Origin of the sequence: Acinetobacter terrestris, from assembly GCF_004331155.1 — a bacterium.
Lineage (GTDB): Bacteria > Pseudomonadota > Gammaproteobacteria > Pseudomonadales > Moraxellaceae > Acinetobacter > Acinetobacter terrestris.
On record NZ_SJNZ01000020.1, the window covers coordinates 1 to 57,671 of the forward strand.

The 57,671-nt window shown below is 40.4% G+C and carries 54 protein-coding genes and 1 pseudogene (1 of these 55 running past the window's edge); 34 read left to right on the plus strand and 21 right to left on the minus strand.

The window, feature by feature from the left end:
• The 3 genes from E0H81_RS11375 to E0H81_RS11385 form a co-directional block, all read right to left on the minus strand.
• The coding region (locus E0H81_RS11375; RefSeq protein WP_057050306.1) for an IS630 transposase-related protein at positions 1-238 on the minus strand (238 nt) is incomplete at its 3' end.
• Positions 239-549: 311 nt separating this feature from the next.
• Positions 550-1,614, minus strand: coding sequence for an amidohydrolase family protein (locus E0H81_RS11380; protein WP_131319001.1), 1,065 nt, complete (start codon positions 1,612-1,614; stop codon positions 550-552).
• A 124-nt stretch (positions 1,615-1,738) separates the two neighbouring features.
• Positions 1,739-2,134, minus strand: a complete 396-nt coding sequence (locus tag E0H81_RS11385) for a DUF3144 domain-containing protein (RefSeq protein ID WP_131319003.1) — start codon at positions 2,132-2,134, stop codon at positions 1,739-1,741.
• Between the two features lie 109 nt (positions 2,135-2,243).
• On the opposite strand from E0H81_RS11385, the gene E0H81_RS11390 reads away from it, so the two are divergent.
• Positions 2,244-2,876 (plus strand): hypothetical protein, encoded by a 633-nt coding sequence (locus E0H81_RS11390; RefSeq protein ID WP_131319005.1) that lies wholly within the window; start codon positions 2,244-2,246, stop codon positions 2,874-2,876.
• A gap of 34 nt (positions 2,877-2,910) precedes the next feature.
• Here the strand turns inward: E0H81_RS11390 and E0H81_RS11395 are convergent, their stop codons facing one another.
• Both E0H81_RS11395 and E0H81_RS11400 read right to left on the minus strand, forming a co-directional pair.
• Positions 2,911-4,371, minus strand: a complete 1,461-nt coding sequence (locus E0H81_RS11395; protein ID WP_131319007.1) for a CYTH and CHAD domain-containing protein — start codon at positions 4,369-4,371, stop codon at positions 2,911-2,913.
• A gap of 179 nt (positions 4,372-4,550) precedes the next feature.
• Entirely contained in the window at positions 4,551-6,011 is a 1,461-nt protein-coding gene (locus E0H81_RS11400; RefSeq protein WP_131319009.1) for a CYTH domain-containing protein, read from the minus strand.
• 272 nt (positions 6,012-6,283) lie between these two features.
• Here E0H81_RS11400 and E0H81_RS11405 point away from each other — a divergent pair, with 272 nt between their 5' ends.
• The 4 genes from E0H81_RS11405 to E0H81_RS11420 all read left to right on the plus strand — a co-directional run bounded on the left by E0H81_RS11405 (position 6,284) and on the right by E0H81_RS11420 (position 9,714).
• Entirely contained in the window at positions 6,284-6,667 is a 384-nt protein-coding gene (locus E0H81_RS11405) for an Mpo1-like protein (protein ID WP_131267354.1), read from the plus strand.
• Between the two features lie 589 nt (positions 6,668-7,256).
• Positions 7,257-7,877, plus strand: coding sequence for a thiamine phosphate synthase (gene thiE, locus E0H81_RS11410; RefSeq protein WP_131319011.1), 621 nt, complete (start codon positions 7,257-7,259; stop codon positions 7,875-7,877).
• A 39-nt stretch (positions 7,878-7,916) separates the two neighbouring features.
• Positions 7,917-9,218 carry a glutamate-1-semialdehyde 2,1-aminomutase gene (gene hemL, locus E0H81_RS11415; RefSeq protein ID WP_131319013.1) on the plus strand — a complete coding sequence of 434 codons (1,302 nt, stop codon included), beginning with the start codon at positions 7,917-7,919 and terminating at the stop codon, positions 9,216-9,218.
• 79 nt (positions 9,219-9,297) lie between these two features.
• Positions 9,298-9,714, plus strand: coding sequence for a GlcG/HbpS family heme-binding protein (locus tag E0H81_RS11420; RefSeq protein WP_131319015.1), 417 nt, complete (start codon positions 9,298-9,300; stop codon positions 9,712-9,714).
• 406 nt (positions 9,715-10,120) lie between these two features.
• Here the strand turns inward: E0H81_RS11420 and E0H81_RS11425 are convergent, their stop codons facing one another.
• A complete protein-coding gene (locus E0H81_RS11425; protein ID WP_131319018.1) occupies positions 10,121-10,690 on the minus strand; it encodes a hypothetical protein in 570 nt (189 codons plus the stop codon).
• 242 nt (positions 10,691-10,932) lie between these two features.
• Between E0H81_RS11425 and E0H81_RS11430 the strand changes: the two are divergent.
• The 5 genes and pseudogenes from E0H81_RS11430 to E0H81_RS11450 all read left to right on the plus strand — a co-directional run bounded on the left by E0H81_RS11430 (position 10,933) and on the right by E0H81_RS11450 (position 16,800).
• A pseudogene (locus tag E0H81_RS11430) lies at positions 10,933-11,643 on the plus strand (phosphopantetheine-binding protein).
• Positions 11,644-11,772: 129 nt separating this feature from the next.
• Positions 11,773-12,417 carry an RluA family pseudouridine synthase gene (locus E0H81_RS11435; RefSeq protein ID WP_131319021.1) on the plus strand — a complete coding sequence of 215 codons (645 nt, stop codon included), beginning with the start codon at positions 11,773-11,775 and terminating at the stop codon, positions 12,415-12,417.
• A gap of 144 nt (positions 12,418-12,561) precedes the next feature.
• The gene (rapA, locus tag E0H81_RS11440) at positions 12,562-15,399 is read left to right on the plus strand and encodes an RNA polymerase-associated protein RapA (protein WP_131319024.1); all 2,838 of its coding nucleotides are present in this window, start codon (positions 12,562-12,564) and stop codon (positions 15,397-15,399) included.
• 150 nt (positions 15,400-15,549) lie between these two features.
• Positions 15,550-15,816 carry a PAAR domain-containing protein gene (locus E0H81_RS11445; protein WP_131319026.1) on the plus strand — a complete coding sequence of 89 codons (267 nt, stop codon included), beginning with the start codon at positions 15,550-15,552 and terminating at the stop codon, positions 15,814-15,816.
• Between the two features lie 156 nt (positions 15,817-15,972).
• Positions 15,973-16,800, plus strand: a complete 828-nt coding sequence (locus E0H81_RS11450) for an alpha/beta fold hydrolase (RefSeq protein WP_131319028.1) — start codon at positions 15,973-15,975, stop codon at positions 16,798-16,800.
• A 48-nt stretch (positions 16,801-16,848) separates the two neighbouring features.
• On the opposite strand, the gene fabR is transcribed toward E0H81_RS11450, so the two are convergent.
• Positions 16,849-17,544: an HTH-type transcriptional repressor FabR gene (gene fabR / locus E0H81_RS11455; RefSeq protein WP_165492618.1), complete on the minus strand. Its 696-nt coding sequence runs from the start codon at positions 17,542-17,544 to the stop codon at positions 16,849-16,851.
• 139 nt (positions 17,545-17,683) lie between these two features.
• Here fabR and E0H81_RS11460 point away from each other — a divergent pair, with 139 nt between their 5' ends.
• The 7 genes from E0H81_RS11460 (at position 17,684) to E0H81_RS11490 (ending at position 23,997) form a co-directional block, all read left to right on the plus strand.
• Entirely contained in the window at positions 17,684-18,751 is a 1,068-nt protein-coding gene (locus tag E0H81_RS11460) for a ferredoxin reductase (RefSeq protein WP_131319031.1), read from the plus strand.
• Positions 18,752-18,765: 14 nt separating this feature from the next.
• Positions 18,766-19,860 (plus strand): fatty acid desaturase family protein, encoded by a 1,095-nt coding sequence (locus tag E0H81_RS11465; RefSeq protein WP_131319034.1) that lies wholly within the window; start codon positions 18,766-18,768, stop codon positions 19,858-19,860.
• A gap of 546 nt (positions 19,861-20,406) precedes the next feature.
• On the plus strand, positions 20,407-20,859 hold the full coding sequence (locus E0H81_RS11470; protein ID WP_131319100.1) for a type IV pilin protein: 453 nt from the start codon (positions 20,407-20,409) through the stop codon (positions 20,857-20,859).
• A complete protein-coding gene (locus E0H81_RS11475) occupies positions 20,853-21,311 on the plus strand; it encodes a pilus assembly FimT family protein (RefSeq protein ID WP_131319036.1) in 459 nt (152 codons plus the stop codon). The genes E0H81_RS11470 and E0H81_RS11475 overlap by 7 nt, the downstream gene beginning before the upstream one ends.
• The gene (locus tag E0H81_RS11480; protein ID WP_165492619.1) at positions 21,292-21,726 is read left to right on the plus strand and encodes a PulJ/GspJ family protein; all 435 of its coding nucleotides are present in this window, start codon (positions 21,292-21,294) and stop codon (positions 21,724-21,726) included. Before E0H81_RS11475 ends, E0H81_RS11480 begins: the two co-directional genes overlap by 20 nt.
• A gap of 14 nt (positions 21,727-21,740) precedes the next feature.
• Positions 21,741-22,433, plus strand: coding sequence for a prepilin-type N-terminal cleavage/methylation domain-containing protein (locus E0H81_RS11485; protein WP_131319040.1), 693 nt, complete (start codon positions 21,741-21,743; stop codon positions 22,431-22,433).
• A gap of 13 nt (positions 22,434-22,446) precedes the next feature.
• Positions 22,447-23,997 carry a hypothetical protein gene (locus E0H81_RS11490; RefSeq protein WP_131319042.1) on the plus strand — a complete coding sequence of 517 codons (1,551 nt, stop codon included), beginning with the start codon at positions 22,447-22,449 and terminating at the stop codon, positions 23,995-23,997.
• A gap of 10 nt (positions 23,998-24,007) precedes the next feature.
• Here the strand turns inward: E0H81_RS11490 and E0H81_RS11495 are convergent, their stop codons facing one another.
• Positions 24,008-24,649 (minus strand): HAD-IB family phosphatase, encoded by a 642-nt coding sequence (locus tag E0H81_RS11495; protein WP_131319044.1) that lies wholly within the window; start codon positions 24,647-24,649, stop codon positions 24,008-24,010.
• Positions 24,616-25,824 (minus strand): DUF1615 family protein, encoded by a 1,209-nt coding sequence (locus tag E0H81_RS11500; protein ID WP_131319046.1) that lies wholly within the window; start codon positions 25,822-25,824, stop codon positions 24,616-24,618. The genes E0H81_RS11495 and E0H81_RS11500 overlap by 34 nt, the downstream gene beginning before the upstream one ends.
• A gap of 82 nt (positions 25,825-25,906) precedes the next feature.
• Between E0H81_RS11500 and dusB the strand changes: the two genes are divergently transcribed.
• Both dusB and E0H81_RS11510 read left to right on the plus strand, forming a co-directional pair.
• Entirely contained in the window at positions 25,907-26,929 is a 1,023-nt protein-coding gene (gene dusB / locus E0H81_RS11505) for a tRNA dihydrouridine synthase DusB (protein WP_131319048.1), read from the plus strand.
• 295 nt (positions 26,930-27,224) lie between these two features.
• On the plus strand, positions 27,225-27,839 hold the full coding sequence (locus tag E0H81_RS11510; RefSeq protein ID WP_131319050.1) for a hypothetical protein: 615 nt from the start codon (positions 27,225-27,227) through the stop codon (positions 27,837-27,839).
• An 81-nt stretch (positions 27,840-27,920) separates the two neighbouring features.
• Here the strand turns inward: E0H81_RS11510 and E0H81_RS11515 are convergent, their stop codons facing one another.
• Entirely contained in the window at positions 27,921-28,964 is a 1,044-nt protein-coding gene (locus tag E0H81_RS11515) for an NAD(P)H-dependent flavin oxidoreductase (protein ID WP_131319052.1), read from the minus strand.
• A 218-nt stretch (positions 28,965-29,182) separates the two neighbouring features.
• Between E0H81_RS11515 and E0H81_RS11520 the strand changes: the two genes are divergently transcribed.
• The 3 genes from E0H81_RS11520 to E0H81_RS11530 are packed head-to-tail and all read left to right on the plus strand — an operon-like array spanning position 29,183 to position 31,796.
• Positions 29,183-30,442: a putative DNA modification/repair radical SAM protein gene (locus tag E0H81_RS11520; protein WP_131319054.1), complete on the plus strand. Its 1,260-nt coding sequence runs from the start codon at positions 29,183-29,185 to the stop codon at positions 30,440-30,442.
• Positions 30,442-31,221, plus strand: coding sequence for a TIGR03915 family putative DNA repair protein (locus E0H81_RS11525; RefSeq protein ID WP_131319056.1), 780 nt, complete (start codon positions 30,442-30,444; stop codon positions 31,219-31,221). The genes E0H81_RS11520 and E0H81_RS11525 overlap by 1 nt, the downstream gene beginning before the upstream one ends.
• Positions 31,222-31,274: 53 nt before the next feature.
• Entirely contained in the window at positions 31,275-31,796 is a 522-nt protein-coding gene (locus E0H81_RS11530) for a hypothetical protein (RefSeq protein WP_131319058.1), read from the plus strand.
• Positions 31,797-31,861: 65 nt separating this feature from the next.
• On the opposite strand, the gene E0H81_RS11535 is transcribed toward E0H81_RS11530, so the two are convergent.
• From E0H81_RS11535 to ahpF, 4 genes are all read right to left on the minus strand, one after another.
• Positions 31,862-33,073, minus strand: a complete 1,212-nt coding sequence (locus tag E0H81_RS11535) for a YeeE/YedE family protein (protein ID WP_131319060.1) — start codon at positions 33,071-33,073, stop codon at positions 31,862-31,864.
• A gap of 139 nt (positions 33,074-33,212) precedes the next feature.
• A complete protein-coding gene (locus tag E0H81_RS11540; protein WP_131319062.1) occupies positions 33,213-33,914 on the minus strand; it encodes a VIT1/CCC1 transporter family protein in 702 nt (233 codons plus the stop codon).
• Between the two features lie 119 nt (positions 33,915-34,033).
• Positions 34,034-34,378: a hypothetical protein gene (locus E0H81_RS11545; protein WP_131267331.1), complete on the minus strand. Its 345-nt coding sequence runs from the start codon at positions 34,376-34,378 to the stop codon at positions 34,034-34,036.
• A 207-nt stretch (positions 34,379-34,585) separates the two neighbouring features.
• Positions 34,586-36,151 (minus strand): alkyl hydroperoxide reductase subunit F, encoded by a 1,566-nt coding sequence (gene ahpF / locus E0H81_RS11550; protein WP_131319064.1) that lies wholly within the window; start codon positions 36,149-36,151, stop codon positions 34,586-34,588.
• A 269-nt stretch (positions 36,152-36,420) separates the two neighbouring features.
• Between ahpF and E0H81_RS11555 the strand changes: the two genes are divergently transcribed.
• Positions 36,421-36,642 (plus strand): DUF1653 domain-containing protein, encoded by a 222-nt coding sequence (locus tag E0H81_RS11555; RefSeq protein WP_131319066.1) that lies wholly within the window; start codon positions 36,421-36,423, stop codon positions 36,640-36,642.
• 63 nt (positions 36,643-36,705) lie between these two features.
• Complete coding sequence (locus E0H81_RS11560) at positions 36,706-37,296, plus strand: O-methyltransferase (RefSeq protein ID WP_131319068.1); 591 nt, start codon at positions 36,706-36,708, stop codon at positions 37,294-37,296.
• A gap of 94 nt (positions 37,297-37,390) precedes the next feature.
• On the opposite strand, the gene E0H81_RS11565 is transcribed toward E0H81_RS11560, so the two are convergent.
• Positions 37,391-37,597 (minus strand): KTSC domain-containing protein, encoded by a 207-nt coding sequence (locus tag E0H81_RS11565; protein ID WP_131267327.1) that lies wholly within the window; start codon positions 37,595-37,597, stop codon positions 37,391-37,393.
• Positions 37,598-37,855: 258 nt separating this feature from the next.
• Positions 37,856-38,419: an alkyl hydroperoxide reductase subunit C gene (gene ahpC, locus E0H81_RS11570; RefSeq protein ID WP_131215921.1), complete on the minus strand. Its 564-nt coding sequence runs from the start codon at positions 38,417-38,419 to the stop codon at positions 37,856-37,858.
• A 568-nt stretch (positions 38,420-38,987) separates the two neighbouring features.
• On the opposite strand from ahpC, the gene hrpA reads away from it, so the two are divergent.
• From hrpA to E0H81_RS11595, 5 genes are all read left to right on the plus strand, one after another.
• A complete protein-coding gene (gene hrpA / locus E0H81_RS11575; protein WP_378235367.1) occupies positions 38,988-42,875 on the plus strand; it encodes an ATP-dependent RNA helicase HrpA in 3,888 nt (1,295 codons plus the stop codon).
• Between the two features lie 28 nt (positions 42,876-42,903).
• A complete protein-coding gene (locus tag E0H81_RS11580; RefSeq protein WP_131267325.1) occupies positions 42,904-44,013 on the plus strand; it encodes a beta-ketoacyl-ACP synthase III in 1,110 nt (369 codons plus the stop codon).
• A gap of 11 nt (positions 44,014-44,024) precedes the next feature.
• Positions 44,025-44,783 (plus strand): lysophospholipid acyltransferase family protein, encoded by a 759-nt coding sequence (locus tag E0H81_RS11585; RefSeq protein ID WP_131319072.1) that lies wholly within the window; start codon positions 44,025-44,027, stop codon positions 44,781-44,783.
• 166 nt (positions 44,784-44,949) lie between these two features.
• Complete coding sequence (locus E0H81_RS11590) at positions 44,950-46,956, plus strand: hypothetical protein (protein ID WP_131319074.1); 2,007 nt, start codon at positions 44,950-44,952, stop codon at positions 46,954-46,956.
• 88 nt (positions 46,957-47,044) lie between these two features.
• Positions 47,045-48,760, plus strand: a complete 1,716-nt coding sequence (locus E0H81_RS11595) for an AAA family ATPase (RefSeq protein ID WP_131319076.1) — start codon at positions 47,045-47,047, stop codon at positions 48,758-48,760.
• 70 nt (positions 48,761-48,830) lie between these two features.
• On the opposite strand, the gene E0H81_RS11600 is transcribed toward E0H81_RS11595, so the two are convergent.
• Positions 48,831-49,796, minus strand: a complete 966-nt coding sequence (locus E0H81_RS11600) for a 3-carboxyethylcatechol 2,3-dioxygenase (RefSeq protein WP_131319078.1) — start codon at positions 49,794-49,796, stop codon at positions 48,831-48,833.
• 472 nt (positions 49,797-50,268) lie between these two features.
• On the opposite strand from E0H81_RS11600, the gene E0H81_RS11605 reads away from it, so the two are divergent.
• Together E0H81_RS11605 and E0H81_RS11610 are read left to right on the plus strand one after the other, a co-directional pair.
• On the plus strand, positions 50,269-50,631 hold the full coding sequence (locus tag E0H81_RS11605; RefSeq protein ID WP_131267320.1) for a hypothetical protein: 363 nt from the start codon (positions 50,269-50,271) through the stop codon (positions 50,629-50,631).
• Between the two features lie 501 nt (positions 50,632-51,132).
• The gene (locus E0H81_RS11610) at positions 51,133-52,053 is read left to right on the plus strand and encodes a LysR family transcriptional regulator (RefSeq protein ID WP_131319080.1); all 921 of its coding nucleotides are present in this window, start codon (positions 51,133-51,135) and stop codon (positions 52,051-52,053) included.
• Positions 52,054-52,202: 149 nt separating this feature from the next.
• On the opposite strand, the gene E0H81_RS11615 is transcribed toward E0H81_RS11610, so the two are convergent.
• The gene (locus tag E0H81_RS11615; protein WP_131319082.1) at positions 52,203-52,655 is read right to left on the minus strand and encodes a DUF441 domain-containing protein; all 453 of its coding nucleotides are present in this window, start codon (positions 52,653-52,655) and stop codon (positions 52,203-52,205) included.
• 141 nt (positions 52,656-52,796) lie between these two features.
• Between E0H81_RS11615 and E0H81_RS11620 the strand changes: the two genes are divergently transcribed.
• Entirely contained in the window at positions 52,797-53,507 is a 711-nt protein-coding gene (locus E0H81_RS11620; RefSeq protein WP_131319084.1) for a pseudouridine synthase, read from the plus strand.
• Here E0H81_RS11620 and E0H81_RS11625 read toward each other — a convergent pair.
• From E0H81_RS11625 to E0H81_RS11635, 3 genes are all read right to left on the minus strand, one after another.
• Positions 53,500-53,943, minus strand: coding sequence for a GNAT family N-acetyltransferase (locus E0H81_RS11625; protein ID WP_131319086.1), 444 nt, complete (start codon positions 53,941-53,943; stop codon positions 53,500-53,502). The two genes, E0H81_RS11620 and E0H81_RS11625, sit on opposite strands and share 8 nt — an antisense overlap.
• A gap of 90 nt (positions 53,944-54,033) precedes the next feature.
• Positions 54,034-54,369, minus strand: a complete 336-nt coding sequence (locus tag E0H81_RS11630) for a type II toxin-antitoxin system RelB/DinJ family antitoxin (RefSeq protein ID WP_131319088.1) — start codon at positions 54,367-54,369, stop codon at positions 54,034-54,036.
• A 115-nt stretch (positions 54,370-54,484) separates the two neighbouring features.
• Entirely contained in the window at positions 54,485-55,390 is a 906-nt protein-coding gene (locus E0H81_RS11635) for a pseudouridine synthase (protein ID WP_131319090.1), read from the minus strand.
• 151 nt (positions 55,391-55,541) lie between these two features.
• On the opposite strand from E0H81_RS11635, the gene tsaE reads away from it, so the two are divergent.
• Complete coding sequence (gene tsaE, locus E0H81_RS11640) at positions 55,542-56,018, plus strand: tRNA (adenosine(37)-N6)-threonylcarbamoyltransferase complex ATPase subunit type 1 TsaE (protein ID WP_131319102.1); 477 nt, start codon at positions 55,542-55,544, stop codon at positions 56,016-56,018.
• Positions 56,011-57,671 carry the 5' portion of a DNA mismatch repair endonuclease MutL gene (gene mutL, locus E0H81_RS11645; RefSeq protein WP_131319092.1) on the plus strand. 298 nt of this gene lie beyond the right edge of the window, so the window shows 1,661 of its 1,959 coding nt (coding positions 1-1,661); its start codon is at positions 56,011-56,013; the stop codon falls past the right edge of the window. The genes tsaE and mutL overlap by 8 nt, the downstream gene beginning before the upstream one ends.

The following is a 57,671-nucleotide window of genomic DNA, read 5'->3' on the forward strand; positions in this document are numbered from 1 at the left end:
TAAAACGTGCAGCACGTTCATATTGATAAGCATCAGGATACTTTTCAACATCTTCACGTAAAGCATCATCGTTAATTTTAGAAGGTTTACGTACACGAGTTTTTTTAATCTCTATACGTTTCTTCCATTCAACAATGGTATTTTTATTAATTTCAAATTGTGCAGCTACCGCTCGAATAGAATAACCTTCCTCAAGCTTAGCTAAAATTTTACGTCTAAAATGTTCTGAATAACTCATTGCACCATTGTATTAGTTTTATAATGATTTGACTATATACTCAATTAGGTTGCCCGATAGCTAAAGCCAATTCCGCCGATGATACCTGCAAGAACTGCCCATTGAGGATGCCATCCGTAGAATAAAAATAAGAATACATAGACACCGCAGCCCATTAAAATAGAGCCAATCGCGATGTCTGTATCAAAGGGATGTTTGATAATTTGTTGGTAATAGTAGGAACTAATCTAACCACAACCTAGGATTAAGCTCATACAGCAAATTTTTTGACTTAAGCTGATATCGATAATCTCAAACATGATGAGATATTTTTAAAGCTGATAAAACTGCTTGGCATTATGATGAAACACCTGCTGCAATGCATTCGGATCATAAGCTACCACTGCATCACTAAAGGCATCAATAATATTCACCAAGGATGAACTGACGCGATCCATCGGGAAGTTGGACGCGAACATCACCCGATATGTACCAAAACAGTTAAGTACATGGCTAATCAGTGGCATGGCTAAATCATAAATTTCCTGTTTACTGGCCAGGCGATCCTGCTTATGGAATTGATGACCTAAAACAGGCATCAATAAGCCTGACATCTTGGTATAGACATTTGGACATAGGGCAAGTTCGGCAATATCATCTTGCCAGCGAATTAAAATATTTTCCCGGGCTATTTTGGTCATTCCTGTCAGGGTTCCGACTTGACCAAATAATCCGGCAGGTGTTCCAAAATGATCCAGCACAATCGAGGTTTCAGGGAATTGTTTGGCTAAGGTAATCACATCACTGAGCTGAGTTGAATAGACCCAGGCATCAAAAGTTAACTTATTTTGTGCCAATGCTTCGAAGCCTTTGAGGAACTTTTTATTCAAATATAAATGCGGTTCATCCGCCCAGGCATGAATGTCTGTATCTTCATGTACCGCGGCCATTTTACGAATGCCTTTAAAGCGCGGTGAGGCTTTTTGGTGTAACTGTAAAATCTTCTTAAAATTGCTGTCCCGTGGATCTGCTGTCGCAACAATACCACCCAGCTTCACCGTGCCTAAGTTAAAGGGCAGGGATTCAATGAACTTTGTTTCGCCTATTACGCCTTTGCCTTTATTTTTATGCCAGCTGGCTTCAACATGCACCACTTGTTCGACCTGATAATGCCCAATATCTTGCATATAATTTTCAGGTAAATAAGGCGCCGTAATGTGATTGGTGAGTCCCACCGTTTCAATGAGATCATCCGATTTCACCAGACGAACAAATTTATCGAGCCAGTAAGGATGCTTGCCCAATAATTTAACTGCCAAAGCTGCCGCATGGGGTGTGTTATAGGGATCCCATTGGTGAATATGCGCGTCAATAATTGCAAAATCCAGTTGTTGCATGGGGTTATCCTTAATTCATCGGTTTCTTTTATTCACCTTACTGCAAACTCATCGGGCTTTGAATGACCATTTATCCAAAAAGTAGCACTATAAAAAAAGCCCTTTCGGGCTTTTAATTGAATGATCAGTGTTTGTGATCATGATCATGCTTGTTGGCATGAAATTCTTCGTTATGACGGAAGCGAAGATAGTTTTCAAACTGTTCGCAGTATTCGTCATAGTTGTCTTCAAGCATCATCTGAAACTGCTGCATGATGTATGACATGACCTGGTCTTTAGCATCACGCATTTCATTGCCGTCTTTAAAGTTATTGGCTGCTACCCAGGTATTAAAACGGGCAGTACCAAACAGCATTGCGGCACTGACTTGACCGCGCATTTCAGCGGGTTTCACTTGTGAACCTTTTTCAACACGACAAAATTCATTTGCTTGTTTGATAAATTCATCGGCACGTTCAAAAAAAGCAGCATTTAACGCTTCTTCCTCGGTTACATCTGTTGCTTCAATCTTTTGAACCATGAACTTTTCCTGCAAAAACGATCTAATGGCATATTATAGGCAAAGCCTTGCAGAAACTAAACCTTTGGATTAATCTAAAAATAGCCTAAGTATAAAAATGGATAATCCAATGCAAGATGCCATTGCGGTACAAAGTTTAAAAAGTGACATTGCCTTATTGCGTCAAAACATTTGGCCACCTGCAAACTTGGCCAATGTGGAAGGCTTGCCGATTTATTATGGCTCGAAGTCAGAAGTCGAAGAATATTACCGACAATGGACGGGGCTGATTGAAAGGGCACAAGATCTGTTTCAGCCCTTTATGGAAGATGAAACCCTTGATGCGGTGCATTTACCCAGCCATTTGAATTTGCCGTTGTTTTATTTTCATGTGGATCGCATCCGGATTAACAAAACCCGTGCCAAAGAGTCGAAAACCTTTCGCGGCATTGCCAGCCTGATTGATAAATGCGGGCAATTTGAGCCTGAACAAATTCAGGCCATGCGACTCTGGTTAGACAGTGATGATACCGCTGCCCTGGTTGCACACCGTGAATTTGTTGATTTGCGCACTTATGTGTTTCAGCATGGGCAAAGTGAATACACCCGCACCCGATTTTATGTAAATGGCATTGTGTTAAGTACAGAACCGCACTTTGAATTGGTCGATGCCCGAGATAAACCACGTAAACAGCGCAATGATAGTTATAGTGACCCACTGGCTGATAATAATACCTGGAAAATCTTTGGCAAATATCGCTAAGCAAATGTGATGTCGAAAGTTTAAATTTCCAGAGTTACCAGAAAGTGTCGGTTTTAGCATAAGTGTCTAAATGCGCTTGAGCTTGCTCTAGAATGTATTTCTTCTCATTCGCAATCCAGCCCAATATAAACCACACTTTTTGTTTGCGTTTAACCAGGTCTTGAAACATGGCTTCAGCCACATTTAAGTCATTAAATTGACCCAAACTTTCTTGTGCAGGTTTTAAATCTTTCAAGTAGTTTTTTAACTCTTTGCCCGGATAGAGCGAAGCAATAAACTCGATGCAATAACGCAAGCGTTTGACCCGTTTACGCGTGCGATGCTGTGACTCAATATCCAGCTCCAGAAAATGATCGGCATCTTTGCAAATTTGTTGATGTAATTTCTGGAGTTTTTTTGCGATATCTTTTTTTAACGGGGTCTTTTGCTTGGTTGCGTAAGGCTGATGTACAAATTGCAGTAAAGCCAATATTAAATTGACTGAGTCTATAGAACGTAAAGACTCCTCAATCGGAATGCTATTGTCCTCAGTGGCATCCGGAAGTTGTACAAAGGGAGCACCTGCCTGTTGCAGTTGGGGCAAGAGTCCTTCACTTAAAGCATCGCGGTCTCGGGTTGAACCGAGTTGACGAAACAGGGTCCTAAGTTGTTCCTGCCATTCAGGATCGGCATCCGTTGACCAATCCCCAAAAATACGTAAGGCACTTCTTAAACGGCGAATCGCGACGCGAGTTTGATGAACATGCTCGCTATTATATTGTTCAGCTGCAATAGCTGTTGCATTCGGTAAAAGGTGTTGCAAGGCATTATTGACGATCTGTTTTAATGCACTATCCGTTGAATCTTTTTGTTTTAGCTGTAATGGACTTGCAAATTGAGCCGGAGCAATCGTTAAATCCTGTGCCAGTAAATTGCCGCGCTGCGCTTTACTTCGTACATCTAGCCATAAATGATACTGTTTAACCCAAGGCTGAATAAATTTGATTAGGTCTTGGATAGATCCTTGTTTAAGCTCAAATTCAATCTCGTAAATTGCCAGAGTTTGATCATCATGACGGATCTCACCGCGATCTAGACTGACTTCAATCTCTGCACGATTATAATGAACCACATAGACCAGACGTTCTACATCGGTTTCAAATTGCGTGATTAAATTTTTGGCCTGTTTGCCTAATACCTGTTGCAGCAATTTTTTGGCTTGAGGATTGGATTGATAAATCTTCAGATCTAGAGCAGGATTATCCAACTCCCCTAAATCGTTTTCCAATTCAAAACGTTCTAAATGATGACCGCTCGGAGCTTTTAGGGTTTGTATCCAGTGCGTGTCTTCAAGGCGTTGACGCAACGAAATTTTTTGCTCGGCCAGGTGTCGTTCTGGCGTATCGTAGTATTTTGCATATAAGGAAATCGGACGCGCATTCTTGGACAAGAAGAATTGATAGATTTGTTTTTGATATGACAGCGGGATCTGAAATTTTAATTCTACTTCTAGCATGTTAAAACTCCTGACGCTTTACAATCAAAGTGGTGATGACCTTGATTGTAAGCCAGCCTCAATAAAAGACTAGGAGAGTTTTGCTCAAATGTTTATACAGCGTATTACAAGATATGTCATAACAATGCCAGAAATATCCTGTCATACGCTTAATTTCATCTCCTATTTAATGTTATTTACTATTTAATGAATTTACGGCTCACTAGAAATTGTTCTGTCGCCTCAAGCAGATTCTGTGCATAAACTTCCTGTTTTGCCGTTAGCCAGCCCAAAACGAACCAGTCACTGGCTTCAAGTTCGGTTTGCTGAATATAATCCGCAGAAGACGCCAAAATTTGATATTCACTGGCAGCAAGTTGCGCATCATTTAAAGCTTTGCTGTATTTCTGCAAATTTTTGACATCATAAATAGAGGTCAAAATAGGGAAGCTGAACTTCAATTCATGAATCTTGCTGGCTAATTTATTCAGACTCTCAAAATCAGTAATATCTGCACTGGTTAAACTGTCTTGCAAATTTTTATATTGATTTTGCAAGGTATTTTGCGCAAACCATTTTAAGTCGTGAGATTGAGCTTTTTCTTCATTGTCTAAACCAAACATCAACAATTCTAAATAGTGATGCACGTTTTGAGTTGAACGAACCAGGTTGGACAACTTTTCTTTGGCATACAAAATATCTTTGGTTAAGTTTGATGCGGTATTCGGGTTTTGTAAAAATGCACCCAAAGTCGTTTGCATGTGTTCCAAATGCTGTAAATGATCGAATTGCTGTTTAAATGCGCCAAGTTGCATCGCCCATTTGTCTGAAACAGCCTCATTCCAGTCTTTAAATAGTGAAAGTGTCAAATTCAAATGATCTAGGGCAATTTGCGCCTGCTGAATATGTTCTTTTTCAGAAACCACTGCTGAAATAGCGGCAATGTTAGGCAACAAATGCTGTAACTGTTGGGCAGTCAGCAGGCGTAAATTTTTATTGGCTGGATCTTTTTTGCTTAAAATAAATTCGTTGGCAGATTTTGCCGGACTGACTTTTTGAGCCGTTGCCAAAAGATTACCAATTTCAGCTTTACTGCGCACATCAAGCCAAAGCTGGTATTTTTTAACCCATTCAAAGCTAAAGGCCAAAAGTGATTGTACAGAACCTGCCTTAAGTTCGAATTCCACCTCATGTACTTCGCGTTGCTCGGTTGCAGTGCTTACTTCACCGATATCTAAACTCACTTCAATGTCGGTTTCTTCGAATTGAATCACGCGAAAGGTGCGTTGAATATCCGTCTCAAATTGTAATTTGAGTTGTTCTTGTGAGTCAGCTAAAGCATTTTTTAAGATTTGCTGTGCTTCAGCATCTTGTTCATAAATACTTAAATCAAGCTGGGGAGCCTGTTCAAGTTCACCTAGGTCATAATTATGCTCAAAGCGGTGTAGGTGGCTTTTTCCCGCAGCTTTTAAGGTTTGAATCCAGCGTGTACCTTCCAGCCGTTGGCGCAGGGCAACGCCATGTTGGGAAAGCAGGCGCTGTTCAGTGTCATAATATTTTGCTTTAAGTTGAATAATTTCCGATTTTTTAGGATCTAACGCTTTCAGTAAAGCATTACGTCTTGCTTCAGGAATCTGAAATTTTAATTCAACTTCGACCATGATCTTTCATCCTAATTTTTTGACGCTATTTCAAAAATGAAACGCGTCATCTTTACGGTACAAATGCGTTATGAAATCTATTCTTTTATAGCGCTGAAATTGTATTCTTAATTTTAAGTCCCCGATTGTAACGAAAATGAATTTTCATGTAAGACTTGACGAAGCAATTCTTAAGTAATTGCTTTTAAAATGGACAGAAAGTAATAGCAAACTCAGCTTTTATTTGGACAAAATATACGCTAACGTAAACAAAAATAATTGGAATGATGACCATGAATGGACTTGTAAAGCTAAATTTCGAACACGATCCTGAACCAGAATTTCAGCTTCCGATTCAAAACTATCATGAATTTTATCGGTTTTATTTGACCGAGCACCGCAATATCAGCAGCCGCCGTTTGCATGCATTTGGAAGCAGCGTTGGCGTGTATTTCTTTACCCAAGCAATTCGTCAAAGAAAACCAAAATATTTGGCTTATGGTTTATTGTCTGGCTATGCCTGCGCATGGGTGGGACATTTCATGTTTGAAAAAAATAAACCTGCCAGTTTTAAACAACCCCTGTATAGCTTTATTTCGGATTGGCGCATGCTCTCTGATGTGTTGCGTGGGAATTTGAGCCTAAAAGACCGTTCACTGGATAAAATTCCAAGTTAATGAATTAGATTTTTTATGGATAATAATAGCTGTATCAAAACCCAAGTTTGACTTGAAGATAAAATAATACAGAATTTGAATGACTAAAGCTTGCAAAAATAGAGTGAATATTCTATTAATGGATGTGTGCTTATTCAATTCATTTCTAGGATTGAATAAAGCATGTAATCTTTAAGTTTTCCAAGCCTAGAGCGACCTTTCTCTAGGCTTTTTTTATGGGTATATTGAAGTAAAATTTAAGCATGGATTGAAAAAAGAGAGTGACTCTCTAATCCTTTGTTTCGCTTCCCCAAGCGCGTTTTTATCACAAAGAATTAGAAAGTCAGATGGTCGCTCCAAGTTTTATTGTTATATTGTATTGGTTATTTATTGTTATTCTGTAAGCTGATTAAACCGTTTAATGCACACATGATCTATCACTGAAAATAGGTATTTTTTCACTGAATCATAAAAAATAAGAGAACGGTTGGTATTTTCTGGGTTTTTTAAAAATTTATCGTTAGTAATCCATTTGTATTTGCGTGATATGCGCTGAATCTTGCTGTTGATATGCATATAATAAGACAGTTCTGGTTTTGGCAGCTTTTTTATGCGCGGTTTATATTTAATTACCAATGATGATCCTTTAGAGCTTTTATTGGCGAAGTTAGAAGGTGCAATGGCGAATGGCGGCATTGCGGTCTTGCAATATCGTCGTAAAAAAATTGCCAAAGAAGATCAAATTTACGAAATCGAGTATATGAAAGCCATGTGTGCTGAATACCGTGTCCCTTTTGTCATTAACGATGATCTTGAAATGGCGGTCAAATACGGTGTAGGTGTCCATTTGGGGCAGGGTGATGGCTCTATTATCGATGCTGTTGCGCGTTTACCTCAAGGTGTGTTGATTGGTCGTAGCTGTAATAACTCAATTGAACTGGCTGAAGAGGCGATTGCCGATGGCGCAAATTATGTGGCATTTGGTGCGATTTATGCCACCGACACCAAACCTGAAGCAGGTAACATTGGCTTGGAAACCTTAAAACTTGCCAAAGAAAAACTCAATGTCCCTCTCTGTGCAATTGGCGGTTTAACCGTTGAAAACTCCAGCGAAGTCATTGAATCAGGTGCAGATTATTGCGCAGTGATTAGTGATATATTGGGACTTCCTATGCATGCCATTCCTGAACGTTTAGATGAATGGTCTGCGCTTTTTCAAGCTAAAGCATAAAATATTTTTGATAGATTTAATTTTTAGTCGAGTGCCTTCATGAGCTTATCTCCAAAGCAAGAACAATTGTTCAAACAAGCCAGCAAACATATTCCAGGTGGGGTGAATTCACCTGTACGTGCTTTTAATGGGGTGGGTGGTACGCCTGTATTTATTGAAAAAGCTAAAGGCGCGTATTTGTTCGATGTCGACGGTAAACGCTATGTCGATTACGTGGGTTCATGGGGACCGATGATTTTAGGACATGCACATCCAGCAATTATTAAAGCCGTTCAAGATGCTGCTGTAGATGGTTTAAGCTTTGGCGCGCCAACAGTTCATGAAACCACACTGGCTGATATTATCTGTGAAATTATGCCGTCAATTGAATTGGTTCGTATGACCAACTCGGGTACGGAAGCGACCATGACCGCGATTCGTCTGGCACGCGGTTATACCGGTCGTGACAAGATTGTAAAATTTGAAGGCTGTTACCACGGTCATTCAGATTCATTATTGGTAAAAGCCGGTTCAGGTATGTTGACCAGCGGCGAAGGTGAGGCGACTTCTGCGGGGGTGCCTGCTGATTTTGCCAAGCATACGCTTACGCTTCCCTACAACGACATCGCTATGCTGAAAGAATGCTTTGCTAAATTTGGTTCTGAAATTGCCGGGGTGATTGTTGAACCGGTTGCAGGCAACATGAACCTTGTAAAACCGATTGATGGTTTCCTGCAAGCGATCCGTGATGTGTGTGATGAACACAGTTCAGTGTTTATTATTGATGAAGTGATGACTGGCTTCCGTGTAGGTTTAGGCGGTGCGCAAGCACATTATGGCGTAACACCGGATTTAACCACCTTAGGTAAAATTATTGGTGCTGGTCTGCCAGTAGGTGCATTTGGTGGTAAACGCGAAGTGATGGAATGCATCGCGCCATTGGGTAAAGTGTATCAAGCGGGCACATTGTCTGGTAATCCACTTGCAATGCGTGCCGGTATTGAAATGTTCAAGCATTTACGTGTCGAAGGTTTCTATGAAAATTTAACGGCTCAACTTGCCAAGTTACTTTCAGGCTTAGAAGCTGCTGCTGCTGAGGCAGGTATTCCATTCAAGACTCAACAAGTCGGTGGTATGTTCGGTTTGTACTTCACAGATCAAGAAGACATCACCAGCTTTGATTCCATGTTGAAATGCGATGTTGAAGCGTTCCGTAAATTCTTCCATGGCATGTTAGATCGTGGTGTGAACCTTGCACCATCTGCATTTGAAGCAGGTTTTATTTCAGCTGCGCATAGTGATGAAGATATTGCCTACACGATTCAAGCTGCTAAAGAAACCTTTGCAGAAATAAAAGCTTAAGCAATTTATTTTTGCAAAGTATTAAGCCCGAATTCGTTCGGGCTTTTTTATACGGACTTTGATTAAGGGAAATAGTTAGATGCAAACCAAACATTATTTGACTTTAAGCGATGCGGAATTTTTATTAGATCAGGCACATCAATATGCGATCGAAAATCAGTTTAATGTCAGCATTGCGGTGGTGGATGAAACAGGTTGCTTGCTTGCCATGAAGCGAATGGATGGGGCTTCACCGATGACTGCAAATTTGGCAATCGAAAAAGCCAAATGTTCTGCAATGAGTCGTCGTCCATCTAAGCTATTTGAAGATATTATCCGTGGTGGTCAAATGGGCTTTCTGACCATGGATACATTTTCAGGTATGCTGGAAGGCGGTGAGCCGATTCTGTATCAAGGTCAGTTAGTCGGTGCAATGGGTGTTTCTGGGGTGAAGTCATTTCAGGATGCGGAGATTGCACAGGTAGCCATTGAGACTTTTTTAGCTCAAGCTAATTAATACAAAAGATTTAAAATAAATATATCTATGAACAGTATTTCAAGCTGACAATAACTGGAGAATAAAAATAACTAAATGAAAGTATAGAAATGCATTTTAGACTTTTGAAATTTGTGTAAACGATTAATATTAATAATTTTGCATGATTTTTATTGCAGTGATGATTGTGAAAAATCAAAAGTTTCTGAGTACTTTATTAGCTTTCCAAATAAGTTCGCCAAATATTGGAGTATCAGTCTTTAGATTTTTTTAGATGCTCAGGCGAGAGTTACTTGAATAATTGAAATAAAAAATAGGAGGCTACCTCCCATTTTTTAAATTCGCATAAGGAATATGATTTTCTTAATTATACTTTCAAAGAAGTGTCTTATAATTTAGACCTTGTAATTGGACTATAAAATAACATTTATTTGTTAAGGTGACTTGCAACATCTTTTGCTACTTGTACTGCAATATCGTCCCATGCAGAGTCTAAGAGTCCTGTTTGTGATGAGCCACCTATTTTTGGATCTTTAAGGGCGGATATAAATGTTTTTGTCCATTTCTCATTTTTGTATTCAAAAGTTGCTGTAAAAGTTACGTTTGCAACATCGATAGCTGGAGTTATATTGAATATTCCAGCAGAATATTCAAAGCCAGACCTAGCTTTATCAACAGTAATAGTTAATGGATTTCCGCTTGGCGATAATTGAACGAATTGCGAAAGTGCCTCTTCAATTCGGCTAGATAATGCTACACCTGTTGGAATACGGGTTCGTGATCCACCACCCACAAAACCATCAGAACCTTGAATATCAATACGCTGAGGAAAAGTAGTAGGATTCCATTTAATTACGATAATTTCTTTGGTCTTTTGTATTTCTGAAAGCTGAGATATTGATGTGTAATTCAAACGATTATTAAAGGGTAAGTTGACAGCACAACCAGTTAGTATTGAAGAAACTAATAATGCTATTATTAAACTAGATTTTTTCATTGTATTTCCTATAATTGAGATATTTATTCATGTTGCTTAACATGTTCTACAATTTTAATGCTTATAATTTTATTTTTCTATGAATTATATTGGTTTAGCTGTTCATAGGAGAAATATATTCAGATTTTAGTCATCTAACATTTCCCCATTTATATTTAAAGTAGGTTAGTAGGATAAATCATTTTTTTCTTGATCTAAATTGGCATAGTATTAATTCATATTGATCAGATAAATTCCCTCCCATGCTGTACCCCATGCCCAAAAAAATCCAACTCGCACCATCACAAGCCAAATGGCAGCTTTCATCAACTGAATCTGTCCTAGTATTGGTAGGATTACAAAATTTGCGAATGCAGGCCGGAATTCAAGACACTGACCTGATGGCAAATTTAATCCAGATCAGCAACAAAGCCAAAGTATTAGACATTCTGATTGTTGATTTGTACGGTGATGATTTGATGCAGGGCATGTAACAACTTGGTGAATATGCATCCTCGAATCCACAAATGATATTTGCAGGACAGGTGAGTCCGATGTTCAAGCAAATATTGCCGCATTTGCAAAGTGTCACCGAGCAAATCTGTGTGGTTGATGATGCAATTTTATTACCGAATCAAGATCAGCACATTCAATGGATTGATAACATTTCGACACAAGGTTTGCATCATGTGAATAGCTATAGTTTGACCCGGCTATGGGATTTAAGTGCGCCGTCAAATTATGTGCTTTCAACCAAGGGGATTATGCTCGCCGTTGCAGAGCAGCTGAATATGGATGCACTTGAAATTGACCCTTATGTCGATTTGAAGCAATACGGTCTGGATTCTATTGCCATTGTCACTTTGGTCGGTGTTTGGCGCGCGCATGGTGCAAATGTGAGGTATGAAGATGTTGTAGAGTATGCTTCTTTGCATGAATTGGTAGGTTTTATATTGCAATCTGTACGTTCATGACGCGAGATTGAAATAATTTTTGAGCAAAATCGGAAAATCCGTCACCAATTGCAGCATTGCGCATTGTAATTCTGCGCCAAGCTTCCTATCATTGCCGGCTTGTTTTCGCGATCCGCTTGGAATTGAACATTGAGTAATTTTCTAACCGAACACCTGATCCATCGTGACGAAGATTTTATGGTGATCCATAAACCTGCAGGTGTACTCACCGTTCCCGGTAAAACTGAAGATTTACAAGATTGCGTGATCAACAGATTATTAAAAATAGAACCCAAAACTTTACTGATTCATCGTCTGGATCGTGATACTTCAGGCATCCTGGTTTTTGGCTTGACTAAATGGGGACAAAAAACCATTTCCCGCCAGTTTCAGGAACGCCAAACAGAGAAAACCTATCAAGCCGTGGTTGCCGGACAACTCGAAGGTGAAGGTACAGTTGATGTCCCGGTAATTTACGATCCTGAACATCCGCCTTTACATATTGCCGCTCCAGATCACAACAAGCCTGCACTCACGCATTGGCAAGCTATCGAACATTTTGAAATTCAAGGGCAGGCGGTAACGCGTGTCAAACTTACTCCCATTACAGGTCGTTCACATCAGCTTCGTGTACATATGCAGTATCTCGGTCATCCGATTGTGGGTGACACCTTGTATGCTACACCGGAGCAGCAACAGTTGATTCCTCGGCTGTGCTTGCATGCTGAACACTTGAGTTTTTACCATCCTCAAACAGAGGAACGGGTGGAGTTTTATTATCCTGTTCCTTTTTAAGGTGAAAACTTTTTAATCGTCATCGATTTTGCGCACTTTTTAGTGGGCTTTATGTCAAAATATATTGCTTAAAGACCTGTTTTATTGCTCAAATACTCATCAGGTTTTGAGCTTGAAAATAAGTGTCCTCATTTTTAGATAAAGGTGGAAAAATTGCATCAGTTTGCTATTGGTCAGCGTTGGTTATCAGATACAGAAACAGAGCTTGGATTAGGGGTTCTCATTGATGTAGATGAACGATCGGTTAGCATTTTATTCCCGAAGAGTGATGAAACACGTGTTTACGCACGTAACAATGCACCTTTATCGCGTATTGTTTTTAATATTAAAGATGAATTGCAGGATCAGGAAGGCACCAAGTGGCGGGTTGAATCTTTTGAAGACCGTCATGGCGTGGTGCGTTATAACGTCATCCGTACCTTAGAAGACGGGACTGAAGAACGTAAAGCTTTAAACGAGACTCGTGTGGGTGCACATATTCAGCTGTCTAAACCGCTGGACCGTTTGCTTGCCAGTCAAGTGGATTATAAAGAATGGTATGACCTGCGTATTGAAGCCTTGATGATGCAAGCCAATATGAAATCCAGCCCATTGCGTGGCATGATTGGCGCGCGTGTGGGTCTGATTCCGCATCAGCTTTATATTGCACATGAAGTCGGCCAGCGTTTTGCACCGCGTGTTTTACTTGCCGATGAAGTGGGCTTGGGTAAAACCATTGAAGCAGGCTTGATCATTCATCAGCAGCTTAAAACCGGTCGTTCTGACCGTATCCTGATTTTAGTGCCAGATTCACTGCAATATCAGTGGATGATTGAAATGCGTCGCCGTTTCAATCTTCAGTTCTCTTTATTTGATTTAACCCGTACCGCGTCTATTAAAGAACACGATCCAGATTTAAATCCATTCCTGACTGAGCAATGCATTATTGCCAGTGTAGATTTAATGGTCGATCACGAAGATTTACGTGAACAGGCTTTAGAAGCAGGTTTCGATCTTCTTGTCGTCGATGAAGCACATCACTTGATGTGGAGCGAAGAAGAAGGCGGTAACGACCGTTACGATCTTGTTGAAGAGCTTGCTGAAAAAACGCCGGGCGTATTATTGCTTACAGCGACCCCAGAACAACTGGGTGTAGAAAGCCATTTTGCGCGTCTACGCTTGCTTGATCCGCAGCGCTTTAGCTCGCTTGACCGTTTCTTGGATGAAGAAGAGCAATATCATCACACCGCAAAAATTGCTGAAGTGTTGATGTCGGATATGCCTTTAGAAGAAGGGCATTTAAAAGCGATTGAAGGCTTGTTGGGGCATAGCATTCAGGATGAACCAGAACAGCGTTTCCGTGCCATTCATGAATTGTTAGACCGTCATGGTACTGGCCGTATTTTATTCCGTAATACTCGTGAAGCCATTCGAGGTTTTCCTGGTCGTGATTGTCAACCTGCACCGTTACCGGCACCTGCTCAATGGTCGAAAGACGGCAAGTTGCGTGAACAAATGTGGCCTGAAGAAGCGCAGCTTGATGGTGCCTGGATGGAACATGATCCACGTGTGATGTGGCTGATGGAAATGCTGCGTACCGAGCTGAAACACAAAAAAGTGTTGCTCATCGCGCGTAGTGGTCCAGTGGTCGAAGCTTTGGAAAATGTACTTCGTCTCCATGCCGGTATTCGTACTGCCATGTTCCATGAAGGCATGAGTCTTTTAGAGCGTGACCAGGCTGCAGCTTATTTCGCTGAAGAATCTTACGGTGCACAAATTTTATTGTGTTCTGAAATTGGTTCAGAAGGACGTAACTTCCAGTTTGCTTCTGACCTCATCCTGTTTGACTTACCTGCAAATCCGGATGTTTTAGAACAACGTATTGGTCGTTTAGACCGTATTGGCCAAGAAAATCGTATTCAAATTCATGTGCCTTATTTAGTTGGTACTGCGCAAGAGCGAATGTTCCGGTGGTATAACGAAGGTTTAAATATCTTCAGCAATATTTCGCCCACTGCGCAAACACTACAAGAAAACTTCCTTACTAAATTAAAAGGCTGTTTATTGGCTGATTTAGGACAACAGTTTGAAGATTTGCTTGAAGAAGTCAGTGTTCAGCGTGAAGCCTTGGAAACAGAATTGCAGCAAGGTCGTGACCGTTTGCTGGAATACAACTCATGTCGTCCAATTGTGGCGCAAGAAATTGTTCAGGCGCTTGAAAACTATGATGACAATACCACTTTGCCAATGTTTATGAAGCGCTTCATGGCATCGACAAATATCGATTTTGATGAGCAAAGTAACGGTACGGTTATTATCAAGCCAACCGATCAAATGCAGGTGCAAGGTTTATCTCTTGATGAAGAAGGCATGACCGCAACTTTCTATCGTGATCAGGCTTTAATCCGTGAAGATGCACAATACTTAACGCTGGAACATCCATTCACTGAAAGTGTGATGGAAATGATCAATACCCAGTCATTTGGAAGTACCAATGTTGCATTGTTAAAATCGAATGCACTTAAACAGGGTTCTTTATTGTTAGAAGTGTGGTTTAAAGTGGATGTAATTGCGCCTAAAGCATTGAACCTGCCTTCAAGTTTGCCACAGCAGTTGATTCGTGTATTGCTCAGCGAAACGGGACAGGACTTATCTGCCAAGATTGATCCGAGTATTTTAAAACCGTATTTGCATCATTTAGATAGTAATAGCTGCCGTCAGGTGGTGAAAGCTCGCCGTGATGTGATTGAGCAACGTTATACCCAAGCGCTTGATATTGCTAAAACAGCACTGCCGAACTTTAAAAAACAAGCCAGAGAAGTGTATGGCAATAAGTGGCAATATGAAATTGACCGTTTAACTTACTTGAAACAATTTAATCCAAGTATTCGTGAAGACGAAATTGCACGCTTACAAAAATTTCAATCAGAAGGCATTAGCCTGCTGGATGGTTTATCAGTAACACCAGAAGCCATTCAAGTACTGGTGGTGGTTAAACCATAATTTCGGAACTTGTTCTAGAAAGCACCTTCGGGTGCTTTTTTATTGTTGAAAATTATCTCGTTTATGTTTGTGTGAACAATGGAAGATCTAGAGTATGAAATTAATCTCATGTTAAAATAGCGCATAAATTTTATAAAAATTAGAATAATCATGGCTAAAGCTTTAGTGACTATAGGTTCTTCAACCACACATGGCGGCATTGTTTCAGAATGCGAAAATACATTTATCATTAATGGAATTGCAGTACATTTGCATGGCATGAAACATTATTGTCCTCAATGCCACGCTATGGTGTCTGCCGTTGCAGCAGATCAATCTACAGTCGTGAAAGGACGGGGAATCGTGATTGCCGGAGACAAGACCACTTGCGGTGCGAGTTTTCTAGGCAATCAAGCTTTAGTTGTTTCCAAAAAATAATTTTAATCGAGTTGGAGAATATTTTTATAATAATTTTTCATGCTAAACAAAGACTGACTTGGAAGTCAGCTTATCCATGATTTAATGATTTGAATTAAGCAGTCTTTTCCTTAAGCTAGACGATGTTCATCGATTTAAACAAGGAAGAGCAGCGTTGTGAAGGATTCATCATTTAAAAAGACCGCGATTCATTTTACTCATGCCAATGGAATTCCTGCACCAAGTTATCAAAAGTTTTTCGCCTGTTTTGAAGATGAGTTTGATTTGAAGTCCATTCCGATGATTGGACTGAATCCACAATATCCCATAACACATGACTGGCGTTATTTGGTTGATCAAATTATTAATGATATTGAACAGAAATTTCAGGGAAAAAAGGTCATAGGTCTTGGGCATTCTTTTGGTTCATTACTCACACTCATGAGTGCCTATAAGCGCCCTGATTTATTTTCACAACTGGTGATTATGGATCCACCTTTTGTGATTGGTTCGAAGTCCCCCATGTTTGAAATTGCAAAAAAATTAAAACTGAAAGCAATCGATCAATTGACCCCGGCAGGCATTACCCTGAAGCGAACCGATCACTGGGAAAATCATGAGCAGGCCTATGCTTCAATGCGGCATAACCCGTTATTTAAGCATTTTGATGAATGCTGTTTTCAGGATTTTTTAGCCTGTGGTTTGCAACAAGATATTAAACGTGGCGGCTTAACTTTGGCTGTGCCCAAAAGAATTGAAGCCGAAATTTTTCGAACTGTACCTGCATGGTGGTGGCGTACGCTAAGGAAAGCACCGGCTGTGCCTGTACATTTAATTAGTGCGCAGAACAGTCCATTTTACAAGCAAGGTTTTCCGCAAGGGATGCAAAAGACCTATCAGATTAATTATAGCTTGATGCAAGGCGGGCATATGTTCCCGTTGGAACAGCCAGAAAAAACCGCAGAACTGGTCAAACAGATTATTGCTCGGCAAAACAACGTTTAAAAAGCTAAGCTCAGGATTCAATCAATATTGAATCCTCAAATTCAACCCTTAGCGAATTTGCGCTTCATCCAAATGACGTGCGCCTTCTAAAATCATGCGAATCATAATCATGGTTTGTTCTGCAATTTCTTTGCGTTCAGTCATGGGCATATCAATCACTGTCGCACCCATATTAAATACCAATTGGGTAATGGCTTTTGCAACAATGTCAGGATGAAACAATTTACTGTGATTGAGACGTTCCAGACGAATTAAATCTTCTTGCAATTCTTGCTGAAAATAATTTAATTGACGCTCTACGGCTAATTTATAAGAAGCAGAACCGGTATAGGCTTCACGAAGCAATAAGCTTAAATTTCCTTCATCGGCATCTAACTGCTCAATAAAAACTTCAACTGAACTGCGAATAATACTGTTTTGTTTTGATGCTTTTAAACGTGCCTGATGCAAAATCTGACGCAATACATGACCCGCGCGATCAATCAGCTCAATTGCAAGTTCATCTATATCTCTGAAATGTCTGTAAAAACTGTTTGGTGCAATACCTGCTTCACGGGCAACTTCACGCAGGCTTAAAGATGCAATACTTTTCTGAGGACCAATTAAATTGAGTGCGGCTTGAAACAGTTCTTCTTTGGTAATTGTTGCTTTTCGACCGACCGTGCGGACTACAACTGGCTCATGAGCAAGACTTTGTGCGGCAATTGTGGCATCAACATTTTTTTTGATCGAAAACTGATTCATATTTTTCAAAGGATTAGAGACACCAAAACATTATAGCTGTTGCTGGCTCGCTTGGGAAATGAATAGAAACAATACAGATATATATACAAATATATATACATGTGTATAATAATTAAAATTCAATCGCGTGGTGCTTACTATGCATGTGTTAGAAAAAACCAAATCTCCCTTGGCTTCATTTGCTGAAACTGTTATTGATCAGCATGCAGCAAACTTTTGGCTGCAAAAATTTAACTCGCTTTGGTCATTTAACCAAGCCTTGGGAAAAATTGTACAAAAAGAAAATTCTGCTCAAAATATGGTCAGTCTAACTATTCAGGTCAATCGTCATTTTGAGCTTGGACAAGCAGGGCAGCATCATCCGATTTTTGTGGAAGTCGACGGCATTCGCTATGAACGCAGCTATAGTTTGACTCAACTTGATTCTCAACACGTCTTGTTGACGGTTAAAAAAGTCGATCAAGGTAAAGTCAGCGCTTGGCTGGTTGAACAGTCACAAGTCGGCGATATCCTTGAATTTGGTCAGCCTTATGGCGATATGCTGTTGCCAGAACAGGCTCAAACGATGCTGTTGCTTGCTGCAGGTAGCGGCATTACCCCAATGTTAAGTTTGCTTAAAGCGCTTTCTAAAACAGATCGCATGACTCAAGCACCCATTCAGTTGTTGTACTGGGTGAAAGAGTATGCAGATGTGGCTTTTAAATCGCGTTTTGAGCAGCTTGCCGAGCAATATCCGAATTTCTCATTTCAGGTTTTTTATACCCAAGAAGTCGATGCTGGCGAACGTTTAAACTCAGCTCATACAGCATCGCTGGAAAACATTGAAAATAGCGTGGTGTACGCATGTGGTCCATCTGGATTCGTCGCACAGGCTGAACATTTATTTGCACATGCGCAAAGTTTTAAAAGTGAAGCTTTCAGCATGACACCTGTCGAAAATTCTGAGACCGGCTTTGTCAATGTGACCTTGTTGAAATCGAAAAAAGTGCTCGCTATTCCAAAAGGCCAGTCGATTTTAGCCAGCCTTGAACAGCAGAATGTAAAACCCACCCATGGTTGCCGTATGGGAATCTGTAATAAATGTGTCTGCAATAAAGTTGAAGGTTCAACCAAAAATCTGGTGAATGGCGGACAAAATTCAGAACCTGGTAATTTATTAAAAATTTGTGTCAATTCAGCACAGTCTGATCTTGTTATTGATTTATAAGTGAGTCAAATATCATGAATATGCCCGTAAAAATAGAATATTTTAAAAATCCTAAAAATGGTGAACTTACTCCATCTCAATTAGATGCCTTAGCTCGTGAGTTAGATGCCATTAAACAAGAAGTGTTGGATGATATTGGTGAAAAAGACGCGAAATATATTCGTCGTGTGTATTCAACCATTCGTTATGCTTCTATTGCTGGGCGTGCCTGTCTGTTTGCAGGCTGGTTCCCGCCAGCATGGGTTTTAGGTACTGGTTTACTTGGCTTTGCCAAAATCATGGAAAACATGGAGCTGGGTCATAATGTCATGCATGGTCAATATGACTGGATGAACGATCCAAAATTCCATGGTCCATCTTATGAATGGGATATTGTCGGTACAGCGGATAACTGGCGTCAAACCCATAACTATAAACATCATACCTATACCAATATTAAAGGTATGGATGATGATATCGGTTATGGATTGCTTCGACTTTTCCCTGAACAGCGCTGGAAACCTGGCTATTTGTTACAACCGATTTATGCGATTCCATTTTGCTTGTTGTTCCAATGGGGCGTAGCAATTCAAAATCTTGAAATTGGTAAAGTATTGTTTGGTCGTAAAACCAAAGAACAAGCTAAAAAAGAATGGCAGCCAATGCAACGCAAAATCACTAAACAACTGTTTAAAGATTATGTGTTCTTCCCATTAATTGCCGGTCCGGCAGCTTTACCTGTTTTAGCGGGTAACTTGGTGGCGAATGGCATGCGTAATATTTGGACTTTTAGTATTATTTTCTGTGGTCACTTCACTAAAGATGTGGAAGTCTTCCCGAAAACAGTGCTTGAAAATGAAAGTCGTGGTCATTGGTATATGCGTCAGATTCGTGGTTCATCGAATCTAACCGGTTCAGAAGCCTTTCATATTTTGACTGGTCATTTAAGTCACCAAATTGAACATCATTTATATCCTGATGTTCCGGCACGTCGCTATCGTAAAATGGCGCCAAAAGTACAGGCTGTTTGTGAAAAGTATGGCTTGAACTACAATAATGCCAGTCTGATCAAGCAGTATGGTAGCGTGATTAAACGTATTGCAAAATATGCTTTTCCATTTAAGAAATAAATGAAATCTGAAATAAAAAACCACTTCAATTGAAGTGGTTTTTTTGTTGGTAATGTTCGTATAAGTGAAATTAATTTAATATTAAAAATTAAGACAGAGAATATACTCACACTTAACAAAAATTACAATTTTAATGAGTTGAGTCTCGAAATGGTTATTTTTTGTTAATTTTTTTATAAATATTTTTACATAAAAACCTTATTTTTGAGCACTTTTGCCTATTGTTAAAAAAGTAAAAATATTAACTGTATTTATACCCCTTGGGAGTATGTTTAATAAAGCACCATTTATTAATATGTATGAAAATTAAATAGATAGCTTTATAAATAATCATTATTTTAAAGTCTTTGATTTTTATTGTTTTATTTTAATTAAATTAAAATATATTAAGACTATTGTGAATAATTAAATATAAATAATAATGATTATTAAAATATAAATTAATAGATTAATAATTAAAAAGAATGGTGATTTTTACAAACCATAATATAATTGGGATATGTTAATTTTTGCCTGTAAATATGCCATTTGGTATAGGAAAGAAAAATGCACAAAAAACCGTCTTTAATAACTCAGAAGTTTGAATCTGGTTTTACTCTTATAGAGCTGATGGTTACAGTAGTAATTCTGGGAATCCTTGCAGCAATTGCGATGCCTATGTATTCCAATTACATTACTAAAGCGAAGGCTCGTAATGCCCAGTCTGATTTAGTTGCATTAAGTCTAGTTATAGAAAGTCTATATCAACGTAATTTGAAATATATTGCCTCTACTGCTGATGATCAGGACGTATCCGCTTATTTGACTGCTAATAGAATGACCGGAATATGGCAACCAGCAGCAGATACATTTGATTATAAGATTACAGCTACTACAAGTACTTATACTTTGAAAGCAATAGGTAGGGAACGTAATGCTAATTGTGACTTAACACTAGATAATAAAAATGAACGTACATTTGTAAAAACATCTGGTTGTGGTGGGTTGACATCATGGTAAGGCAACGTGGGGTGACCCTCATTGAATTAATGATTGGGATTGCTTTACTTGCTATTTTGGCTGTTGCGATTTTCCCGCTGGGTAGAGCTTGGGTTGCCAATCAACAAATTACTAAGACTGAAAAACTATTTTTAGAAGCATATGCACGCGCTAAAAATGAAGCACTACGAAATCCAAATTCAATTAGGTATGATCCAAATGATCTAGATTCATCCACAGTGGCAATTGTGATTGTTGATAATGCTGCTAAAAAAATAAAAGTTCAGAATAGTGCAGAAGAAATGATCTGGGAGGCTAGTATTGCTCCGACAGTCACTGTAACCCTTTCAACAGGTTGTGCTTCAGGTCATCAGCAGATAGAGCTGAATAATAATGCATATTTTTTAGCAACTAGTTGTACTTTTTATAAAGTAGAAGCTAATGGAGGTGCTTATGCATCAGATTCATTATAAAACTTCTGCAATATTTAAACACCAACAAGGTGTGACGCTTATTGAAGTGTTAGTTTCTATGCTACTTATGGCAATTATTGGATTAGGGGCTGCATTTATTTCAGGTCGTACAGCAGTTATGCACCGTGATCAAAATATTCATTTGCATACGATAAACCAGATGCGAGAGTATCTTGAAAGAGGGGTATGTCCTGATATAGAAAGTGGAAAACACTATATAAATGTTGCAGAAATGAAAGTTGCAGTTGAGTGTAGTGTGGTTTCTAAAACATATGAGGTGCACAAGAGTGGTGAAAATACGGGGGAAAAAGTTAAAATAAGTTACCCAACACTTAGTGTTATAGAACCAGCAAGTAAAGCCGATGTGGGCGAAGGCGTACTAGTTCCATCTATCCCAGTTAAGATATCACCGTGAGGAGGAGAGCAATAATGAATAGCTTAAAATTTTCACAATATGGTTTTACTTTAATTGAAATTCTAATTGCCTTGACGCTGTCGATTATCATTATTTTGGCGATGTTACGTGCTTTTGTGACTACAGGTAAAGTGACCTCTGAAGCTTCCTTCGGTGCGAAAACTGATAGTAGTATAATGTTGGGTCTAATCGCCACAGACCGTATTTTGCAAGGCGTAGGTTATAATATTAATAATCCCACCATTAAAACTTACAAATTTTCAGACGATGTAAATAATGTTGAATATCTTGTATGGAAGGTTTCTGATAATGAATGCCGTGCTTTAAAAAATCTTAAAGTATCTGATGTAAAGGATGGTGGATTATATGTATATGGTACAGATAGTTCAGGCTATGCATGTGATGATCATTTACAAACACCTGATTTAGTAAATCCTGCGCCTTCTGCTGAGCGTTTGATTCATATAGAAAAGGTGATTAAGACATCGGGTATTTCAGATGATTCCAATAAAATAGGCACAATAAAAATAGAACTCAAAGATTTAGAAAATGAAAGATGTGTACCTTTTGGCATTGCTTCAGATTCAGGTGAGGCTGTATTAACTGGTGGTAAATATCAAGGTGTGATCTCCATCAATACTTATGCTGCAAGTACAACTGCACCACAATCAATTCGTAATGTTACGTGCCTATTTAATTTAAAATAGGGAGGATGCACTCATGCCATATACTACAGAAATTAAAAGAAACATGGGTAAAAAGGTTTCTTTAATAAAACAAGCGGGTGTTTCCTCACTGCTTTTTATTGTGTTAGTAGGGTTGTCTTTAACTGTGCTGACTGTGGGTTACATGTCATCAATGCGTAATTTACAATCAAGTGCAACTACTGCGCATGCGCAGACTCAGGCACAAATGCAGGCAATGATAGGTTATCATGCTTTAACTGAATATCTAAATAAATTAAGCAAAGAAGATAATGGACTTCAAAAAATAGATCAAGTTTGTAATGGTGAAATTAAAAAAACCGATGAAGATGCTCAAATAACGTTTGAACGTGTTGGTACTTGTAATAATCACACCATTGAAGATCAATATATATTTAATATAATCGGTAAAAGTGGCGGTGCGAGTGCAATTTTACAATCGTCATTTGTTAAAGATGATGAAAAAAAGGTTTCCTCAATAGGAGGTTCAATTTTTGCTGGTGGTTTACTAGTTGGTAAAACTGAAAGTCTTCAAACACTTAATAATGAGAAAGTTACTATTCTCGTAGGAAAGCCAAATCTAAAGAATGGAAAAGATGTTGAGGCAGGTAATATTGTTGATAATAGTGGTAATGTAATTACGGATCAATTTAAAAATATTACAGTAGAAAAATATGATGGGGGATTAAATATTGTTAGTGCAGCAGACCTTAGAGATTATGCGAACTATATTTTTACTAGAAATTCTGCGGGTGCTAAGGTTTGTTATACAAGAAACTTAGGGCTTGATGATGAGGATCAAGATGATCCAATCTCTTGTCCAAGTGGTGTGTCCTATATTGAAGATGGAAAGACACCTGGTTGGAATTTTAATCCATCTATTGCAAAGCTTAAAGGTGTTGTATGGTTTGATAATGATGTTCATATATTAGCAAATGATTCAACTACAGTAGTTGATAATATGGTTAGAAATGCTGTTTTATCAACTGGTACAGTATATATTCAAAAAACAGAATCTAATGTTAAAGGAATATTAAACTTATTCTCTCCTTATAGTTTTGTGCATTTATTGGATAAAACTTCTGCAAACAGAACAGTTGATCTGTTAAAAACAAGATTAAGAGATATTTGTCCGGCTTCAAATTTTCCTAATCAGATTTGTAAGAACTTCAGTCAGGCAGATCTAGATAAGATAGTTTCTTATGATTATTTCGAAAATCATTATACGGATTACATGAAACCAGTTGATGCATTTCCTTCATATATTAGCAATATTCTAGGGATGGGAGATACAGGATTTAGTGTAACGGCAGATAATCAGGCTATAACTAATTTGTATGGGAATTTAATTGGATCCCGCGGTGCAGGCGGTACAGGTCGAGCATCAAGCAAATTTATTGGACGTGGAGATATTAATGTAGTTGGAAATCTCGTAGTTACACATGAAATGGATTTAACTGAAATGGATGGGAGTATTAAAGTCCAATTAGGAAATAGTAAAGCTGCTGGTAATGTTGTTGGTGTTTCTGGTAATGCTTTTACAGCGATTGGTATTCGATATAGGTAATAAATTCAAATTAATTTCTAATATTAATAATTTTAGGGAAATGCTGATCTATGCCCACCATATGCGAATAAGTGGCTAGCTCCAGCATTTCCTCATCTTCAAGACTATTGCCATAAGCATAAACCGCGACATAATTATCTAAATGATACTTCTCTAAAATTCGCAGCTTTTTTTGTTCCGAGCTACAGTCTGGAGTCGCGTATTGCCCAGTATAGATATTATTGACCTGTTCAGTCTGAGTGCAAATTAATTCAATATTCAATAAGTTGCAAACATGTTGCAGATAGACATCGACCGATGCTGAAACCAGTACAACTTCATCGCCCAAAATTTGATGTTGCTTAAGTTGCTTAAGCAAGGGCAGATTTAATTGAGACATCAAACTTGCTGCGTAGTCTTGGGCAATCTGCTGTAACTCTAAAGCATCTACATTGCTAAACATGGCGCGAAACAGTTTGGAACGCATGGCATGCGCAGGGTAGGCATTTAAATAATAAGCTTGAATCCAAGGAAGAATTTTAATGCCTTGTTTGACGATATGCCTTTTTCTTAAAGCATAGAAGATAAACCCCGTGAAACTGTCTTTTTTACACAGGGTTCCATCAAAATCAAAGAGCGCTAAATTTTTATTCTTTTTGCCCGTTGCATACATGATTGATATCTTCCATTTACGCGTGTTGCAAACCAGTTGGTATTATATTCGCGGCTTAGTTTGGGACCAGAAATGACCACTTCAGGCATAATTGCATAAATAGGATCTTTGCCTGTTTTTTCATGATAGAGCTTGGATACAGCACGATAGGTAGCGGTATCTTCAAAACCTTTATCTTTTTCTTTTTTCAAGTCAGAACGGATTTGTCGCGGTGTGACTAAGATATTGTTGGCTGCAAAAACACTAATCAGTTCGCGTTCGGACTGGCTGCCGGCAGAACGGATTGAACCTTCTTTAGTGTAAAGCAATAAGTCGCCATCCAGGTCTAGCTCAGCTGCTGTTAAATCATTCAGCATACTTTGGAAGGCTGCGTTGCGACTTGAATACATGCCAGAGTTGTAGTCTGCAAAACGATAAATCGCTTTATCGTAATCGGCAGGGTACATCATTAAACGATGAATGCCGTAATACAAACCACCGTATTGGCTATATAAATCGGTCCGTAATTCGGCGATATTTCCGCCTTGACGTTTGTGCTCTTTGGCATAGCCAATATGAACTTGCATTGAGCCCAGTGTGGTAATTGGATTTAATTTTTCACCAATGTCTTGTCCAACCAGTTTGGCTGCACCGGTTAATGCACTGACGTGATAATGTTTTGACATATAGGCAAAAATTTCACGATATAACTCATCCAATTCACGTTCGGTTTTAACCCGACGCATTTGGCTTAAATAGTTATCTTCAGGACTGGGCTGGTTTTTTAACACTTCCTGGAAATAGCCGGCAACGGTTCCGCCAATCGCATCACCTAATTTATCTTTAAATTTTTCATCCAGACGGTCTTGAACTTCTTTAACCGCTTTTACCCCTAAACCGGGCACTTGCGGGTCGGCAACAAAGTTAGACTCTTGATCGACCACAGCCACAATACTGCAAATATTTTCTTTGGTTTGAGGAATGTCGAGCTGGTCTGTAATATCGAAAATATCTTTGGCCCAAGAGCTACGATCATTGACACGTGGTGGAACAAGGCGCTTGATTTGATCTTCTTCTAGGGTCGGTTCATTATTTTTTGACCACCAGGAATTATCTCCACATGCCACTAAACTTAGAGATAAAGCAAGAATACTCAAGGATTTAACATGAGATGAAATAAAAAAAGTCTTTTTCATAATGATGAAAACATAGTCCAAAAGGATGAGCCAATAGAGCAGATGCAGTATACTATGCCGGTCGAAAAAGTGATGAATTTATATGTATATTGGTCCATATCAGCTGTCAAATAATTTAATTGTTGCTCCCATGGCAGGTGTTACGGATCGTCCATTTCGGACGTTGTGTAAATATTTTGGTGCTGGGCATGCGGTCAGTGAAATGATGACCTCAGATCAAACCTTGCGTATGAGTAAGAAAAGTCTGTACCGTGCCAATTTCGATGGTGAAATAGCGCCTATATCTGCACAGATTGCAGGTTCAGACCCGTTTGAGCTTGCCGAAGCAGCGCGTTATCAAGTCGCCAATGGTGCACAGATTGTTGACATCAATATGGGTTGCCCGGCCAAAAAAGTCTGCAATAAATTGGCAGGGTCTGCACTATTAAAAGATGAAGATCTGGTTGCACGTATTCTTGATGCTGTCGTGGCTGCTGTGGATGTGCCAGTGACTTTAAAAACCCGTTTGGGTTATTTAAATGGTCATGAAAACATTATGCGGGTGGCGCAACGTGCGGAAGAAGCGGGGATCGCTGCATTAGCCTTGCATGGCCGAACCCGTGAAGATATGTACTTAAATACCGCGCGCTATAGTTTGATTAAAGAAGTCAAACAGATGCTGACTATTCCGGTGATTGCCAATGGCGATATCGACAGTCCTGAAAAAGCCAAATATGTACTCGACTATACCGGTGCTGATGCGGTCATGATTGGGCGTGCGGCACAGGGCAGACCGTGGATTTTCCGTGAAATTTCTCACTATTTAGCCACAGGTACGCACTTGGCTGCACCGAATATTCAAGAAGTTAAAGATGTGCTGCTGGGGCATTTGTCTGAACTGTATGACTTCTATGGAGAATATTCGGGTTGCCGGATTTCGCGTAAACATATTGCCTGGTATACCAAAGGTTTACGTTCAAGCAATGAGTTCCGTCAGAACATGTACAAGGTTGAAAGTACGGTTGAGCAGTTTAATGTAGTTGAAGACTACTTTAATCAGTTACTCGCTCAAGGTAAAATTATGAGTGATGTGCAAGGAGAACAGGTCAATTTGCTACAACCCTAATGTGATCAATATATGATCAATCATTATAGAAAAATCAATTAAGGTACTGTTGTGAAAACAGTGCCTTTTTTATCTTGGGTCATGTTTTCTTCAACACACCGGTTACATGAAATATCTTCTTATACATAGCGCAGCATTTTATTCACTGAAACTGGACAGGACTTGAACATTATTTACCTGAACTTTCTCTATGCTGAAAGTCTACATAGATAACAAGATGTAATTTCAATCTTGTTCAAGCAATTTGTTTAAATAAGCAATTTTGTTTAAATAAGAATATCGAGGGAGATGAACAATGACGAATACCAATCGACCAGTTTCAGATATTAATCATGCAGCTTCAACAGAACGGTCTCCAGAACGCAGTGATGTACTCAATAGCGATTCACTAAAATCTAGTCCACCTACCGATGATAGTGCACGTCCTGACCTGAATTCGCCAGCGACTGAAAGCCATCGGGTTCCAGATATGACCGAAGCGGGTGATCATCTGGCTGCGACCAGTGCCGGTACGGTGGGCGGAGCAGCTGTTGGGGCGACATTGGGTATGATCGGTGGCCCTCCAGGCGCAGTGGTGGGTGGTCTGATCGGGGGGGTCGTAGGCGGCATTGCGGGTAATGACATCGCACAATCTGCCAATCCAGAAGAGGAAGACCATTACTGGAGAGAGCAGCATAAAGATCGACCTTATTTCCATGAAACACGTAATACTTATAATGATCTCGACTATGACCGCGATTATCGTGGGGCTTATCGTCTCGGTTATGAAAACCGTACCCATTACAACGACTTTGATCAGGCTGAACCTGACTTGCGTACTAAATGGGAACAGGCCAAGGGTGAATCCCGCTTAAATTGGGAAGAAGCCAAATTTGCAGTAAAAGATGCCTGGCATCGCAATACCCGTTAACTCGTATGCTGCATATAAAATTTTGCCTAGAAAAAACCTCTCCACGTGGAGAGGTTTTTTTTACCAATGGGAACGAGCTGATTAGGCTTGGCTCATTTCCAGAACCAGCTGGTTAATTAAATCGGGAGCTTCTATTTCCCGAATCTGAGCCACATTGGTTCCTGCCCAGAATGCGCCAAAACCATAATCGCCTTGCGCTGTTGCCGCGGCATTGAGTTGCTTGCCCAGGTCATAGCAATATGGATAGGTCGCAACAGCAGGTCGTTCAGGACGATCGATTTGGGTATGCCAGTGATTAATCAGGCCCCGGGCAGGTCGGCCAGAAATACTGGTGCTAATTTGAGTAATCGGTTTGCTAAACAGGGCTTTTCGATACGCGGCATTGGCATTGGAACTTTTACATTGTACGAAAGCAGTCCCCAGTTGAACGGCTGCTGCACCTAACTTGATTAATAGCTGAGCTTGCTGCCCGTTCATAATTCCGCCAGCAGCAACAATTGGCAAGCGGCAAGACTGTTTGAGCAATTGAATCAAATCAGAGGTTTTAACAGCACTGTCAAATGTTTCGTTAAAAATCCCGCGATGCCCGCCCGCCTCAATACCTTGCGCAATAATCACATCTATGCCGGCAGCTTCAATTGCAAGCGCTTCAGCCAGATTGGTTGCCGAAACCATAGTGATAATGCCCGCTTGTTTTAAAGCCTGAATTTGATGGGGATGTGGAATACCAAAGTGAAAACTGACGGCTTTAGGTCGGGTTTCTAAAACCAGGTTTAAATAGTCGTCATGATCTAGAAAGCTGGGGTAAATGCATTTTAATTCTGTGGGCGGCACAGCATCATACTTCTTAAATTGCGGTGCCAAATATTGAATCCATTGCTTTGCAGCATCATGGTCAAGTTCTAGAGTTTGATGGCAAAAGAAATTTACCTGAAAAGGCTGGTGGGTTAATGCCTGAGTTTCCAAAATTTGTTGACGTGCTGCTTCAACAGAACTTGCGCCCAAACCGAGTGAACCCAAGCCGCCTTGATTAGACACTTCGGCCGCCAGTTCTGGAGTGGAAACCCCCGCCATCGGGGCCAGGAAAATAGGATGTTTAATCTCGAGTTGTTCTAATAAAGTCATATTCGGCTCCTCCTCATCCATATTACTTTGCCCAAGCCATCCAGATTAAGCAAATCATATTCGTCATTTTCTGGCGAAATAAGATGGGTCTTGGGTAGCCAGCTTAAAAATAAAACGTCAAAATAAAACGTCAGCCTTTGTCGCGTTCAAGATCCGTGAACATCGCGTTATAAAATTAAAATTTATAATGTGTTTTTATCATCAAATGCTGCCTGCTCATGTCTGAACGGATCCGTGAAAAACTGCAAATTTTAGCCGATGCTGCCAAGTATGATGTGTCGTGTTCCTCAAGTGGCAGTAACCGTAAAAATAAGCACAAGGGCTTGGGCAATACCGGTTCCGGGATTTGCCACAGCTATACCGAAGATGGGCGCTGTGTATCTTTATTAAAAATCCTGTTTTCCAATGTCTGTATTTTTGACTGTGCTTACTGTGTTTCACGGCGTTCCAATGATGTGAAACGGGCAGCCTTTACCGTGCAGGAAGTGGTTGATTTGACCATGAACTTTTATCGCCGCAACTATATTGAAGGCCTGTTTTTAAGTTCCGGTATTTTTAAATCGGCAGATTACACCATGGAACGTATGCTGCAAGTGGTGAAAAAGTTGCGCTTGGAAGAAAATTTTAATGGCTATATTCATCTAAAAACCATTCCCGGTGCATCGCAGGAAATCATTACCGAAGCCGGTTTATATGTAGACCGGATGAGCATTAATTTAGAAATGCCGACTGAAGCAGGCTTGCAAAAATTTGCGCCGGAAAAAACCCATGCAGAAGTACAAAAAGATTTAGGTATTGTACGTGACCGTTTAATTCAATTGAAAGATGAACGCAAGTTGATTCGTAGCGTGCCTAAGTTTGTTCCGGCAGGGCAAACCACGCAAATGGTCGTCGGCGCACATAGCGAAACCGATCAGGATATTATTTTAATGGCAGATCGTCATTACAAGGAATTTAAACTCAAGCGCGTCTATTATTCCAGCTATATTCCGATTAATGAACAAGAAAAAGCCTTACCTGCGGTTGGTTCTGCTCCACCTTTACTCAGGGAAAACCGTTTATACCAAAGTGACTGGTTAATGCGTTTTTATGGTTTTGATGCGACTGAACTGGTCGATGAAAAGCATCCGAATCTGGATTTAGATGTCGACCCTAAACTGGGTTGGGCCTTGCGTCATCCGGAGCAATTTCCGGTCGATTTAAACCGTGCTGATTATCGGATGATTTTACGGGTGCCAGGAATTGGCGTGCGATCTGCGAAAAAAATTGTTCAGGCACGTCGTTTCGGTAAAATTCATATCGATCAATTAAAACGTATCGGGGTAGCTTATAACCGGGCGCAGCATTTTATCCGCTGTGCCGATACGCCAAAATTCATCAAAGACCAGTTGCCCAGTCAGATTCGTCATCAAATTCTACAGTCGGGACAGTCAAAATATACTCAGCAACTTTCTCCGCAATTAGGTTTTGGCTTCTGATGGCAACCTATTGCTTCGATGGCAGTATGACCGGTTTGCTGAGCTGTGTATTTCGTGCCTTTCAATTTAAGGATTTTGATGTCTGTGTCAGCAGTGATGCGCATGCCCAAAATGGACTATTTGATGATTTTATTCAGGTGGCTTCAAATGATGAGCAGGCACAGCGCGTCTGGCAAGGACTACGGCAAAGAACCTCGGCTCAGAGTCAGCGCAATTTTTACTATACTTTTCTATCTGAAAATCAAGCCGCTTATCAGCACTTGTTTAATTATTGCCTGTATATTTTTCAGCATAAATATAAGGTGGATGAAAATTATGGGCATCCCGATGTTCTGGCTTTGGCCCAGTGGACCAAGCAGGTCGGGCGTGAAAAGCATCGTATGGAAGCATTTGTACGTTTTAAGAAATGTCAGAATGGTTTGTTTTTAAGTCTGGTTCGACCGGATTTTAATGTTCTGCCGTTGATTGAACGACATTTTAAGGCACGTTATCAGGATCAAAGCTGGCTGATTTATGATGAAAAGCGTAACTATGGCATTTATTATGATTTACAAAAGGTTCATCAAATTGAAATGAATGCCTGTGAAGTGGATGCCAAGCTTGCGACTGGTTTTAGTCAATCTTTTACTGTAGAACTGGACGAGCAAGAATGGCTGTATGATCAGCTATGGAAAGATTATTTCCGTAGTGTCAATATTGAAGCCCGGCAAAACATGAAATTGCACATTCAATATGTACCAAAACGCTATTGGCGCTATATGAATGAAAAGTCAATTTAACTGGATATTTCAGGCATAATGTTGTGCTGTATAAGGTAACTATTAGGCAAGTTATGATCAAGCCGTTAATTTGTGCGACTTTAATTTCAAGTTTATTACTTTCAGCATGTTCAAGCTCTGAACAGCATAAAGCCCCAGTTGATCCTCAACAATACAAAGTTCAAGATGCCGTAAGTTTGCAACAGCGTTTCGAGACTTTAAATCAACAGTTATCAAAAGATTATCAGGCATTTAAAAAAACCAATAATATTGCCTTTTCAGATCAGTCTGTACTGGATGTCAATCAGCTCAAGACACTGGATCAGAATGCAGTGAGCCGGACCTCATTAAAACCGGTCAAACAGGCCTATTGTGAAATGATGAATGGATATTTTGCCGAGATGTATCATTTGGGCAATCAAAACCTGAATTTAATCGGGCAAGTCCAGTTACCCAATATGCAAGCTGAAGACTTGGAAAAAAGTTTTGCAAAAGCCGATCAGTTTTATGACTTTATTTTAAATCGCTATACCACATACCGTCAGGCTCAGGAAATAATGGGCTTTGGCTGTAATTTGAAAGCCGCTTTAAATTAAACGCTAAAAACAAAATCTATAAAAAAGCCCATCACGTGATGGGCTTTTTGGAATTTAAAAGGGTCTTAGCAACCGGTTAATTTTTCAGGTTGTGGACGTTCACCGGGGAAGAAAATAGGGCGAAGTTTGACACCAATCCCGTTACCAATAAAAGCAAAGATTAGCCACAACCAGCCATGTAAACTGCCTGATGCAATACCGCTGAAGTAAGCACCGATATTACAGCCATAGGCCAGGCGCGCGCCGTAACCTAAGAGTAAACCACCAATAACAGCAGCAATCAGTGAGCGTTTTGGGATGTTCAAGTTAGGCGCAAATTTACCCGCCAGACTTGCCGCCAACAATGCACCCAGCATAATGCCAAAGTTCATCATCGACGTTATATCGAACCATAATGATTGCGATAGCGCTTTGGCATTACCCGGTAATTGCCAATAAGCCCAAGAGGCTACATCTACACCGATTAAACTCGCAGATTTAGCTGCCCAAACTGCAAGGGCAGAAGTCACACCCCAAGGACGACCGGCTAAAGCCAAGGTGGCAAAGTTGAGCAAGGTTAAAATAATTCCGCCCCAGACCAACGGCCATGGACCACGCAAGAAACGTTTCAAACCTTGGGTTTGCGCTTGAGGTTCAGCTTCAAGTGAACCATGACGTTTTTTCTCAAAATGAATGGTTGCAAATGCAATCCCAGCAAACAGGACAAAACTGATAATGAGTGCAGGAATAACGCCCAAGCTTGAAACAATGGAAATAGGTGCAAGATGAGGCAGGTTAAACCACCAGTCTAAATGCGTGGTTGCAATTAGAGAGCCGAGGCAGAAGAAAATCAGCGTTACGATCATGCGGGCGCTGCCACCGCCTACGGTGTAGAGCGTACCGGATGCACAACCGCCGCCTAATTGCATGCCTATACCAAAGATAAAAGCACCAATCATCACGGACATGGAAACAGGGTTGACATTGCCTTTGACAGGATTGCCAAATAACTCGCCTGCGCCTAAAGCCGGGAAGAACAGCAATACCGCAAGACCCAGCATAATCATTTGTGCACGCAAGCCACGACCACGACGTTCTTTAATAAAAACACGCCAGCTGGATGTAAAACCAAATGAAGCATGATAAAGCGTCATGCCCAAGGCACCGCCAACCAGGAACAATAAGGCTTGATTCAGCCCAACCACTTGATAGGCACCGAGTGTACCCACCAACAATAGAAAAAGAGCAACCCAGATCGACAGGTTAGATCGATCAGATTTTGCAGCGATAACAGTCATGGGAGTATAAAATTGAATAAATGAATAGTGATATTTTAATCGATAATTCACGTATAAATAGTATTAAAACTTATAGATTATAAGTAATTTAATTGAGAATAACTGATTTGTTATATTGATTAAAATCATAATAAATCAATTAAAATGTAGACACATTAAATAAGGAACCAATTGCGCTGGCAAATGCCATGGCTAAAATTCCCCATAGGGTCACCCGTAAACTGCCCTTGAGCATTGAAGTACCAGCGAAATGACTAGACACTGCTCCCAGTGCAACCAGAGATAACACCCCAACAATCATGACAGCCGTTGCCACATATTGTTCCGGACTAATTAAAATCGAAAACATGGGAAAAAGGGCACCCAGTGAAAAGGCCAGCGCAGAAGAACCAGCTGCCTGTAATGGATTGGCAGCAGTATTTTCATGAATGCCAATCTCATCACGGGCATGCGCCTCTAAAGCATTATTCGCAGTCAATTGCACTGCAACTTCATGAGCGAGTTCAGGTTTTAAGCCTCGCATGACATAAATTTGAGTCAATTCTTTCAGTTCATGGCGCGGATTACGCTCTAGTTCACGTGCTTCCATATGTAAATCCGCTTTTTCAATATCGACTTGCGACTTGACAGAAATATATTCCCCTGCGGCCATGGAGCTTGCTCCTGAAATCAGGCCTGCTACACAAGTGATCAATAAAGTTTGGGTTGAAGCACCGCTTGCGGCCATTCCCATGATTAGACTGGTGACTGAAATAATCCCATCATTTGCACCCAGCACTGCTGCGCGAAGCCAACCTGTTCTATGAATATAATGTTGTTCGCTATGATGAGAATATGACATCTAAACATGCTCTTAAAAAGTCTTGGCACATCAACCATATAGGAAATTGAAAGCTAAAAGCAAGGTTGGAAAAATAAAAAAGCTCCTGATCAGGAGCTTTTTTAGTTCAACAGTTACACTTATTGTTGAGCTCTTTCTTTAACGTTAGCAGCGCCATTTTCTACAGCACCGGCAGTTGCTGCAGTCGCATCTTTCGCTGCTTCTTTGGCATCCTCTGCAGCATTTTCGGCACGGTCAGCAGCAGTATTTGCGGCTTCTGCAGTGGCATCAGCTGCATTATCCATTGCTGTTGCAGTGTCATTCGCTGCTTCAGAAGTTGTATTAGAAATATCATGACCTGCCTGATTAGCAGCGCCTTCTAAATGTTCACCAGTCGTTGCACCTGTTTCAGGCGCCTTGTCTTTGTTACAACCAACTAAAGCAACAGTAGCAGCAAGACCTAAAGCAACAAGTAATTTATTCATTTTCATCTATCCTTCTAATTGTTTTACCCATAAAGAAAAGATGGGATAAAGCGAATATAATCGAAAAGTCGTCTAAATAACGCTCTAAAATTGTTAATTAAATGTAACGTTTGGTGAAAAAACTTGAGTTAAAAAAAAGGCTTATATCTACAGATAGATATAAGCCTATGTTTATTTTATCCAAAGTTAATTGCTTGGATAATGCAATTATTGCCCAGAACGGATAATGTAATCGAATGCTGAAAGCGATGCTTTCGCACCTTCACCTGTGGCAATGATGATCTGTTTGTACGGCACCGTAGTACAGTCACCTGCAGCAAACACACCCTTGACGCTGGTTTCGTTGCGCTCGTTAATCACGATTTCGCCGCGGTTGCTTAATTCCACTTTAGATGCTTTCAGGAAATCGGTGTTTGGCAACAGACCGATCTGTACAAAGATCCCGGCAAGTTCAACAGTTTTAATTTCATCAGTGGCACGGTCTTTATATTTCAGTGCAGTCACCTGTGAACCGTCACCGACCACTTCTGTAGAAAGTGCATTCATAATCACCGTGGTATTCGGCAAGCTGTTGAGTTTGTCTTGCAATACCTGGTCGGCACGCAGTTTGGTATCAAATTCAACTAAAGTCACATGCTCGACAATACCCGCAAGGTCAATCGCTGCTTCCACACCCGAGTTGCCGCCACCAATCACTGCAACACGTTTGCCTTTGAATAATGGACCGTCACAGTGCGGGCAGTACGCCACACCACGGGTTTTATATTCCTGCTCACCCGGAACATTCATTTCTCTCCAGCGTGCACCAGTAGAAAGAATGATGGTTTTCGACTCTAACTTCGCACCATTTTCCAAAGTCACTTCAACCAGACCGTTGGCGGTTTCATCGGCACCTTTAATGGCAGCCACTTTTTGCAGGTTCATGATGTCGACATCATAAGCACGCACATGCGCTTCCATTTCAGCGGCAAATTTTGGACCTTGAGTCTTTTGTACTGAAGTGTAGTTTTCAATATCCATGGTATCCATGACCTGACCACCGAAGCGTTCAGCTACAATCCCGGTTTGAATGCCCTTACGTGCCGCATAGATCGCAGCTGTGTTGCCTGCAGGGCCACCGCCAATCACTAGTACATCGAATGCGCCTTTGGCATTGAGTTTTTCCGCCTCTTTGGCAGATGAACCCGAATCCAGTTTGGCCACAATTTCTTCCAGCGTCATACGGCCCTGACCGATGTGCTCGCCATTCTGGAACAGCATTGGTACTGCCATGATTTTGCGCTGTTCCACTTCATCCTGGAAAAAGGCCCCATCAATCATGGTCGCGGTTGTACCCGGATTGTTAATCGCAATCAGGTTTAAGGCCTGAACCACGTCTGGGCAGTTATGGCAGCTTAAGGATACGAACACGTCAAAGTCAGAGCTTAAATTCAAGCCCTTGATTTGAGCCAGCACTTCATCAGAGACTTTCGGTGCATAACCGGAAACCTGCAGCAATGCCAGGATCAAAGAGGTAAATTCATGGCCCATCGGCAGACCAGCAAAGTTTACGCGTGGCTGTTTACCGACTTTGGCAATCCCGAAGCTTGGGGTACGTTTATTGGTTCCGTCAAAACGGGCAGTGACCAGATCCGACAATGCCGCAACCTCAGTCACCAGTTCCTTGATCTTGTCAGATTTGTCAGATGAATCAAGTGACGCCACCAGTTCAATCGGGCTTTCCAGACGTTGTAATAAGGTTTTAAGTTGCGCTGAAGTATTTTGGTCTAACATGGCTAACGTCTCCAAGGGAGTAAATGTTTATTTAATAAAGCTATACTAGTGCAATTTAGTAAATAGGTAAAACAATTCATTCTAATATAAATAATCGGATAAATAGATTGCCTGGGTGTTTACTTGATTTAACTTTCTCCACTAAGGATGAGGGTTTAATGTGAATATTCAAGTATTTATTGCATATTTCAGGCAAAAAAAAGATTTATGTCATGAGCAGCAGAAATTTTGATTATGATGAGCGCAAGTATTTTAAGAGGTAACAAGTAATGAACCTTAAATCTGGGATTTATCAACATTATAAAGGCAATTTATACCAGGTGTTTCATGTGGCAACTCATAGTGAAACGCGTGAAAAGCTTGTGGTGTATCAATGCCTATATGGTGATTATTCCATGTGGGTGCGTCCTTTAGAGATGTTTCAGGAAATGGTTACCCTAGATGATGGTCAAGTTGTTCCACGATTTAAATTGATTCAAGAAACGTCTTGAATCTAGATTTCTGGCATAGATAAGTTAGACTCAGAATAACCGGTAAAGATAGGGATATCTGCTATGAGCATGAGTTTGACTTTTCAACAACGCATGCAAGAGCTGTATCAAAGTTTTATCAAATTTGATGCATTACAACATGAGCGTATTCAGCGTTATCGAAATATTGAACCTGATTCTGCATTATTTTTGGCGATGCAAATTCGTATCCAGCAATCGAAATCAATTTTAGAAATTGGTACTTCGACAGGCTATTCAACTTTATGGCTGGCAAATGCCGCGCAAACCACTCAAGGACAGGTAACTACACTTGAAATAGATCCATCACGCACAGCTCAAGCACAACAATATGCTCAAGAGTTGGGATTAGATGAGGTGATTGATTTCTGGGTAGGCGATGCACAAAAATTTCTGGAAAAGTGTACCGATCAATATGACTTTATTTTATTAGATGCCGAACGCGATGCGTATGTCGGTTACTGGACGTATCTGCAAAATATGATTCAGCCGCAAGGCGGGATTTTGATTGTCGATAATGTCATCTCTCACGCGGCAGAAGTGAAAAGCTTTATTGAACTGGTCAAAAATGATGGGCGTTTTATCACCATGACGCTGTCTATAGGCGCAGGTTTGTTTATGATTTGCTATAAATAAAATAAGATCAGCATATAGCTAGACTTTAAATCATAAATCAGGGAAATTGCCCTGATTTAGCGTATCTGACTTAGATTACTGAATCTAACTTATATTACTGAATTGAAATACGGGTGAATTGGACATCGTATTCCAAGTATTTATGTACAAAAGCGGTTTTATCATTACAGCGCAATAAATTATTATAGATAAATTCAGGAACCGGATGATACAACTCGCCTGATCCGTTGTTATAAAAAATTTTCAAATAACGTGAAGATGCATTGTATTTATAAGAAGTGACGACAAGCATTGTTCCCATAAGCGCTCCTTATTGTTTAGTTCAATCATACAGCATGGTATTGACTGCATAGTTTGAAGCTAAGATAAAAAGATCAGGGCATGTATAGCAAAATTGTAATATTTCTAATAAAAGAATGCTGTTATATCAACACTAATGAAGCTTTTAATTGAACTGAAAAATTGAATATTTAACGTTTTATATAGTCCATAAAATATCGTCCATAAAAAACCACGCTAAAAAGCGTGGTTTTTTTGAATCAGTTCAATCTAAAACAAATTAGATTTTACCAACTAGGTCGATTGAAGGAGCAAGAGTTGCGTCGCCTTCTTTCCATTTAGCTGGGCAAACTTCACCTGGATGAGCGTGAACGTATTGAGCTGCTTTAACTTTACGAAGAAGTTCTGAAGCATCACGGCCAACACCACCAGCGTTGATTTCAACGATTTGGATTTTACCTTCTGGATCGATCACGAAAGTACCACGATCTGCAAGGCCGTCAGCTTCGATTAATACGTCGAAGTTTTTAGCAAGCGTCCAGTTCGCATCACCCACCATTACATATTGGATTTTTTTGATTTCTTCTGAAGAATCATGCCAAGCTTTGTGAGTGAAGTGAGTGTCAGTAGAAACTGAGTAGATTTCAACGCCTAATTTTTGGAATTCCGCGTAGTTGTCTGCAAGGTCACCAAGTTCAGTTGGGCAAACAAAAGTGAAGTCAGCTGGGTAGAAGAATACTACAGACCATTTGCCTTTAAGATCAGCTTCAGTTACTTCAATAAATTGACCATTTTGGAATGCAGTTGCTTTAAATGGTTTAACTTCTGTATTAATTAAGCTCATCATTGTCTCCATGATTGAGATTTGTATTTGATATGCAAAAGAATAACGAATTTTTTGTTATTGGTAAAACAGTATTTTTACATAATTGAAATCGGAAAAACCGAATCAACTAAGATAAAGCCCACCATTTCACCAAATCTGATTCTTTTATCTCTTCAGCCATATAAAAAGAACTGAATGACAAAACATCAGTTGTTCAGCTTGCCTAACAAGATGAAGGCTCAGGGGCTAAAATTCAAGGGTAAATTTTTTAAATTAAATTTCTTTTTGCAGAATGAGTCATTTTTAGGATAATTAATCACTATAAGAGGGAATATATAAACATCGCTAAAATTTGTGAATAGTATAACTCTTGTTATACACGGGGATGTTAGCTGTTATCCAGGGAAATTTTAGCGTAGCTGGTGATCTATTTTTTATGCTTTTGAAGATTCTTTACATCAAACCTGCTCAATAAACATTGCACTGTCTTTCTCTCTGGAGCGTTACAGCGTAAAATATTCAGTTCAATTTTTTGTTTTGGGATAAATTATCTGTGTTAAGTCATTTAAATGTAGATCAATGGGTCATGGCACGTGACCGTCATCGTTTAAATCGGCTACGCAAAGGTAAAGATGCCAATGAAAAGCAATATCAGGAATTATTAGAAAAATCGAATCATAAAGTTCGTGAGCGCCTGTCCCGTGTCCCGAACATCAAACTGAATCAAGACCTGCCGGTTACCCAATATAAAGACAAGCTGATTGCAGCGATTCAACAGCATCAGGTGATTATTGTGGCCGGGGAAACCGGTTCGGGTAAAACGACACAATTACCGCAAATTGCCATGCTGGCCGGGCGTGGTTTAACCGGTATGATTGGACATACCCAACCACGACGGCTGGCGGCGCGTAGCGTATCGCAACGTATTGCTGAAGAAGTCGGTGAAAAGCTGGGTGAATCGATTGGTTTTAAAATCCGCTTTAATGAACAAGGTTCGCAAGATTCTATTGTTCGTTTAATGACGGATGGTATTTTGCTGGCGGAATTGGTCAATGACCGGTTCCTCACCAAATACGACACCATTATTATTGATGAAGCGCATGAGCGTTCACTCAATATCGATTTCATCATGGGCTATTTAAAACAGCTTTTGCCTAAGCGTCGTGATTTAAAAGTCATCATTACTTCAGCAACCCTAGATGTAAACCGCTTTAGCAGTTACTTTTTTGATGCCCCGATTTTTGAAGTCGAAGGGCGCAGTTTCCCGGTAGAACTTCGTTACCGCCCAATTTCAGAAATGACCATTGGCGGTAGTGATGACGATGAATTTGATGACTTTGAAGAAAACCTGCCCCGTGCAGTGGTTCAAGCGGTGAATGAATGTTTTCAGGATGCGCAGGAAAAAGGCCATCCTGAACATGCCGATATCCTGATTTTTGCCAGCACCGAACAGGAAATTCGCGAACTGCAGGAAACCTTGCAAAAGCATGGTCCACGGCATACCGAGATTTTACCCTTATATGCACGCTTAGCTTTGGCTGAACAGCAACGGATTTTTAATCCGGGTGGCAGTGGGCGACGCATTATTATTGCTACCAACGTGGCAGAAACCGCTTTAACCGTGCCCAATATCCGTTATGTGATTGACAGCGGTTTTGCGCGTATTTCACGTTATAGCTATCGTTCACGTGTGCAGCGTTTACCGATTGAAGCCGTGTCGCAAGCAGCAGCAAATCAGCGTAAAGGCCGTTGTGGCCGTATTGCGCCAGGTGTGTGTATTCGACTGTATTCTGAAGATGACTTCCTGAGCCGTCCTGAATTTACCGAACCTGAAATCAAGCGTACCAATTTAGCCTCGGTCATTTTACAGATGCAAAGCCTGAATCTGGGTGAGCTGGAAAGTTTCGACTTTATTGAACCACCAGATCATCGCTTGGTGAATGATGGTCGCAAGCTACTAATTGAGCTTGGGGCGATGCATGAGAAAAATTCTTCTAAAGCTGAAGAAGAAAAATTATCTTCAAATTCTAGCTCTTCTAAAAAAGTGGGAACACCTGGTGAACTAACCAAAATTGGTCAGCAAATGGCGAAAATGCCGATTGACCCACGTTTGGCCCGCATGATTTTAGGCGGCGCACATTTTGGTGTGCTGAATGAAGTTCTGATTATTGTGGCAGCACTGGCAGTGCAAGACCCGCGTGAACGTCCGGCCGATAAACAGACCCAAGCCGATCAGAAGCATGCGTTATTTAAGGAAGCTGATTCTGACTTTTTGTTTTACATCAAGTTATGGGAAACCTTGCAGAATAACCGTACTGCAATGAATGAAAAAAAACGTCGTGATTTTGCCCGTCAGCATTTTTTAAGCTGGTTACGTATACGTGAATGGAAAAAAACGCATGAGCAATTAACAGAATTAGCTCAAGGTTTAAAACTTTCATTTAATGAGAAAAGCGCTAATTATGAAAATTTACATCGGGCTTTATTGACCGGTTTACTTTCATTTATTGCCAATAAAACCGATGAAAAAAATGTCTATATGGCAGTGCGCCAGCAAAAAGCCCGCATTTTCCCGGCATCGACTTTGCATAAAGCCAGTGCGTCCTGGGTAATGGCTTTTGAGATGGTGGAAACCTCGCAAGTGTATTTGCGGACTTTGGCGAAAATTGAACCTGAATGGATTCTACTGGCTGCTCCTGATTTGCTGAAACATCACTATTTTGAGCCACATTGGTCAAAGAAAGCCGGTATCGTCAATTGTTATGACCAGATTTCATTGTTTGGCTTGATTATTGAACCGAAACGTTTGATGAACTATGAAAAGGTCGATCAGCCGGCAGCGCATGAAATCTTCCTGCGTGATGCGTTGACCACGGGTCATTTAGGCATTACCCCGCCATTCTTAAAGTATAACTTGCTCAAGCTTGAAGAAGTGGAGCGTGTCGAAGATAAGCTGCGTCGTCGAGATCTGGTGGTGGATGAAGAAACCATCTATCAGTTCTATGCCTCCAAAGTACCTGAAGAGGTCGCCAGCCGACGAACCTTTGAAGACTGGCGGGCAACGGTTGAGCCGCAGAATCCGCGTTATTTATTTGTCGATGATGATGCGTTGTGGATGAATGATCGTCAAACTACCCAGCAATTCCCTGATTATTTGCACAATGGTTCTTTACGCTTGGCGGCAAGTTATCGTTTTGATCCAAGTCATGATGAAGATGGCGCAACAGTTAAAATTCCGGTACAGGCCTTGCCACAGGTTGATGAAAATATCTGGTCATGGGGTATTCCGGGCTGGCGTCAGGATTTAATTGAAGCGCTGTTAAAATCATTGCCTAAAGATAAGCGTCGTAATCTGGTACCGATTCCAGATACTGCGCGTAAACTGATGAACGGTATTGATGCGGTACATTTACGTGAGCACATTTTCAGTTATTTAGCTTTTCAGTTACGTGGTGAGCAAATCACGGCTAAAGATTTTTCCTTTGATCGGGTTGATCAGTATTTGTTGCCGTTCATTAAAGTCATTGATGAAAAAGGTCGGGTGCTTGAAAAAGGCCGCGATCTGGCTGAACTTAAAGCACGTTGTCGTACCGAAACGCATAGTCCAGTGAAGCAGCTCAAGGGTGAGTTTAAAACCTTCCCAGATAATTTTACTTTTGAAGCCTCGCAAAAAGTGACAGGGGTGATTGTTAAGCAATATCAAGCTTTGGTGCCGACCAAAGCATTTGCACAACTCGATGCGAAAGATGAATCTGGGGTGGTGATTCAAACCTTTAATGATCAGGCTGAAGCGATTCGTCAGCACCGGGAAGGGGTGATTCGTCTGGTTTATATGCAGTTGGGAGACCTGATTCGTCAGTTGAAAAAACAGATTTCAAAACCCCTGGCTTTGGCCTATTCACCACTGGGTGACAAGGCCAAACTTGAGCAAATGTTAGTTTATGCCACACTGCAGATGACAATAAATGAGCTTCCTGTCAATGCTGAAGAGTTTCAAAACTTGATTTTAAATGTAAAAAAATCTTTCCTAACGCATGGACAAGAGGCATTATTGGTACTCAGTGATATTTACATCCAGTGGCAGGATATTCGTCGGAAATTGTTGGTTTTAGACGATTCTCTGTTTGGAAAAAATATCGATGACATTGAGGATCAGCTTGATTTGATGAATCTTTCCGACTTTGTGTATGTGAAATCTTCGGACATCTGGCAGGAATTCCCACGTTATTTAAAGGCATTGGTCTTGCGTTTGGAGCGCTTGCCAAATAACCTACAAAGGGACAATTCTGCCATTGATCAAGTTGACCCATGGATGGAAAAATTATTTAAGTTTAAAAATGACGCTCGCCTGAAAGAACTGTACTTCATGATTGAAGAATTTCGCATTAATTTGTTCTCACAGCCAATGAAAACAAAGATGCCGATTTCTCCAACCAGATTGCAAAAAGTATGGGATCAGTTAGGCATCAGTTAACATAGCGGGATATTAACAGGAGTTTTGCATGGGCATTCGTATTACAGGTACTGGTCTTTATCATCCAGAAGAGGCCATTAGCAATGAAGAATTAGTGGCAAGTTTAAATGCTTATGTGGAACAGTTTAACCACGACAATGCTGACAAAATCGCAGCCGGTGAAATTGAAGCGCGTCGCGGTTCAAATGCAGAATTTATTGAAAAAGCATCCGGTGTTAAAAGTCGTTATGTTGCTGAAAAGTCAGGTATCCTAGATCCAAAACGTCTTCATCCGCATTTGCGTGAACGCAGCAATGATGAACTTTCCATTCAAGCGGAATGGGGCGTGACTGCGGCTAAACAGGCGATGGAAAATGCCGGTGTGACTGCCGAAGATATCGATGTGGTGATTCTGTCATGTTCAAACATCCAGCGTGCTTATCCTGCCGTAGCGATTGAAATTCAAACTGCTTTGGGCATTGAAGGCTATGCCTATGACATGAATGTGGCATGTTCTGCTGCGACATTCGGCTTAAAACAGGCAGCTGATGCCATCAAAACTGGCGCACGCCGTGTATTGCTGGTAAATGTGGAAATTACTTCGGGTCATACCGATTTCCGTTCACGTGACTGTCACTTTATCTTTGGTGATGTTGCAACTGCGTCAATCATTGAAGATACCACCACCAAAACCGGTTTTGAAATTGTAGATACGCATTTATTTACCCAATTCTCGAACAACATTCGCAACAACTTCGGTTACTTGAACCGTAGTGAAGATGCTGTTGCAGATGACAAACTGTTCCGTCAAGACGGCCGTAAAGTCTTTAAGGAAGTTTGTCCGCTGGTTGCGAAAATCATCACCAAGCAACTTGAGAAAAATGAAATTGCACCAACCAACGTAAAACGTTTCTGGTTGCACCAAGCCAATGCCAGCATGAATGACCTCATTTTAAAATATGTAGTCGGTAAAGATGCAGATCGTGCACTGGTGCCGATTATTCTGGATGAGTTTGCCAATACCTCTTCTGCAGGTGTGATTATTGCTTTACACCGTACTGCAGATGAAGTGAATGATGGCGAGTACGGCGTACTTTGCTCATTTGGCGCGGGTTATTCTGTTGGTTCGATTCTTGTGCAAAAACACGTTGTTGCATAAGGAACAATATATTGCAGGTTGAGCATGATGCCAGATGGATCAAACGCCTAAGTGCGTTGTCCAAACAGTATTTCACACCCAGCTTTTTCGGTGCTGAACATATTGATGCATCCAAACCTGCAATGTATGTCGGTAATCACACGCTATATGGGATATTTGATTCACCGATCCTGATTGATTACCTGTATAACCAACATAAAGTGGCTGTGGTCAGTATTGCTGATCATGGTCATTTTTATTTGCCAGGCTGGCGCACCTTGTTTAAAAAATTTGGTGCAGTCGACGGTAATAGAGAATATATCCGTGCCGCGATGCAGCAGGGTTATTCAATCCTGGTCTTTCCGGGTGGCGGTCGGGAAGTGTTAAAAAGAAAAGGTGAGGCCTATCAGCTGATCTGGAAGCAGCGTTATGGTTTCTTAAAACTGGCGCAAGAATTTAACTACGATATTGTTCCATTTGCAGCTTTGGGTGGCGATGAAGTCTTTGAGCTCGGTTTTGATGCAAATCAGATTATTGAAAGTCAATGGTTTCAAAAGCTGTTGAAAGTACCTCGACTGGATAAATTACTCCGGCATGGCGATGTTATTCCGTCCTTGCCTAAAAACCTCATTCCAAAACGCTTACCTTTTTATTTTCAGTTTATGCCACGGCAAAATTTAATGCATATTGAAAATGCTGAACAATTAGCAGATTTTCGTGAGCAGATTCAGCAACAAATTTATGCCGGATTAGAACACTTAAAACAACAACGAGAAATTGATAAAGCTTGAATAAGCTCAGTGAATATTTTAGTTCTAGCATTTTTTATAATTCATTATCAAATCGTTAAGACTGGATGAGTTGCTGAGAGGTTTGATTAAATTCTCAAGTCAGCATACAGTAGCTTCATTCTATTATTAAATTCATCTTAGGATGCTTGTTTAATTTGAGGCGAGTATGGAACAGGGTCGTTTAGTACCGCAGTATCAATTGGTTGCGAAACAGTTACTCAGAATTTCTAAAAGTCTAAATGAGATTTTTCAAGATCAGCTCAATATTGCTTTTGATCTGAATGCGCAAAATATGTTTCGTATTGATCAAGAGCGGCATGCAGTACACGTCGCCAATGGTTTGTTTCAACTCAAATTCTATGCACCGGAATCCCCTCTGAAAAGCATCTTGCAGTGTGATTTTACTTATTCGGGGCAAAAAGCAGAAGCATTCGAAGAATTCATATTACATGATCTGTATTTTTTAACTGGTGATTTAAAGCCGCAACATTCTCTTTTTCTGCGTCAAAAAGCCCAACAATTACGACAGTTATTACTCGAGCAGATTTATGTATGGGTTAATGGCGCTGAACGGATCAGTACTTATTTAAAATATCTGCGCGTAGATGAAGCTGAAATTATTGATCAACTAATGATGAATGCAGGGATTTATCATTCAAAAGTTTTGACTGATTATGTGCTAAATAAAACAGCTGTACCTGAGACTCTTGTGCAAATGCTGCAACAGATTTGCTCGATTCAGGTGGTCTGTGGGGATGAGTTTTTAGCGCTACAGCCATTGATGGAATGTCTGGATGAATTTTGTTTTAGCGCCTCGCAGTTTTTACCTGCTGCCATGTATCGCATTATGGCACTGTCATTTGAAGAGCGTTTTAATTTAAATGAGTTAATTGAACATCAAGATGATATTCAGCTGCTATATCGTCATGCACAAGAAAAAGCACAATTATTAGGTTTTGTCCGTTTAATGCGACGCGAACTTTGGCAACGTGATGATTTATTGTCAAAGCATAATTTTCTTCACGCCAGCTCTACAGTCTGGCAGAAAAAAGTCGCGAAACTGCCATTATTTGATTATCCACGTACAGTGAACTGGCTGTTTAAACAATCTGGTGATGTGCTGGATTGGCTAAGTCGTCATATTCAGCACAGCAGTGTCAGGGTCGCCGTGACGGCTTTAAGTTTTCTAGATACCAGTCAGGTTCACCCGCAAGTCATTTTAGCCACCTTGCAGTATTTTCAGCATTCTTCAGCACGCATGTTTATTCATAGTTGTCACTATTTTGCGATGCAGGAAGAATGGTTTAAACATGAAAATAATCAGAGTGTGGTGTTAAAAGGGCAGCGACAAGCCCTAGATGATCATCGGATCGCGATTAGTCCTTCTATTTTGTACTTGGATGAATGGATGGAACTGATGCGCAGTGTCGCCAAAGGCAATGAGCAAACCGTCAAGAAGATCTATTTGCGTTTAAGTCGGGTGATGCAGGCGTATATGTTGCATCTACAAAAAATAACCCAGACATTACCTGAAGATCTGATGTTTTATCTCCGTCCGGAAACCCATCAGAACCGTGATTTTTATCCTGTATTACAGCGCTATAAAATGCAGCTGGATGCGTTTAGGCAAATCTTTTATTTACGTGATCGGCATACCCGAGTGTCAGTTTTTGATTCCTATGTGCGAGATTATCTGGTCGATTATTTTAGTGACAATAAAATGTTGCCCAAAAGCACAACCTGGATGGGGCTGTTTCATCAAGCCATTCATTGGCATGATCAAATCCAGAAACAGGAAATTATTACCCAGTTAAAGAAAAATTATGCTGAAGCTGTGTGGCAACCGCTCATCGTTGAGAAAAAGACTCAGTTTGCAGGCTGGAGCTTTGAAGAGCTGGCAGATTTAGACCGAATTATCGAAGAGTCTAAAAGATGCCATCATTGCCTGGCAGTCAGCTATGCACAGCGTATTATGGAAGGGGAATATGTGGCTTTTCATATGGCATCCAAAACAGGTACACACCATATGACTCTAGGCTGTCATTTAAGAGAGGGGCAGTTGCTCTATGACCAGCTGGAATATCCGCATAATCAGAAAGCCGAATATCTTTTTGTGAATGTCGCTCTGCAATTTATCTCTTGGTTAAATTTACAGTTAATCGCGTTTAAGTGACAGCTGCTGTCGTTAAACTTTTTTCTGTGCTTAACTTTTAGGGAAAAAATCGGTAGGCTATAGCCGTTAATTTACGGTTATAGGTCTTATGAAACAAGAAACTGCACTCAAGCTTTTAAAAGCGGGCGAAAATGTCTTTTTAACAGGTTCGGCTGGTGCAGGGAAAACCTATACGCTCAATCAGTACATCAATTATTTAAAAGCCCGTAAAGTACCGGTGGCGATTACTGCATCGACCGGGATTGCGGCAACCCATATGAATGGAATGACCATTCATACCTGGGCAGGCATTGGCATCAAGGATTTTTTATCCGATGCCGACCTGAAAAACATGAAAGAGCGCAAATACCTAAAAGAGCATTTGGAAAATGCCCAGGTGCTGATTATTGATGAAATCTCCATGTTGCATGCCAAGCAGCTGAATCTGGTCAATCAGGTTTTAAAATATTTCAAAGAAAGCGATGACGCTTTTGGCGGGATTCAGGTGATTGTCGCAGGTGACTTCTTCCAGTTACCACCAGTGGGTAAAAATGATGAACGCAATCGTGATAAATTCTGCTTTATGTCCGATGCCTGGGTCGAGGCGAAGTTCCGGGTCTGTTATTTGACTGAGCAGCATCGTCAAGGCAACGATTATTTAAATGACATCTTAAATGCAATTCGTAGTCAAAGCATTACTGCGGAACATTTACAGGCTTTGGAACAAACCCGCCAGCAGGAAATTGGTGAAACCTTTACCCGTTTATATACCCATAATATGGATGTGGATGCGATTAACTTTAAGCATCTGAATGCCATTGAAGCGGATGAGCGACAGTTTGAAGCGGTATGTGATGGCAATGATAAACTGATTGAAACTTTAAAATCTTCGGTTCGTGCGCCTGAAAATCTGACCTTAAAGAAAAATGCTAAAGTTATGTTTGTAAAAAACAACTTTGATATGGGCTATATCAACGGCAGTTTAGGCGAAGTCATCGGCTTTGAAGAAGATGATGATCATGGTATTTTACCGAAAGTAAAACTGACTGATGGCACAGTGCTGATTGTTACGCCTGAAACATGGTCGGTCGATAACGATGCCGGTAAAACCATTGCCAGTTTTCAGCAAATTCCACTGCGTTTGGCCTGGGCGATTACCATTCATAAGTCTCAAGGCATGACCCTGGAAGCGGCTGAAATTAATCTGGCGCATACTTTTGAGAAAGGTCAGGGCTATGTCGCAATATCACGTCTAAAAGCCTTAAGTGGCTTAAAACTGCTCGGCATTAATGAGCAGGCTTTGGAACTGGATAGTTTGGCGATTAAAGCTGATCGACGTTTTCAGGAATTATCCACTGAAGCGGAAAATCATTTTGAGGCGATTGATTTGATGCCGCAACACAAAGCCTTTATACGTCATTGCGGCGGGACATTGAATGAAACTGAAATTCAGCGCAATGAAAAGAAAATAGCCAAAAGTGGTGGTAAAACCAATTATGCGACTGCGACACTGGATGAAACGCGTGAGCTGTTTGTCGAAGGTTATGAAATTCAGGATATTGCAGTTGAGCGTGGATTAACACCTGCAACCATTATTAATCATCTTGCCAAATTGCATAAAGAACAGGGCCTGGATATTTCTGTGGCACATCCGGGCGAAGAAGTGGTTGAACAGGTACGGAAAATTTATAAGCGTTTAATGAAGCGTCAAAGCCCGGAACATTTTAGTGAAGATGGCGTGATTAAACTGCGCCCAATCGTGGAAGCGACTACACCGCGTATGGGTTATGATCAGGTACGTTTGGCTTTACTTTTTGTTGAATAAGCTTCAATGCTTTGATCAAAAAGGACATCATTCGATGTCCTTTTTCTTTGAATTTTTGCAGATATGAATTTTATGACTTGTTAAATGTTTGTGATTTGGGTTCAGCGGTCATCATGCCCATGCCTGCAATCCATTCCTGAATCGGTTCATAATAATGCACTTCCGAATCATATTCACCACTTGCAGAAAGCGCTGCGAATGCCGCAATCCAGGCTCGGATTTCCTGACCGCCACGTCCACCATCACGGCGAATTTCGTCATTGCTCATATTGGCGAGGTAATCAAAGTCCGCATTTTTAAAGCGCTGCAATAAGTCTTTATCCCATTCCGGGTTCAGCGAGAGCGCGGCTGACATGTCGCCACTCGCCAAGCGTTGTCCAACCGCAATGATTTTGGATTGACGATGATCACGTGCTTCTGCTGTTGGGTTACGCCCCGCAATTAAGAATTCCTGCACTTCGGGTGCTGCGGTGCTGATTTGAGGGGTCGGTGGATCATGCGATAAACCGCCCGATCCAATAATTAAAATGCGTTCATCTAAGCTTTTAAGATATTCGCCAATCACTTTACCCAGTTCAATCACCCGTTTGGTTCGTGGCATTGGTGCAGCAGCGCCATTAATAAATACGGGAATGACTGGATAACGATCCAGCTGACCTTCACAAAGTAAATCCAGCGGTTGGGTAAAGCCATGATCGGCTTGCATACGATATGAATAGGAAACATCAATATCGTGCTCTAAGCAGTGTTCAATCAAAGCTAAGGCTTTATCCTCTGGAACGTTTAATGGCGCAGGTCCGTAGTTCCAGTCACCCGCAGCCCTTGCACGCACACCGACACAGAAACTTGGCATCAGGTCGTAAAAGAAGCCATTAAAATGGTCTGGACCAAACACCACAATGAGCGTAGGGTCATACGCTTTAACCTGTTCCGCCAATTTTTGGAATGTTGCACGTGCAGCTGCTTCAATTTCTGCGGGAGGAGATGCAAAATCCAGTAAGGGTGTGTGCGAGACACATATCAGTTTTATCGGCATTATTTTTTCTCAAATCTGCATTTATTAATGACTTGAGCTTAAATATAAAGCGACAGGTAAATACAATATTTATCTTTGATTGAACCATAGTCAAAACATTGATATTAAACAGATGTGCTTAGCTTGATTATTTTTAGCGTGTTGAAATACAGCTGTTTAATTTATTACTGATGTGCTTTATATAGATAATATTGAAATTTTCATAACCAGTTTGGTTTTAATTGCTGCAAAGCTAAGACCAAAGTTTTAAACAGGTTTAGGTTTTTAATTGAGGGAGAGTGAGTCAGATTATTGAGTGAACAAGATTAATTAAAGTTGAATTTGAGGCAATATAAAAGTAATGCTTTAATTTGAAAAAAGAATTTGTTATGTTGTGTCTGAATAACAACAATTTGAATAAGTTTTAAAATAGAAAAAACAGGATGATTTTTTCTATAGCTCAAAACAATTAAAAAAATAAAAGGAAAAATTTATGAAACAGTATCAGAGAGCGGCTCTCGCTTTAGTGGTGGCCAAGCTGGAATTTGGTGATAATAAATCCAATATTTATGATTATAACGAAAATGCCTATCCTCAAATAAGCGGCAATGTGAATCAACATGAAGCGAAACTTTATGATTATCAGCGATCAGTAATTTTTGAGGGGCGAAATACCGGTCGGGAGTTCAATTTATATGATTATGGCCATAGTGAATTTATCAGCTTAAAAAAGAAAGGCGTAAAAAAATACGAAGGTTATCATTACGGAAATTCAAGTTATTTCGAGATTACGATTTCTGGTTCTACCTTGAGTTTTTATGATTTGGGTACAGGGCAATATTATCGCTTTTCTTAAAAGCTGATTCGTTTTATCCGAAGTAAATTGAGGTGAAATCATGCCTAAACGTACCGCATGCGTCAAAATACTGTCATAAAGCTACTCCCATAGCTACCAATGAAAGCCTTACATTAATTTCGCTTGCCCATTACTTGCTTTAACTGCTTGTGCTTTTGCCAAAAAATCGACTGGAGTAGATCCGCCTTTCCACTAGCTTTCCTCGGCAAATTTAAGTTCACGTTTTGCCCATAATACGTGGGTAGCCTAGAATGTGAGAAGTAATTCATGATGTTTTTTCTGTAAATAGATTATTTCGTTGAAAACATCCTCGAATAAAACCAAACATGAAAAATGCTAATTAATTTTATGTTATATTGAATAGTATTCATTTTTATTTTTTGAAAATTTATCTGAGTGCTTATCTTTAAGTAGAATTATTTTCTAAAAGATTCCCGTGCATATAGCAAAGGTACATGTTTTTCACTCGGACAAAGTTTCATTTTGCGGGTTCTCCTTCTCATGCTAGAAATTCGTCATCTCAAAACTTTAACGGCTTTGCGTGAGCATGGTTCATTGGTCGCTGCTGCCAATGATTTGTGTTTAACGCCATCAGCAATTTCGCATCAGCTGAAAGAACTGGACCATTGGTATGGGGTAGAAGTGGTGAATCGCCGTAGCCGCCCGGTGACTTTTTCCAATGTGGGGCAGCGTTTACTCAAGTTGGCTGATGATGTATTGCCACAAATTCAGATTACCCAATCAGACATTACCCGTATTGTGCATGGTCAGACCGGGCGTATTATTTTTTCATCTGAATGTCATAGCTGTTTTGACTGGTTAATGCCTTTGCTCAATCAATATCGCCATTTATATCCAGATGTAGACCTGGACTTTGCTTCAGGTTTTGAATCCAATCCGCATGAACTTTTGCAAAATGCAGAATTTGATATGTTGATTACCGCAGATCCGATTGCATTAAAAGGCATCGAATATTTCCCGATTTTTGAATATGAATCACGTCTGGTTTTATCCAATACTCATCCCTTGGTGCGTGCAGAACGCATTACCGTTCAAGAATTGGCAGATGAGACCCTGATTACCTATCCAGTCGATAAGCACCGTCTGGATATCATGGCAAAACTGTTTATTCCTGCGAATATTCAACCTAAAAAGATACGCACGACCGATTTAACCCAGATGTTGATTCAACTGGTTGCCAGTGGACGTGGTATTGCGGCACTTCCAGACTGGGTGGTGAATGAATATGAGCAAAAGGGCTGGGTCACTTCACGCCGTTTAGATTGCGTCTCTGCTAAAGGTTTGCGCCGTACTTTGTATGCGGGCTATCGAACTGAGGAGAAAGAGAAGAGTTACTTTGAAGGTTTCTTAAAGCAATTGGCTAAATTCTCGCAAAAGCGTAATCAGTATTATTCTGCATAAAGAAAATCAATCATTTATTTAAAAATTGAGGTGATCAATAGAACAGATGAGCTGGATTAATAGCTCATCTGTTGTTTGTCTTTTTAAATTGGAAAATAGAAAATCTTATAAAGACTGAGTTTTAATATGGGTCAATAACAAGCTTAATTTTATGAATGCCCAATAAACAGAGTCAGTATCCCTGCGGCAATTAAAGGACCTACAGGAACACCGCGTAATACCGCAACACCTGCAACCGTACCAATCAATAAACCTGCAACCACATCGGGCTGGTTGCTCATCAGTTTAACCCCACGTCCCCCCAGCCAGGCGACTAAAACACCAATCGCAATTGCCAGTAGTGATTTCCAGCTCATAAAGGATTTTAAAATTGCCTCTCCCGGAATTTTTCCGCTGGCAATAGGAGTGAGCACGCCAATGGTTAAAATAATGATGCCGATATTTAAACCGTGTTGCTGCAAATAAGGGAAAAATTCACTCAGCGGGGTAATGCGAAAAACAATTAAAACACCGGCAGCAATCGTGACTGCACTGTTATGACTAAAGATGCCGCAAGCCAATAAAACCAGTAAAACGATCAGATTTAAATCTAAATTGGACATTACTTTCAGGGAGATGAGATAAATAAGATCCATTGTATCGGGTTTTGCGCTTAGATTTACTTTAAAGAGGCGTTGAACAATAAAATTAGGCTGTATTTCAGTATAGAATGCGGCTTTGATGATAGTTAAAGGATAAGGTTTATGTTCTTGGAAAAGATGTTGCAATCGCAAGGTTTCGGTTCGCGTAAACATTGCCAGCAGCTCATTAAAAATGGAGCGATTGCCATCCAAGGTGAAGTCATCACCAATGCAAAACATAAACTGGATTTAAATCATTTAAGTTTTTCCGTATATGGCGAACATTTTGAATATCGTGAAAAGGTCTATATCGCTTTAAACAAGCCGCAGGATTATGAATGTTCACATCAGGCCACGCACCATTTTAGTGTGTTTGATCTTTTTGATGATGTTTTGATGAACCGTGGTTTGCAATGTGTGGGCCGTTTAGATCAGGACACGAGTGGACTTTTATTACTTACCGATGATGGGCAGTTTCTGCAAGCCTTAACTCATCCAAAAAAACACGTGGCTAAAGTCTATCGAATGCAAACGGCCGATTCTGTGACAGAGCAACAGATTCAGCAATTGCAGCAGGGCGTAGAATTACGTAATGAATCAGGTGTTTTTGCGGCAACAGATGTGATTCAGCTTTCGGAAAATGAATTACAGTTGACCATTCATCAAGGTGTTTATCATCAGGTGAAACGGATGTTAGCTGCTGTGGGCAATAAAGTTGAACGATTACACCGTCAGCAAATTGGGGCTTTAGCACTTCCTGAATTGGAACAGGGGAAGTGGATTTATTTAGATGAACAACAAGTTGAACTCGCCAAGACACGTATGGTTATCTAAGGAAACAATGATAGGTCTGGAATTCATTATCTTTCACAAAGCCCATATGCTCATACAGTTTATGGGATTGATAATTGGTTTTTTGAGTTTCCAGGCTAATGCGTAATGCATTTTCATGACGTGCAAATAAAATGGCAGTATCAATCAGTTGTTTTGCCGAACCCTGACGTCGATAGATTGGGGTGACATATACATCATCTAAAATATAATAGGTTGAACAAGCGACCGAAGAAAATCCTAAATAAAGTAAAACAAAACCGGTAAAGACATTGTCTTTGATATGAATAAAAATCACGCTTTCTTGATTTTCAAAGCGCTGTTTTAAGAATTGATAGGATAAATTCAGGTTGGAAGAAGCACCATAAAATTGGCGATATTCATCGAATAAAACTGCAAGTGGATGTAAATCTTCTAGAGTTGCGCGTCTTACGATCATTCTATACTCCATGCTTTTATTATCTTTGCATGAAGCATAACTAATTTTTTATATTCGGTTTTTTAAAATTTGTTTGTAAATGCGACACTGTTAAGTTTTGTCACTTTCACCCAAAATGGCATTCAGCTCTTCAAACAGGTCCAAATGGTCATCATCTAAAATAAATTCTTCATCCGCATCAAGCGATTGTTCTGCTTCACCATTTAAAACGGTCTGCTGTTGCTTTAATTTACGGATCTTATACAGTTGCTCCAAATTAATACTTTGATTTTCAATAGAAAAAGGGATGGATTTGGTTAGCACGACTTGTTTAAAGAACAGTCGAACCGCTTGTGCCGGCGTAATCCCCAATTGTTTAAACACCGCAAAAGCATGTTTTTTTTCTTGGGAGTCAAGTCTTATTTGATAAACTTCGGTTTTTCTCATAATTTTCTGAATACATCTAATTACTTAACTTTTCAGCATTTATTTTAATCAAATCTAATGTAATTTCAATATTCATACACTATATTTACGAAAATAATTTGTAATGACAAGCTTATTACAATGTCAACTCAAAGTTGGACGAAAATTGCATATCCTGAAAAGTGATAGGATCATTAAACTGAATATGCTTTGCTAAAAGCTGTAATGGTGCGGAAAAGTCATCTTCCCTTTTATGCTGTACCACTGGATAAAAAGGATCATTTTTAATGGCAATGCCTAAACTGTTCAAATGGACACGCAATTGATGTTGCTTACCCGTGATCGGTTTAAGTTCATATTTTCCCCAAACAGCATCATGTTCAATTAAATCAATTTCCGTTTCGCTATTTATTTGCCCTTCAACCACTTGCATCGTATAAAAGGGTTGTCCTTTTTCCATCCGGTAGCGGGTATGACAAGGAAATGTCAAATCTGCATGAAAAGGAGCAATGGCATGATAGGTTTTACTCACCTGGCGCTGTGCAAACATTTCTTGATAGATTGCTCGGGTAGAAGGTTGTTTAGAGAATAAAACCACCCCCGCAGTTTCACGGTCGAGACGATGAATCGGGGTTAAAAATTCATTACCGCTTTGTTTTTTTAAACGCACTAACAGTGTTTCCTGAACGTATTGTCCGGTTGGGCTGATGGTTAAAAAATGCGGTTTATCGATCACTAGCAAGTGTTCATTTTCAAATAAAATTTCATGTTCAAAGGGAACATGTATTTCGTGTGCTAGACAACGGTAGTAAAACACGTGGCTATTTTCGATATATTCAGAGCTCAAGTTTAATACCTGACCTAAAGCATCATAAATTAATCCGTCGGTAAAACGTTGCTGCCATTCAGCGGGTTCAATATGTGCAAACTGCTGACATAAATATTGATAGACAGTTGTCGGTGCAGGCTTCATTTTAGGAAGAAATACTTTGCTTGCGCTTACACCATCAATCATGGGTGGAATAAATTCAGTGCTGGTCATGTGATTTGTCTTGGATCAATCTGTCGGTCATTAAAATGAATGATATTTACAGGGAAATGTAGGAAAAGTTACACATTTGCAAGTGCGAGCATGGGCAATAAAGCGGTGCGATGCTATCATAATTGGTCTTTGGAATCATGTCGTGAGTAATATGCAGTATTCATTTAATTTAGCCTTGAACAATGAAGACGATACCCAAAATTTAGCACAGGTTTTGGCGCAGCATTTTAGCACGGGCGTGGTTTATTTAATTGGCGATTTAGGTGCAGGGAAAACCACACTGACACGCTATTTCTTGCAAAGTTTAGGACATCAGGGCGCAGTAAAAAGCCCCACCTATACCTTGGTTGAACCCTATAATATTAACGGTAAAGATATCTTTCATTTCGATTTATACCGTTTAAATGATCCTTATGAACTTGAACTGATGGGTATTCGCGATTATCTGGAAACACCGGATGCGCTATTTTTATTTGAATGGCCCTCAAAAGGTGGCGATGAAATTCCACAAGCAGACCTGATTATTAATATTGAAAAGTCTGAAGATGAGCTGACGCGTACAGCAAGTTTAAGTTTTTCATCGGCAGCATTAAAACAAGCATTAGAGAGTCAACTGAACAATGCGTGATCATTTAAGCGAACGTCGTATTCATACCCTTAATCCTGCACTGGCAAACCAGATTGCTGCAGGTGAGGTGATTGAACGTCCAGCATCCGTGGTGAAAGAATTATTAGAAAATTCAATTGATGCGGGTGCGACTGAACTTATTATTCGCGTTGAACAAGGTGGCAGCACCTTAATTGAAATTATCGACAATGGTCATGGGGTTCATCCTGATGATTTAGCTCTGGCAGTCATGCGTCATGCCACCAGTAAAATTCAAACGGCGGATGATTTACAGGCCATTGTCAGTTTGGGTTTTCGTGGTGAAGCTTTGGCCTCTATTGCCGCCGTTTCCCGTTTAACCTTGACCAGCAGCCAGAATGATGAAGGTGTCGGTTATCAGGTAGAAGTGAATGGTACCGCGTTTGATCATCAGGAAATTCAGGCGGTCGCGACTCAAAAAGGCACCCATATTCGGATTCAGGATCTGTTTTTTAATGTGCCTGCACGGCGTAAATTTTTAAAAAAGCAGGGTACTGAGTTTGGTCATATTGAAGAAATTGTCCGTCGTCTGGCATTAACCCATTTCGATATCCGTTTTGTTTTAGAGCATAACAATAATATTCGTTTGAACTTGCCGATTGCTGATAGTGGCGAGCTGCGTTTCCAACGTGTTCAGCAGTTATTGGGTCGCCAATTTACTGAAAATGCCTACTGGATTGATGCCGATAGCATCAGCATGCGTTTGTCTGGTTGGCTCGGACATCCCTCCGATGCGCGTTCACAAGCGGACTTGCAGTATGTCTACGTGAATGGGCGGATTGTGAAAGATAAAACCATTTCCCATGCCTTGCGTATGGCTTACGATGGGATTTTGCATGGTCATCAACATGCTGCCTATTTGCTTTTTTTAGAAGTGGATCCTGAAAATGTCGATGTCAATGTACATCCCACCAAGCATGAAATTCGTTTTTTAAACCAGCGTGAAGTGCATGAATTTGTGCGTCATTTTGCTAAAGAAACTTTGTCTCAGTTCCAGACGGCAAGTGCTGACCTGGCGCAGGCCATGAAAACGCAAGAGGAGGCTGTTCAGAATCCTCAAGTGCAGCTTCCGCGTTATCAGGAACAGTTTCAACTCCATCGCGCTGTTGAAACTAAACAGCCTGTCATGGCGTTTGAATCATCTACTGAATTGTTAACGGATTTCAATGCTTCTAGCCCGCAAACTGTTCAGTACTCGTCACAGTCTTCGCAAAGTCGCTATACGGGATCACAGCAACTGAATAATGCCTTGCAAAGCTATTTAGCGCCATTGCGTGAATCAACCTCATCGGCTGCGCATACAGAGCTGAATCAATTTGAACAACGTGCAGCCGTTCATGTGGATGAGCATCCATTAGGGATTGCGATTGCACAATTGCATGGCATTTACATTCTGGCGCAGAACACTGAAGGCTTGATTGTTGTTGATATGCATGCCGCGCATGAGCGGATTGTATTGCAGCAAATGAAAGCGGCGTGGGACAAGCCAGAATTTTGGACATCACAACAGCTGCTTATTCCCAAAGTCATCAGTATCAGTCGTATGCAAGCCATGCGGGTCGATGAGCTAAAAGATCAGCTTGCGCGTTTAGGTCTGGAAATTGATCAATATGGCGATGAACAAGTGATTGTACG

Excerpts from the sequence above, each read along its gene's own strand:
- E0H81_RS11380 (WP_131319001.1), bottom strand. The coding sequence starts at position 1,614 with ATGCAACAACTGGATTTTGCAATTATTGACGCGCATATTCACCAATGG.
- E0H81_RS11385 (WP_131319003.1), bottom strand. The coding sequence starts at position 2,134 with ATGGTTCAAAAGATTGAAGCAACAGATGTAACCGAGGAAGAAGCGTTA.
- E0H81_RS11390 (WP_131319005.1), top strand. The coding sequence starts at position 2,244 with ATGCAAGATGCCATTGCGGTACAAAGTTTAAAAAGTGACATTGCCTTA.
- E0H81_RS11395 (WP_131319007.1), bottom strand. The coding sequence starts at position 4,371 with ATGCTAGAAGTAGAATTAAAATTTCAGATCCCGCTGTCATATCAAAAA.
- E0H81_RS11400 (WP_131319009.1), bottom strand. The coding sequence starts at position 6,011 with ATGGTCGAAGTTGAATTAAAATTTCAGATTCCTGAAGCAAGACGTAAT.
- E0H81_RS11405 (WP_131267354.1), top strand. The coding sequence starts at position 6,284 with ATGAATGGACTTGTAAAGCTAAATTTCGAACACGATCCTGAACCAGAA.
- thiE (WP_131319011.1), top strand. The coding sequence starts at position 7,257 with ATGCGCGGTTTATATTTAATTACCAATGATGATCCTTTAGAGCTTTTA.
- hemL (WP_131319013.1), top strand. The coding sequence starts at position 7,917 with ATGAGCTTATCTCCAAAGCAAGAACAATTGTTCAAACAAGCCAGCAAA.
- E0H81_RS11420 (WP_131319015.1), top strand. The coding sequence starts at position 9,298 with ATGCAAACCAAACATTATTTGACTTTAAGCGATGCGGAATTTTTATTA.
- E0H81_RS11425 (WP_131319018.1), bottom strand. The coding sequence starts at position 10,690 with ATGAAAAAATCTAGTTTAATAATAGCATTATTAGTTTCTTCAATACTA.
- E0H81_RS11445 (WP_131319026.1), top strand. The coding sequence starts at position 15,550 with ATGGCTAAAGCTTTAGTGACTATAGGTTCTTCAACCACACATGGCGGC.
- fabR (WP_165492618.1), bottom strand. The coding sequence starts at position 17,544 with ATGAATCAGTTTTCGATCAAAAAAAATGTTGATGCCACAATTGCCGCA.
- E0H81_RS11460 (WP_131319031.1), top strand. The coding sequence starts at position 17,684 with ATGCATGTGTTAGAAAAAACCAAATCTCCCTTGGCTTCATTTGCTGAA.
- E0H81_RS11465 (WP_131319034.1), top strand. The coding sequence starts at position 18,766 with ATGAATATGCCCGTAAAAATAGAATATTTTAAAAATCCTAAAAATGGT.
- E0H81_RS11470 (WP_131319100.1), top strand. The coding sequence starts at position 20,407 with ATGCACAAAAAACCGTCTTTAATAACTCAGAAGTTTGAATCTGGTTTT.
- E0H81_RS11475 (WP_131319036.1), top strand. The coding sequence starts at position 20,853 with ATGGTAAGGCAACGTGGGGTGACCCTCATTGAATTAATGATTGGGATT.
- E0H81_RS11480 (WP_165492619.1), top strand. The coding sequence starts at position 21,292 with ATGCATCAGATTCATTATAAAACTTCTGCAATATTTAAACACCAACAA.
- E0H81_RS11485 (WP_131319040.1), top strand. The coding sequence starts at position 21,741 with ATGAATAGCTTAAAATTTTCACAATATGGTTTTACTTTAATTGAAATT.
- E0H81_RS11490 (WP_131319042.1), top strand. The coding sequence starts at position 22,447 with ATGCCATATACTACAGAAATTAAAAGAAACATGGGTAAAAAGGTTTCT.
- E0H81_RS11495 (WP_131319044.1), bottom strand. The coding sequence starts at position 24,649 with ATGTATGCAACGGGCAAAAAGAATAAAAATTTAGCGCTCTTTGATTTT.
- E0H81_RS11500 (WP_131319046.1), bottom strand. The coding sequence starts at position 25,824 with ATGAAAAAGACTTTTTTTATTTCATCTCATGTTAAATCCTTGAGTATT.
- dusB (WP_131319048.1), top strand. The coding sequence starts at position 25,907 with ATGTATATTGGTCCATATCAGCTGTCAAATAATTTAATTGTTGCTCCC.
- E0H81_RS11510 (WP_131319050.1), top strand. The coding sequence starts at position 27,225 with ATGACGAATACCAATCGACCAGTTTCAGATATTAATCATGCAGCTTCA.
- E0H81_RS11515 (WP_131319052.1), bottom strand. The coding sequence starts at position 28,964 with ATGACTTTATTAGAACAACTCGAGATTAAACATCCTATTTTCCTGGCC.
- E0H81_RS11520 (WP_131319054.1), top strand. The coding sequence starts at position 29,183 with ATGTCTGAACGGATCCGTGAAAAACTGCAAATTTTAGCCGATGCTGCC.
- E0H81_RS11525 (WP_131319056.1), top strand. The coding sequence starts at position 30,442 with ATGGCAACCTATTGCTTCGATGGCAGTATGACCGGTTTGCTGAGCTGT.
- E0H81_RS11530 (WP_131319058.1), top strand. The coding sequence starts at position 31,275 with ATGATCAAGCCGTTAATTTGTGCGACTTTAATTTCAAGTTTATTACTT.
- E0H81_RS11535 (WP_131319060.1), bottom strand. The coding sequence starts at position 33,073 with ATGACTGTTATCGCTGCAAAATCTGATCGATCTAACCTGTCGATCTGG.
- E0H81_RS11540 (WP_131319062.1), bottom strand. The coding sequence starts at position 33,914 with ATGTCATATTCTCATCATAGCGAACAACATTATATTCATAGAACAGGT.
- E0H81_RS11545 (WP_131267331.1), bottom strand. The coding sequence starts at position 34,378 with ATGAATAAATTACTTGTTGCTTTAGGTCTTGCTGCTACTGTTGCTTTA.
- ahpF (WP_131319064.1), bottom strand. The coding sequence starts at position 36,151 with ATGTTAGACCAAAATACTTCAGCGCAACTTAAAACCTTATTACAACGT.
- E0H81_RS11555 (WP_131319066.1), top strand. The coding sequence starts at position 36,421 with ATGAACCTTAAATCTGGGATTTATCAACATTATAAAGGCAATTTATAC.
- E0H81_RS11560 (WP_131319068.1), top strand. The coding sequence starts at position 36,706 with ATGAGCATGAGTTTGACTTTTCAACAACGCATGCAAGAGCTGTATCAA.
- E0H81_RS11565 (WP_131267327.1), bottom strand. The coding sequence starts at position 37,597 with ATGGGAACAATGCTTGTCGTCACTTCTTATAAATACAATGCATCTTCA.
- ahpC (WP_131215921.1), bottom strand. The coding sequence starts at position 38,419 with ATGAGCTTAATTAATACAGAAGTTAAACCATTTAAAGCAACTGCATTC.
- hrpA (WP_378235367.1), top strand. The coding sequence starts at position 38,988 with ATGGCACGTGACCGTCATCGTTTAAATCGGCTACGCAAAGGTAAAGAT.
- E0H81_RS11580 (WP_131267325.1), top strand. The coding sequence starts at position 42,904 with ATGGGCATTCGTATTACAGGTACTGGTCTTTATCATCCAGAAGAGGCC.
- E0H81_RS11590 (WP_131319074.1), top strand. The coding sequence starts at position 44,950 with ATGGAACAGGGTCGTTTAGTACCGCAGTATCAATTGGTTGCGAAACAG.
- E0H81_RS11595 (WP_131319076.1), top strand. The coding sequence starts at position 47,045 with ATGAAACAAGAAACTGCACTCAAGCTTTTAAAAGCGGGCGAAAATGTC.
- E0H81_RS11600 (WP_131319078.1), bottom strand. The coding sequence starts at position 49,796 with ATGCCGATAAAACTGATATGTGTCTCGCACACACCCTTACTGGATTTT.
- E0H81_RS11605 (WP_131267320.1), top strand. The coding sequence starts at position 50,269 with ATGAAACAGTATCAGAGAGCGGCTCTCGCTTTAGTGGTGGCCAAGCTG.
- E0H81_RS11610 (WP_131319080.1), top strand. The coding sequence starts at position 51,133 with ATGCTAGAAATTCGTCATCTCAAAACTTTAACGGCTTTGCGTGAGCAT.
- E0H81_RS11615 (WP_131319082.1), bottom strand. The coding sequence starts at position 52,655 with ATGTCCAATTTAGATTTAAATCTGATCGTTTTACTGGTTTTATTGGCT.
- E0H81_RS11620 (WP_131319084.1), top strand. The coding sequence starts at position 52,797 with ATGTTCTTGGAAAAGATGTTGCAATCGCAAGGTTTCGGTTCGCGTAAA.
- E0H81_RS11625 (WP_131319086.1), bottom strand. The coding sequence starts at position 53,943 with ATGATCGTAAGACGCGCAACTCTAGAAGATTTACATCCACTTGCAGTT.
- E0H81_RS11630 (WP_131319088.1), bottom strand. The coding sequence starts at position 54,369 with ATGAGAAAAACCGAAGTTTATCAAATAAGACTTGACTCCCAAGAAAAA.
- E0H81_RS11635 (WP_131319090.1), bottom strand. The coding sequence starts at position 55,390 with ATGACCAGCACTGAATTTATTCCACCCATGATTGATGGTGTAAGCGCA.
- tsaE (WP_131319102.1), top strand. The coding sequence starts at position 55,542 with ATGCAGTATTCATTTAATTTAGCCTTGAACAATGAAGACGATACCCAA.